The organism is Kribbella sp. NPDC004138 (assembly GCF_053603655.1).
This window is the reverse complement of record NZ_JBSGFZ010000014.1, coordinates 1-56,329: the sequence shown is the minus strand read 5'-3', so window position 1 is coordinate 56,329 and position 56,329 is coordinate 1. Positions and strand designations below refer to the sequence as shown.

General features: G+C 68.7%; 51 protein-coding genes (1 of these 51 cut by a window edge). 19 read left to right on the top strand and 32 right to left on the bottom strand.

Annotated elements, in window-relative coordinates; all coding sequences use genetic code 11:
• The 3 genes from ACWEOO_RS20705 to ACWEOO_RS20695 all read right to left on the bottom strand — a co-directional run.
• Window positions 1–361: the 5' portion of a hypothetical protein gene (locus tag ACWEOO_RS20705; protein WP_452144358.1), read on the bottom strand. Its footprint begins 242 nt before the window's first position; only the first 361 of its 603 coding nucleotides appear in the window; its start codon is at window positions 359–361; its stop codon lies beyond the left edge, outside the window.
• Between the two features lie 130 nt (window positions 362–491).
• Complete coding sequence (locus tag ACWEOO_RS20700; RefSeq protein WP_452144357.1) at window positions 492–1,685, bottom strand: MFS transporter; 1,194 nt, start codon at window positions 1,683–1,685, stop codon at window positions 492–494.
• Window positions 1,682–2,251 carry a helix-turn-helix domain-containing protein gene (locus tag ACWEOO_RS20695; RefSeq protein ID WP_452144356.1) on the bottom strand — a complete coding sequence of 190 codons (570 nt, stop codon included), beginning with the start codon at window positions 2,249–2,251 and terminating at the stop codon, window positions 1,682–1,684. Before ACWEOO_RS20695 ends, ACWEOO_RS20700 begins: the two co-directional genes overlap by 4 nt.
• Window positions 2,252–2,661: 410 nt before the next feature.
• Here ACWEOO_RS20695 and ACWEOO_RS20690 point away from each other — a divergent pair, with 410 nt between their 5' ends.
• Genes ACWEOO_RS20690 through ACWEOO_RS20665 form a run of 6 tightly spaced genes read left to right on the top strand, consistent with a single transcriptional unit; the run spans window position 2,662 to window position 8,149 of the window.
• A complete protein-coding gene (locus ACWEOO_RS20690; protein WP_452144355.1) occupies window positions 2,662–4,350 on the top strand; it encodes a nitrite/sulfite reductase in 1,689 nt (562 codons plus the stop codon).
• Window positions 4,347–4,496 (top strand): hypothetical protein, encoded by a 150-nt coding sequence (locus ACWEOO_RS20685; protein ID WP_355690782.1) that lies wholly within the window; start codon window positions 4,347–4,349, stop codon window positions 4,494–4,496. Before ACWEOO_RS20690 ends, ACWEOO_RS20685 begins: the two co-directional genes overlap by 4 nt.
• Entirely contained in the window at window positions 4,493–5,176 is a 684-nt protein-coding gene (locus ACWEOO_RS20680) for a phosphoadenylyl-sulfate reductase (protein WP_359929162.1), read from the top strand. Before ACWEOO_RS20685 ends, ACWEOO_RS20680 begins: the two co-directional genes overlap by 4 nt.
• Window positions 5,173–6,072, top strand: coding sequence for a sulfate adenylyltransferase subunit CysD (gene cysD, locus ACWEOO_RS20675; RefSeq protein ID WP_452144354.1), 900 nt, complete (start codon window positions 5,173–5,175; stop codon window positions 6,070–6,072). The genes ACWEOO_RS20680 and cysD overlap by 4 nt, the downstream gene beginning before the upstream one ends.
• A complete protein-coding gene (locus ACWEOO_RS20670; RefSeq protein ID WP_452144353.1) occupies window positions 6,072–7,358 on the top strand; it encodes a sulfate adenylyltransferase subunit 1 in 1,287 nt (428 codons plus the stop codon). Before cysD ends, ACWEOO_RS20670 begins: the two co-directional genes overlap by 1 nt.
• Window positions 7,355–8,149, top strand: coding sequence for a sirohydrochlorin chelatase (locus ACWEOO_RS20665; RefSeq protein WP_355690774.1), 795 nt, complete (start codon window positions 7,355–7,357; stop codon window positions 8,147–8,149). The genes ACWEOO_RS20670 and ACWEOO_RS20665 overlap by 4 nt, the downstream gene beginning before the upstream one ends.
• Here the strand turns inward: ACWEOO_RS20665 and solA are convergent.
• Both solA and ACWEOO_RS20655 read right to left on the bottom strand, forming a co-directional pair.
• Window positions 8,146–9,270 (bottom strand): N-methyl-L-tryptophan oxidase, encoded by a 1,125-nt coding sequence (gene solA / locus ACWEOO_RS20660; protein ID WP_452144352.1) that lies wholly within the window; start codon window positions 9,268–9,270, stop codon window positions 8,146–8,148. The two genes, ACWEOO_RS20665 and solA, sit on opposite strands and share 4 nt — an antisense overlap.
• A gap of 43 nt (window positions 9,271–9,313) precedes the next feature.
• Window positions 9,314–10,303 (bottom strand): aldo/keto reductase, encoded by a 990-nt coding sequence (locus ACWEOO_RS20655; RefSeq protein ID WP_452144351.1) that lies wholly within the window; start codon window positions 10,301–10,303, stop codon window positions 9,314–9,316.
• Between the two features lie 123 nt (window positions 10,304–10,426).
• Here ACWEOO_RS20655 and ACWEOO_RS20650 point away from each other — a divergent pair, with 123 nt between their 5' ends.
• Together ACWEOO_RS20650 and ACWEOO_RS20645 are read left to right on the top strand one after the other, a co-directional pair.
• Complete coding sequence (locus tag ACWEOO_RS20650) at window positions 10,427–10,654, top strand: ribbon-helix-helix protein, CopG family (protein WP_359929173.1); 228 nt, start codon at window positions 10,427–10,429, stop codon at window positions 10,652–10,654.
• Complete coding sequence (locus ACWEOO_RS20645; protein ID WP_452144350.1) at window positions 10,654–11,739, top strand: Clp protease N-terminal domain-containing protein; 1,086 nt, start codon at window positions 10,654–10,656, stop codon at window positions 11,737–11,739. The genes ACWEOO_RS20650 and ACWEOO_RS20645 overlap by 1 nt, the downstream gene beginning before the upstream one ends.
• Window positions 11,740–11,758: 19 nt before the next feature.
• Here the strand turns inward: ACWEOO_RS20645 and ACWEOO_RS20640 are convergent, their stop codons facing one another.
• Genes ACWEOO_RS20640 through zapE form a run of 3 tightly spaced genes read right to left on the bottom strand, consistent with a single transcriptional unit; the run spans window position 11,759 to window position 14,124 of the window.
• Window positions 11,759–12,628 carry a polyphosphate kinase 2 family protein gene (locus tag ACWEOO_RS20640; RefSeq protein WP_452144349.1) on the bottom strand — a complete coding sequence of 290 codons (870 nt, stop codon included), beginning with the start codon at window positions 12,626–12,628 and terminating at the stop codon, window positions 11,759–11,761.
• Window positions 12,629–12,642: 14 nt separating this feature from the next.
• Window positions 12,643–13,095, bottom strand: a complete 453-nt coding sequence (locus tag ACWEOO_RS20635; RefSeq protein WP_452144348.1) for a hypothetical protein — start codon at window positions 13,093–13,095, stop codon at window positions 12,643–12,645.
• Window positions 13,096–13,107: 12 nt separating this feature from the next.
• Entirely contained in the window at window positions 13,108–14,124 is a 1,017-nt protein-coding gene (gene zapE / locus ACWEOO_RS20630; protein WP_452144347.1) for a cell division protein ZapE, read from the bottom strand.
• A 75-nt stretch (window positions 14,125–14,199) separates the two neighbouring features.
• On the opposite strand from zapE, the gene ACWEOO_RS20625 reads away from it, so the two are divergent.
• The 3 genes from ACWEOO_RS20625 (at window position 14,200) to ACWEOO_RS20615 (ending at window position 17,629) form a co-directional block, all read left to right on the top strand.
• Window positions 14,200–15,141 (top strand): aldo/keto reductase, encoded by a 942-nt coding sequence (locus ACWEOO_RS20625; protein WP_452144346.1) that lies wholly within the window; start codon window positions 14,200–14,202, stop codon window positions 15,139–15,141.
• Window positions 15,138–16,487: a GH1 family beta-glucosidase gene (locus tag ACWEOO_RS20620; protein WP_452144345.1), complete on the top strand. Its 1,350-nt coding sequence runs from the start codon at window positions 15,138–15,140 to the stop codon at window positions 16,485–16,487. Before ACWEOO_RS20625 ends, ACWEOO_RS20620 begins: the two co-directional genes overlap by 4 nt.
• A gap of 167 nt (window positions 16,488–16,654) precedes the next feature.
• Window positions 16,655–17,629 carry a zinc-binding dehydrogenase gene (locus ACWEOO_RS20615; RefSeq protein ID WP_452144344.1) on the top strand — a complete coding sequence of 325 codons (975 nt, stop codon included), beginning with the start codon at window positions 16,655–16,657 and terminating at the stop codon, window positions 17,627–17,629.
• Between the two features lie 286 nt (window positions 17,630–17,915).
• On the opposite strand, the gene ACWEOO_RS20610 is transcribed toward ACWEOO_RS20615, so the two are convergent.
• The 6 genes from ACWEOO_RS20610 to ACWEOO_RS20585 form a co-directional block, all read right to left on the bottom strand.
• On the bottom strand, window positions 17,916–18,674 hold the full coding sequence (locus ACWEOO_RS20610; RefSeq protein ID WP_452144343.1) for a hypothetical protein: 759 nt from the start codon (window positions 18,672–18,674) through the stop codon (window positions 17,916–17,918).
• Window positions 18,671–27,211, bottom strand: coding sequence for an RHS repeat-associated core domain-containing protein (locus ACWEOO_RS20605; RefSeq protein ID WP_452144342.1), 8,541 nt, complete (start codon window positions 27,209–27,211; stop codon window positions 18,671–18,673). The genes ACWEOO_RS20610 and ACWEOO_RS20605 overlap by 4 nt, the downstream gene beginning before the upstream one ends.
• A 348-nt stretch (window positions 27,212–27,559) precedes the next feature.
• Window positions 27,560–27,895 (bottom strand): YnfA family protein, encoded by a 336-nt coding sequence (locus ACWEOO_RS20600; RefSeq protein WP_452144341.1) that lies wholly within the window; start codon window positions 27,893–27,895, stop codon window positions 27,560–27,562.
• Complete coding sequence (locus tag ACWEOO_RS20595) at window positions 27,892–28,302, bottom strand: MerR family transcriptional regulator (protein WP_452144340.1); 411 nt, start codon at window positions 28,300–28,302, stop codon at window positions 27,892–27,894. The genes ACWEOO_RS20600 and ACWEOO_RS20595 overlap by 4 nt, the downstream gene beginning before the upstream one ends.
• Complete coding sequence (locus tag ACWEOO_RS20590; RefSeq protein ID WP_359929199.1) at window positions 28,299–28,577, bottom strand: hypothetical protein; 279 nt, start codon at window positions 28,575–28,577, stop codon at window positions 28,299–28,301. Before ACWEOO_RS20590 ends, ACWEOO_RS20595 begins: the two co-directional genes overlap by 4 nt.
• Before the next feature lie 38 nt (window positions 28,578–28,615).
• On the bottom strand, window positions 28,616–29,194 hold the full coding sequence (locus ACWEOO_RS20585; RefSeq protein ID WP_452144339.1) for an FHA domain-containing protein: 579 nt from the start codon (window positions 29,192–29,194) through the stop codon (window positions 28,616–28,618).
• A gap of 105 nt (window positions 29,195–29,299) precedes the next feature.
• Here ACWEOO_RS20585 and ACWEOO_RS20580 point away from each other — a divergent pair, with 105 nt between their 5' ends.
• The 3 genes from ACWEOO_RS20580 (at window position 29,300) to ACWEOO_RS20570 (ending at window position 31,718) form a co-directional block, all read left to right on the top strand.
• Window positions 29,300–30,376, top strand: a complete 1,077-nt coding sequence (locus ACWEOO_RS20580) for an ATP-dependent DNA ligase (RefSeq protein WP_359929203.1) — start codon at window positions 29,300–29,302, stop codon at window positions 30,374–30,376.
• Window positions 30,376–31,134 (top strand): polyprenyl diphosphate synthase, encoded by a 759-nt coding sequence (gene uppS / locus ACWEOO_RS20575; RefSeq protein WP_452144338.1) that lies wholly within the window; start codon window positions 30,376–30,378, stop codon window positions 31,132–31,134. The genes ACWEOO_RS20580 and uppS overlap by 1 nt, the downstream gene beginning before the upstream one ends.
• A gap of 65 nt (window positions 31,135–31,199) precedes the next feature.
• On the top strand, window positions 31,200–31,718 hold the full coding sequence (locus ACWEOO_RS20570; protein ID WP_452144337.1) for a hypothetical protein: 519 nt from the start codon (window positions 31,200–31,202) through the stop codon (window positions 31,716–31,718).
• On the opposite strand, the gene ACWEOO_RS20565 is transcribed toward ACWEOO_RS20570, so the two are convergent.
• Together ACWEOO_RS20565 and ACWEOO_RS20560 are read right to left on the bottom strand one after the other, a co-directional pair.
• Window positions 31,690–31,866 carry a hypothetical protein gene (locus ACWEOO_RS20565; protein WP_359929208.1) on the bottom strand — a complete coding sequence of 59 codons (177 nt, stop codon included), beginning with the start codon at window positions 31,864–31,866 and terminating at the stop codon, window positions 31,690–31,692. The genes ACWEOO_RS20570 and ACWEOO_RS20565 overlap by 29 nt on opposite strands.
• Window positions 31,866–33,752 carry an ABC transporter ATP-binding protein gene (locus ACWEOO_RS20560; protein WP_452144336.1) on the bottom strand — a complete coding sequence of 629 codons (1,887 nt, stop codon included), beginning with the start codon at window positions 33,750–33,752 and terminating at the stop codon, window positions 31,866–31,868. Before ACWEOO_RS20560 ends, ACWEOO_RS20565 begins: the two co-directional genes overlap by 1 nt.
• A gap of 130 nt (window positions 33,753–33,882) precedes the next feature.
• Between ACWEOO_RS20560 and ACWEOO_RS20555 the strand changes: the two genes are divergently transcribed.
• Genes ACWEOO_RS20555 through ACWEOO_RS20545 form a run of 3 tightly spaced genes read left to right on the top strand, consistent with a single transcriptional unit; the run spans window position 33,883 to window position 35,092 of the window.
• A complete protein-coding gene (locus tag ACWEOO_RS20555) occupies window positions 33,883–34,323 on the top strand; it encodes an SRPBCC domain-containing protein (RefSeq protein ID WP_452144335.1) in 441 nt (146 codons plus the stop codon).
• Entirely contained in the window at window positions 34,320–34,655 is a 336-nt protein-coding gene (locus ACWEOO_RS20550; RefSeq protein WP_452144334.1) for an ArsR/SmtB family transcription factor, read from the top strand. The genes ACWEOO_RS20555 and ACWEOO_RS20550 overlap by 4 nt, the downstream gene beginning before the upstream one ends.
• Window positions 34,652–35,092: an SRPBCC family protein gene (locus tag ACWEOO_RS20545; protein ID WP_452144333.1), complete on the top strand. Its 441-nt coding sequence runs from the start codon at window positions 34,652–34,654 to the stop codon at window positions 35,090–35,092. Before ACWEOO_RS20550 ends, ACWEOO_RS20545 begins: the two co-directional genes overlap by 4 nt.
• Here the strand turns inward: ACWEOO_RS20545 and ACWEOO_RS20540 are convergent.
• Window positions 35,089–35,853 carry an enoyl-CoA hydratase/isomerase family protein gene (locus ACWEOO_RS20540; RefSeq protein ID WP_452144332.1) on the bottom strand — a complete coding sequence of 255 codons (765 nt, stop codon included), beginning with the start codon at window positions 35,851–35,853 and terminating at the stop codon, window positions 35,089–35,091. The two genes, ACWEOO_RS20545 and ACWEOO_RS20540, sit on opposite strands and share 4 nt — an antisense overlap.
• A 24-nt stretch (window positions 35,854–35,877) precedes the next feature.
• Complete coding sequence (locus tag ACWEOO_RS20535; protein ID WP_359929218.1) at window positions 35,878–37,476, bottom strand: ABC-F family ATP-binding cassette domain-containing protein; 1,599 nt, start codon at window positions 37,474–37,476, stop codon at window positions 35,878–35,880.
• Between the two features lie 95 nt (window positions 37,477–37,571).
• On the opposite strand from ACWEOO_RS20535, the gene ypfJ reads away from it, so the two are divergent.
• The gene (gene ypfJ / locus ACWEOO_RS20530) at window positions 37,572–38,474 is read left to right on the top strand and encodes a KPN_02809 family neutral zinc metallopeptidase (RefSeq protein WP_452144331.1); all 903 of its coding nucleotides are present in this window, start codon (window positions 37,572–37,574) and stop codon (window positions 38,472–38,474) included.
• Between the two features lie 57 nt (window positions 38,475–38,531).
• Here ypfJ and ACWEOO_RS20525 read toward each other — a convergent pair whose 3' ends face one another.
• The 14 genes from ACWEOO_RS20525 to ACWEOO_RS20460 all read right to left on the bottom strand — a co-directional run bounded on the left by ACWEOO_RS20525 (window position 38,532) and on the right by ACWEOO_RS20460 (window position 55,849).
• Window positions 38,532–43,583: a fibronectin type III domain-containing protein gene (locus ACWEOO_RS20525; protein ID WP_452144330.1), complete on the bottom strand. Its 5,052-nt coding sequence runs from the start codon at window positions 43,581–43,583 to the stop codon at window positions 38,532–38,534.
• A 296-nt stretch (window positions 43,584–43,879) separates the two neighbouring features.
• On the bottom strand, window positions 43,880–46,891 hold the full coding sequence (locus ACWEOO_RS20520; RefSeq protein ID WP_452144329.1) for a hypothetical protein: 3,012 nt from the start codon (window positions 46,889–46,891) through the stop codon (window positions 43,880–43,882).
• A gap of 33 nt (window positions 46,892–46,924) precedes the next feature.
• Window positions 46,925–47,875: a hypothetical protein gene (locus ACWEOO_RS20515; protein WP_452144328.1), complete on the bottom strand. Its 951-nt coding sequence runs from the start codon at window positions 47,873–47,875 to the stop codon at window positions 46,925–46,927.
• A 109-nt stretch (window positions 47,876–47,984) separates the two neighbouring features.
• Entirely contained in the window at window positions 47,985–48,623 is a 639-nt protein-coding gene (locus ACWEOO_RS20510; RefSeq protein WP_452144327.1) for a hypothetical protein, read from the bottom strand.
• 19 nt (window positions 48,624–48,642) lie between these two features.
• Window positions 48,643–49,371 (bottom strand): TadE/TadG family type IV pilus assembly protein, encoded by a 729-nt coding sequence (locus ACWEOO_RS20505; protein ID WP_452144326.1) that lies wholly within the window; start codon window positions 49,369–49,371, stop codon window positions 48,643–48,645.
• Complete coding sequence (locus ACWEOO_RS20500) at window positions 49,358–49,804, bottom strand: TadE family protein (RefSeq protein ID WP_359929230.1); 447 nt, start codon at window positions 49,802–49,804, stop codon at window positions 49,358–49,360. Before ACWEOO_RS20500 ends, ACWEOO_RS20505 begins: the two co-directional genes overlap by 14 nt.
• A gap of 8 nt (window positions 49,805–49,812) precedes the next feature.
• Entirely contained in the window at window positions 49,813–50,262 is a 450-nt protein-coding gene (locus ACWEOO_RS20495; RefSeq protein ID WP_452144325.1) for a TadE/TadG family type IV pilus assembly protein, read from the bottom strand.
• 11 nt (window positions 50,263–50,273) lie between these two features.
• Window positions 50,274–50,498, bottom strand: a complete 225-nt coding sequence (locus ACWEOO_RS20490; protein ID WP_359929234.1) for a hypothetical protein — start codon at window positions 50,496–50,498, stop codon at window positions 50,274–50,276.
• Between the two features lie 94 nt (window positions 50,499–50,592).
• Entirely contained in the window at window positions 50,593–51,513 is a 921-nt protein-coding gene (locus tag ACWEOO_RS20485; protein ID WP_359929236.1) for a type II secretion system F family protein, read from the bottom strand.
• Window positions 51,510–52,412 carry a type II secretion system F family protein gene (locus ACWEOO_RS20480; protein WP_452144324.1) on the bottom strand — a complete coding sequence of 301 codons (903 nt, stop codon included), beginning with the start codon at window positions 52,410–52,412 and terminating at the stop codon, window positions 51,510–51,512. Before ACWEOO_RS20480 ends, ACWEOO_RS20485 begins: the two co-directional genes overlap by 4 nt.
• An 84-nt stretch (window positions 52,413–52,496) precedes the next feature.
• Complete coding sequence (locus tag ACWEOO_RS20475; protein WP_452144323.1) at window positions 52,497–53,807, bottom strand: CpaF family protein; 1,311 nt, start codon at window positions 53,805–53,807, stop codon at window positions 52,497–52,499.
• Window positions 53,804–54,604, bottom strand: a complete 801-nt coding sequence (locus tag ACWEOO_RS20470; protein WP_359929241.1) for a hypothetical protein — start codon at window positions 54,602–54,604, stop codon at window positions 53,804–53,806. The genes ACWEOO_RS20475 and ACWEOO_RS20470 overlap by 4 nt, the downstream gene beginning before the upstream one ends.
• Window positions 54,604–55,335: a hypothetical protein gene (locus ACWEOO_RS20465; RefSeq protein WP_452144322.1), complete on the bottom strand. Its 732-nt coding sequence runs from the start codon at window positions 55,333–55,335 to the stop codon at window positions 54,604–54,606. Before ACWEOO_RS20465 ends, ACWEOO_RS20470 begins: the two co-directional genes overlap by 1 nt.
• A gap of 52 nt (window positions 55,336–55,387) precedes the next feature.
• Window positions 55,388–55,849 (bottom strand): hypothetical protein, encoded by a 462-nt coding sequence (locus tag ACWEOO_RS20460; RefSeq protein ID WP_452144321.1) that lies wholly within the window; start codon window positions 55,847–55,849, stop codon window positions 55,388–55,390.
• A gap of 244 nt (window positions 55,850–56,093) precedes the next feature.
• Between ACWEOO_RS20460 and ACWEOO_RS20455 the strand changes: the two genes are divergently transcribed.
• On the top strand, window positions 56,094–56,329 hold a 236-nt coding region (locus ACWEOO_RS20455; protein ID WP_452144320.1), incomplete at its 3' end, for a hypothetical protein.

Below are 56,329 nucleotides of genomic sequence, written 5' to 3'. Positions count from 1 at the left end.
ACTCGGTGCGCCCGACGATCTCCGGACGGCCGGGCTGGTCGATACGCCAGTTCGGGCGCAGCAACGGCCGCGTCGACGGGATGCGGGTGATGGAGCCGAGAGATGAATCGTCGGCACCGCGCACGGTCCAGGAGTCGGGACCCGCCGCTACGGCGACGCACAGCAATTGGGTCAGTTCGGCGTCGAGGTACAGCGAGTGGTCCGGCCCGGCGTACGCGCACGCCGCGAGCACCCGGTCGTGCTTCCCGCCCTGCGGCACCCGAATCGCCTTCGGCCCCCAGCCGATCTTCTTGCGCTTCGGCGTAGCCGGCCGCTCGACCGTACCGACGGTGAATTGGCGGACGCTCTCCCAGCCGGACACCTGCGCGAGTTTACGGCAGCTGCGACGCGAGCGTGCACGCTCGACAGGACGTATCCATCCCGAGCCGGCAGGCGCACGCGGGACGACCCGCGCGGAAGGCAGACATGTCCTGTCGACCCTGCACATGAGTTCAGCGATTGACCCGGGCCGCCGCCCACAGGACCAGGGCCGCGAACAACGATGCGACGAGCACGCAGGCGACGGGAATGCTCGAGAGGCTGATCAAGGCGCCGAAGCCGGTCATCGCGACGGGCATCAGGGCCTCGTCGGACAGGTTCACGATGCTGAAGCTGCGACCGAGGTACGCCGGGGCGACCGACTGCTGGAACGCCGCCGACAACTGCGCCGACGCGATCCCGGCCGTGCAGCCGATCATTGCCATCGCGACGAAGACACCGAGCTTCGGCATCAGCCCGATCATCGCGCATCCGGCCGCCTGGACGACGAGTGCGAGCAGACCGGATCGCGCCAGGTCGGCCGGCTTCCACCGCATCGCCACCAGCGCACCGACCGCGGCGGCGACCCCGGAACACGCCTCGAACCACCCGTACCAGGCCGAGCCCCAGCCCGCGGAGTGCGTGCGTTGCACCAGACCGACGGCGAGGATCGGGCCGACGCACAGATTCAGCCCGGAGAACGCGATCACCAGCGTCCGCGCCCGGAGGTCCCGCTTCAGGTAGCCGAAGCCGTCGCGCAGGTCCGCGCGGATCGACCGCCCCACCGACACCGGCTGCGGGAGCCGGGGCTTCACCAGGAACGCGAGTGCCAGCGCGATCACCACGAACGACGTCGCGTCGGCGATCATCACCGTGATCAGCCCGCCGTGCGCGACCAGCAGGCCGCCGAGCGGAGCGCCCGCGAAGATCGCGAGCCGCTGCGCCAGTTGCGAGCCTGCCGACAGCTTCACCAGGTCCTCCGAGCGGACCATCCGCCGCGGTAGCGTCCCGGAGGCAGGTGTGTAGAGCGCGTCGACGGCGCCGAAGACGACAGCGACCGTCAGCAGCAGCGCCAGGGACAGACCCCAGATCGCCACGGCCGTCGCGGCGAGGGTCAGTACGACGATCCGCGCGAGGTTGGCCAGGATCATCGTCCGGCGGCCGTCGAACCGGTCGGCCAGCGCGCCGCCGTACAGCAGGATGAGCGCCTTCGGCAGGGCGCCGACGCCCATCACCAGTCCGGCGCCTGCCGGGGTCGTGATCTGGGCGGCGCTCCACGCGAGTCCGACGTACCACGCCATGTCCCCGGCCTGCGAGACCGCGGCCGACGCGATCCATCCGTGCACCCGACGGTCTCTCCGGAGCGGCGGGAAGACCTCGGTGGTCACGGGCGGGCAGGGACGGCGTGGGCGAAGAAGAAGACGCGGTGCGCGTCGTCGCCCTCGGCGGGGTTGTCGTGGTACTCCCGGACCAGGTCCTCGACCCGCTCGCTCAGCTCGACGAGCTGGTCGGGCGTCAATGTGAGCCATCTCTCGGTCGCGTACGCCGCCCGCACCCAGGGCTCGCCGAACTCGTGCCGGATGTCGAACCACTGCCGCACCTTGCCGACGTGATGGGCGAGGTTCGCGTCTTCGGCGGTGGCCGCGACGAGCTCGCCGGCCGGGTCCCCGTGCGCGTCGGCGATGGACCACGAGTACTCCGAGGTGTCGCCGAGCTTCCACCAGCGTTCGCGGCGGTTCCGCGCCAGCTCCGGGGCTTCGACGATCACGCCCGCGGACGCGAGAACCTTCAGGTGATGGCTGATGTTGCCGACAAGTTCTCCGGTCGCGGCGGCCAGCGCGGAGGCGGTCGCGGGACCGTCGACGGACAGCAGGTCGAGCAGCCGGCGGCGCAGCGGATGGTGCATGGCGGCGAGCACGGACGGCGTCACGGTCCGGCGGTTGGCGGGTGTCATGACGAGCAGCGTACGTCGCACAAGAACTCTTGCACAAGAATTCTTGCGGACTGTGTTCGGTAGCAGAATCAATCTCCAGCAGACTGGTAGACATAGCCACATCGTGAGATTGGGTCTCACGATGTAGGAATGGGAGTTGATTTGTCAGGCTCTGACGCTGACGCTTGTGGACATGCTCGCTGCCCTCTCCACCCACCTCGTAGGTCGCATTCATGTCGACCTCGGGCGGATGCGCAGCGCCATCTGTTGTCCTTCGATGTTCTGACAGCCACCCTGCCCGGGCCAACGACGGCCCCCTGATCACCCCCGATCACCGCTGGGTGCGCACCGCGCGGAACGCATCGAACCGACGACGCTTCGATCTGCCGCTCGCAGGTGAGCACCTGTCACGAGGACAAGGACACGCCCCGATGACTGCCGGCGTCACCTCTGCTGCCCGGAAACCGGCCCGCCCCCGCAAGGGCAAGGGCGAAGGCCAGTGGGCACTCGGATACCGCGAGCCGCTCAACAAGAACGAAGAGAACAAGAAGAACGACGACGGCCTGAACGTCCGGGCCCGGATCGAGAACGTCTACGCGCACCGCGGTTTCGACTCGATCGACCCCGCCGACCTGCGCGGCCGGTTCCGCTGGTGGGGTCTGTACACGCAGCGCAAGCCCGGGATCGACGGCGGCAAGACCGCGACGCTCGAGCCGGAGGAGCTGGACGACCGCTACTTCATGATGCGGGTCCGGGTCGAGGGCGGCCAGCTCACCGCCGAGCAGCTCCGGGTGATCGCGGAGATCTCCACGACGTACGCGCGCGACACCGCGGACATCACCGACCGGCAGAACATCCAGCTGCACTGGATCGCGATCGAGGACGTGCCGGCGATCTGGCAGCGGCTCGAGGCGGTCGGCCTGTACACGACCGAGGCCTGCGGTGACGTGCCGCGGGTGGTGATCGCCAGTCCGGTGGCGGGGATCGCCGCGGACGAGATCATCGACCCGACGCCGGCCATCGACGAGATCGTCGAGAAGTACATCGGCTCGGACGAGTTCTCCAATCTGCCGCGCAAGTTCAAGACCGCGCTGACCGGGCACCCTTCGCACGACGTCGTGCCGGAGGTGAACGACATCGCGTTCGTCGGTGTGGTGCACCCCGAACACGGCCCGGGCTTCGACCTGTGGGTCGGCGGCGGCCTGTCGACGAATCCGATGCTCGCGCAGCGGCTCGGCACCTGGATCCCGCGCGACGAGGTCGCGCAGGCCTGGTGGGGCGTCACCAGCATCTTCCGCGACTACGGCTACCGCCGGCTGCGCAACCGCGCCCGGCTGAAGTTCCTGCTCGCCGACTGGGGTGTGGACAAGTTCCGCGAGGTGCTCGAGGAGAAGTACCTCAAGCGCAAGCTGATCGACGGCCCGGCGCCCGAGGTGCCGGCCGTCCAGGGCGACCACGTCGGCGTACACAAGCAGAACGACGGCAAGTACTTCGTCGGCGTCGCGCCGGTCGTCGGCCGGGTCTCCGGTACGTCGCTGGCGCAGGTCGCGGACGTCGTCGCGCGGCACGGGTCGAACCGGATCCGGACGACCGCGCAGCAGAAGCTGCTGGTGCTGGACGTGGAGGAGTCGCAGGTCGACTCGCTCGTCGCCGAGCTGGACGCGCTCGGGTACCAGGCGAACCCGTCGGCGTGGCGGCGGAACACGATGGCCTGCACCGGTATCGAGTTCTGCAAGCTGGCGATCGTCGAGACCAAGGCCAAGGCCGCGCAGCTGATCAACGAGCTCGAGGAGCGGATCCCCGAGCTCGACGTACCGATCACGGTGAACGTCAACGGCTGCCCGAACTCCTGCGCCCGGATCCAGGTCGCGGACATCGGCCTGAAGGGCCAGCTGGTCCTCGACGCCGACGGCCACCAGGTGCCCGGCTACCAGGTGCACCTCGGCGGCGGCCTCGGGCTGGACGCCGGGTTCGGCCGCAAGCTCCGCGGCCACAAGGTCACCGCCGACGACCTCACCGACTACGTGGAGCGTGTCACCCAGAACTACCTGAAGGAGCGCAACGAGGGCGAGCGCTTCGCCCAGTGGGTCACCCGAGCGGACGAGGAGGCACTGACATGAGCGAGCGTGCGGCGCCCCTCTACTGCCCGTACTGCGGAGACGAGGACCTCAGGCCCTCCGAGGACGGCCATGGCACGTGGGAGTGCCGGCCGTGTGCACGGGTGTTCCAGCTGAAGATGATCGGGTTGCGGGTGACGGTGGAATGAGTGACTTGAAGACGATCGCCGAGGAGGCGAACGAACGGCTCGCCGATGCGTCGGCGGTCGAGGTGCTCGCGTGGGCACGGGAGACGTTCGGCGACGAGCTCGTCGTCACCGCCTCGATGGCCGACGGTGCGCTCCCGCACCTGGCGGCGCAGGCGGCGCCGGGCGTCGACGTACTGTTCCTGGACACCGGCTACCACTTCGCCGAGACGATCGGGACCCGGGACGCGGTCGCGGCCACGCTGCCGATCCACCTGATCAACGCGACCCCGCGGCAGACGGTCGCGGAGCAGGATGCGGAGTACGGCGAGAAGCTGCACGACCGCGACCCGAACAAGTGCTGCGCGCTGCGCAAGGTCGAGCCGCTGAACCGGTACCTGTCCGGCTACAAGGCCTGGGTCACCGGCATCCGCCGCGAGGAGGCGCCGACGCGGGCCAACACACCGCTCGTCGAGTACGACGAGAAGCGCGACATGGTCAAGCTCAACCCGATCGCGCCGTGGACGCAGGAGGACCTGGACGGCTACATCCAGGACAACGGCGTACTCGTGAACCTGCTGCAGTACGACGGCTACCCGTCGATCGGCTGCGAGCCGTGCACGCAGCGCGTCGCGCCTGGTGAGGACCCGCGCAGCGGCCGCTGGGCGGGCACCGGCAAGGTGGAATGCGGGTTGCACACATGACCACGACCGTGACTGAGTTGGACGCTCTCGAGAGCGAATCGATCTTCGTGTTCCGCGAGGTGGCGGCGGAGTTCGAGCGGCCGGTGATCCTGTTCTCCGGCGGCAAGGACTCGATCGTCATGCTGCACTTGGCGCGGAAGGCGTTCGCGCCGGCCGGCGTGCCGTTCACGTTGCTGCACGTCGACACCGGCCACAACTTCCCCGAGGTGCTGGCCTACCGCGACTCGGTCGTCGAGGAGCTCGGGCTGCGGCTCGAGGTCGCGCAGGTCGAGGACTACATCGCCGACGGCCGGTTGCGGGAGCGTTCCGACGGCACCCGCAACCAGCTGCAGACGATTCCGTTGCTGGACGCCATCAACGCACACCGGTTCGACGCCGTGTTCGGCGGCGGCCGCCGCGACGAGGAGCGGGCCCGGGCGAAGGAGCGGATCTTCAGCCTGCGCGACGAGTTCGGGCAGTGGGACCCGCGCAACCAGCGCCCGGAGCTGTGGTCGCTGTACAACGGCAAACACCGCCCGGGTGAGCACGTGCGGGTGTTCCCGCTGTCGAACTGGACCGAGCTGGACGTGTGGCACTACATCGAGCGTGAGCAGATCCCGCTGCCGAGCATCTACTACGCGCACGAACGGGACGTGTTCGAGCGCGACGGCATGTTGCTTGCCGTCGGCCCCTACTCGCAGCCGCGCGACGGCGAGATCGTCGGCAGCCGCGTGGTCCGGTACCGGACCGTCGGGGACATGTCCTGCACCGGCGCGGTGGCCTCCACCGCGACCAGTGCGGCCGAGGTCGTGATCGAGGTCGCGGCCAGCGAGATCACCGAACGCGGCGCCACCCGCGCCGACGACCGGGCCAGCGAGGCCGCGATGGAAGACCGTAAACGAGAGGGGTACTTCTGATGAGCACCCTGCTGCGGCTCGCGACCGCGGGCTCGGTCGACGACGGGAAGTCGACGCTGGTCGGCCGGCTGCTGCACGACTGCAAGGCGATCCTCGCCGACCAGATCGCGCACGTGCGGACCGTGTCCGAGGCGCGCGGCGGTGACTTCGATTTCGCGCTGCTCACCGACGGCCTGCGGGCCGAGCGGGAGCAGGGCATCACGATCGACGTCGCCTACCGGTACTTCGCCACCGACAAGCGGTCGTTCATCCTGGCCGACTGCCCCGGGCACGTGCAGTACACCCGCAACACCGTGACCGGCGCCTCCACCGCGGACGTCGTCATCATCCTGGTCGACGCCCGGCACGGCGTCCTCGAGCAGACCCGCCGGCACCTCGCCGTCGCCGGCCTGCTCCGGGTCCCGCACGTCGTCCTCGCGGTCAACAAGATCGACCTGGTCGGCTACGACGAGGCCGTGTACACCAAGATCGCCAAGGACGTCGGCGAGGTCGCCGACCAGCTCGGCATCGCCGACCTGCAAGCCATCCCGGTGTCCGCGCTCGTCGGCGACAACGTCGTCGAGCGGTCCGCCGAGACCGCCTGGTACGACGGGCCGACCCTGCTGGAGCTCCTGGAGAACGCGACCGGCCGCACCGACACCTCGACGCAGCCGCTGCGCTTCCCGGTGCAGTACGTGATCCGGCCGCAGACCGACGACGAGTACCGCGACTACCGCGGCTACACCGGCACCGTTGCCTCCGGCACGGTCACGGTCGGCGACCCGGTCATCGTGCTGCCCGCGGGCCGCCGTACGTCGATCGCCGGTATCGACCGCCCGGTCGTCACCGCCACGTCGACCGCGGTGGCCGAGCGGCCGTCCGCGGTCGCCGGCGAGGCGGTCACCGTCCGGCTCGCCGACGACATCGACGTCGCCCGCGGCTCGGTGATCGTCGCGGCCGAGGCCTCCCCCGGCACCCGCCGGGAACTGGCCGCCACCGTCAGCTGGCTGTCCGACCGGCCGCTGACGGTCGGAGCCCGGGTGCTGATCAAGCACACCACGACGACCGCGCAGGCGATCGTCACCAAGATCACCGGGGCGCTGGACCTCGACACGCTCGGCGTCATCGATGCCACCGAGCTGGGCCTCAACGACATCGGCAAGGTGCAGCTCAAGGTCGCCGCACCGCTGGCCGCCGATCCGTACTCCAGCAACGCCATCACCGGATCGTTCCTGCTGATCGACGCCCACGACGGGTGGACGCTCGCAGCCGGCATGATCGACGACGAAGAAGGGGAACTGCTGTGACTGCTCCAGCGCTCGTGATCCTCGCCCACGGCAGCCGCGACCCGCGTTCGGCCGCCACCGTCCACTCGCTCGTCACGTGCCTGCGCGGGATGCGGGACGACCTGCGGATCGAAGCCTCCTTCCTCGACCACTGCCCGCCCACGCCGTACCAGGTGATCGGCAAGCTCGCCGCCGAAGGCGTCGAGGAGGTCGTCGTCCTCCCGCTGCTGCTGTCGTCGGCGTACCACGCCAAGATCGACGTACCGGCCGTCGTCGACGAGGCCCGGACCCGGTTCCCGAACCTGCGGATCATCGCCTCCGACGTGCTCGGGTACGACGACACGCTGCTCGACGTCCTCGACCGCCGGATGCGTGCGGAGCTGAAGGACGGCAGGGTGCGGGAGCTGGACGCGCTGGTGCTGGCCTGCGCCGGTTCCAGCGACTCGCACGCGAACGCCAGCGTGACCCGCCTCGCGCGGCTGTGGGGCCAGCGCCACAAGCTGCCGGTGACCGCCGCGTTCGTCGCCGCCGCATCCCCGTCTCCCGCCGAGGCGGTGCTCCAATGGCGCCTGGAGGGTCGCCGCCACGTGGCGGTCGGCTCGCTGTTCCTCGCGCCCGGGGTGCTCCCGGACCAGGCCGAAACCACCTCACGCCGGGCCGGCGCGGTCGCCGTGTCCGCGCCGCTGGGCGTGAGCGCCGAGGTGGCCCGGCTGGTCCTGCTCCGCTACGGCGTGGCCGGCCTGGACCTGCTCACCCTCGAGCCGGCCCCGCGCCCGGTCATCGCCCGCCCGGAGCTCGTCCGGACCGCCTAGAACCGGTGCGGGTCGACGAAGGAGACGTCAGTGGAGGGCGTCTCCTTCGTCGTGATCTGCGCCAGCAGCTCGCCGAGACCGGCGCAGTGCTTGAAGCCGTGCCCGCTGTCGCCGCCGGCGATCACCACGCGCTCGTCGTACCGCCCGGCCAGGAACTGCCCGTCGGGCGAGTCCGTGACCATGCACGGCATCACCTTCACCGGCTCGGGATCGAGCTCCGGGAAGTGCTGCGCGATCGCGGCGGACAGCTCGGCGATGTCCTTGCGCGGGTGGATGTAGCGGTCGAGCTCGTCGGGGTCGACGTCCCGGTCGCGCTCCGCGCCGTCGAGGCCGACCTTCACGAGGAAGTCCTCGTCGGACCCGTGCCCCCACAGTCCGCGGCCGTCGGCGAACTCCCAGATGAACGACGGGAAGTTCCGCAGCTGGAACGCCTCCGCGGCCGGATCCTTCGGCTGGAACCAGAACAACGGCGTCCGGCGCGGTGACAGCGGCAGCCCCGGGACGAGCTTGCTCAGCCAGGCGCCGGTGCTGACGACGACCTGCTCGGCGGTGATGCTGGTCGTCGGCGTCCGCACCGTCACCCCGTCCGGGCGGACGTCGATCGCCGTCACCATCGTGTGCGGATAGACGGTCGCCCCCAACCGCTGAGCCTCCGCGACGTGTGCTCGTACGGCCGGCTCCGCGTAGCAGATCCCCGCGTCCGGATCCCAGACCGCAACGTCGTCGTCTGCGAGTGCGTACTGCGGGAAGCGCTCGGCCAGCTCGTCGTGCGAGAGGTCCGTCGTCCGCGCGCCCGCGGCCCGCCGGGCACCGGTCACCGGGCGGCTCACCGGACCGCCGACGTTCAGCGAGCCGGTCTGCCGGACGTACGTCTCGCCGGTCCGCTCCCCCAGCTCGGTCCACAACGCCAGCGACGTCCGCGCGATCGCGGTCAGCCCGGGATGCTCCATACACGCCACGCGGAACAGCCGCGTCGTCCCGTGCGACGAGCCGAACGCGTGCCCGATCGCCTGCCGCTCGATCCCGACCACGTCGACCCCGCGCTCCGCCAGCCGCCACAGCGCCGCCGACCCGAACGCCCCCAACCCGACGACCACCACGTCCGCCTGCAGACCCGTCATGCCGTCACCCTATGACCCGGCCGAAGGTCGGACCGGGGAGTTCTCAGAGACCGACCATGGCCATGCCGGCGGGGTTGTAGCGGTCACCTTGGACACCGACGCGGGCGGCCAGGGCATCGAGGTCGGCGATCTCGTCGGCCGACAGCGCGATCGCGGTCGCGCCGGTGTTCTCGTCGACCCGGCTGCGACGACGGGTGCCGGGAATCGGAACGATCCACGGCTGCTGGGCGAGCAGCCAGGCCAGCGCCACCTGCCCCGGCGTACAGCCCTTCGGCTCCGCGAGGGACCGGACGTAGCTCACCAGGGCCTCGTTGACGCTCAGGTTGTCGGCCTCGAACCGCGGCACCCTGGTGCGGATGTCGCCGGCCGTGAACTCGGTCGACGTACCGACCGTGCCGGTCAGGAATCCCTTGCCCAGCGGACTGAACGGCACGAACCCGATGCCGAGCTCGGCACACGTGGGCAGCACCTCCGGCTCGGGGTCCCGGGTCCACAGCGAGTACTCGCTCTGCACGGCCGTGACGGGATGGACGGCGTGGGCCCGGCGGATCGTCGCGGCGCCCGCCTCGGACAGGCCGAAGTGACGCACCTTCCCGGCCCGTACCAGCTCGGCGACCGCCCCGGCGACGTCCTCGATCGGCACCTCGGGATCCACCCGGTGCTGGTAGAAGAGGTCGATGACGTCGATCCCGAGCCGCCGCAGGGACTCGTCCGCGACCCGCCGGATCTGCTCCGGGCGCGAGTTCGTCCCGACCATCTTGCCGTCCTGGATGTCCCACCCGAACTTGGTCGCGATCACCACCTGGTCGCGCAGCGGCGCCAGGGCCTCGCCGACCAGTTCCTCGTTGACGTACGGCCCGTACACCTCGGCGGTGTCGAAGAAGGTGACGCCGGCGTGCTCGACGGCGTACCGGATCACGCCGATCATGTCGTCGCGGTCACCGGGGTTGGGGCCGTAGCTCTGCGACATGCCCATGCAGCCGAGACCGACCGCGGACACCTGCAGACCTTGACCGAGCGTACGCACATGCATGGTGTCTCCTCAGGCCGGGATGCTCTTGGTTTCACCGTAGGAGTGGAGGCCCACCGGCAGGGAGACCCTCTCGGTCCAGGTACTCCCAGTGCCTCTCGGCGATAGCGTGATATCTTGCTAGCTATGGCGAAGGACGCGACCAAGAACATCCTGCTGCGGCTCGACCCGGAGCTCGCCGACCGGCTGCAGACCGTGGCCGCGGTGGAGGGTCGCTCGGTGTCGGACGTGGCGCGCGAGGCGATCGCGGCGCTGGTGGACCAGCGCCGTCAGGACGACCGGTTCAGCGCGCTGCTCGAGGAGAACCTCGTGCGGCACGAGGAGTCGTTACGCCGGCTGCGCGGGGACGACTGATGCGCTACCTCGGGCGGTACGACGTTCTCGCCGTCGCCGCGCGCGTGCTGCGCTGCGCGTCCGACGACGTCGTACGGCGGTCGGACCTCGACGCGATCGACCGGGTGCTGGACGACGTACGGGCGACCGGCGGGCTGGCCGAGGCGGCGGGGGCATTGCTCGCCGGGCTGGTGCGGGCGCGACCGTTCGACGGGGCCAACCGGGTCGTGGCGATGGCAGTCGTGCTGCAGTTCGTGTCGCTGAACCGGGCTGATCTGCAGCTCGAGCCGGTGACCGACGTGGACGAGTTCCTCGACCGCATCGCGGCGGGCAAGGCCGGCAGCGACGAGGCCGCGGCCTTCGTCCGCAGCCGGCTCGAGCATCACCCGGTCACGCCCGAGGACCTGCAGGAGCAGCTGCAGATCGAGTTGCTCGACGGTCTCGGTGACCTGCTACAGGACTGGTGGAGGGGAGATCCGATGTACGAGCAGTTCAGCGAAGCGGCGCGGCACGTGATCGTGCTGGCCCAGGAGGAGGCGCGCAGCCTCGACCATGTGTACGTCGGCACCGAGCATCTGCTGCTCGGGCTGATCACGTCAGGGCAGGGCGTCGCGGCGCGCGTGCTCGCCGACCTGGGGATCACGGCGCCGGCGGTGCGGGACCTGGTCGTGGAGATCATCGGCCGCGGTCGCAGCGGGGCGTCCGCCGGAGCGATCCCGTTCACGCCGCGCGCCAAGAGCACCTTCGAGTTCGCCTGGGGCGAGGCGCGGGCCCGCGGCGCGGAGCAGGTCAGCCCGGAGCACCTGCTGCTCGGCGTCCTCCAGGACGGCGACGGCGTCGGCGGGCAGATCGTCACCAAGCTCGCCGAGAGCACCGACGAGGTCCGCCGCAAGCTCGAGAAGCGGATGAACTGGCGGCAGCGGTCGGAGTCACTCGTCACCGGCATGCTCTCCGAGGACCCCGGCAACACTTGGACGACGTACGGCCGCCGGCATCACCTGCTCGCGGAGCTCAACGCCGTCCTGGACGAGAACGAGCGCCTGCACGAGCAGGTGGCCACGCTCCGCGAGCTGCTCAGGCGCCACCACATCGACCCCGACGGCTGAGCAGCTCACCGACCCGGGCTCAGGTCGCGGCGAGCCGCTTCTTCTCCTTGGCGACGTCGAAGTCGGCCGCCGGCCATTGCGGGTTCAGCTCCGCGAGGGTCTCGAGGAGGATCGTCGTGACGGCCCAGTTGCGGTACCACTTGCGGTCGCTCGGGATGACGTACCAGGGCGCGTCCGCCGTGTTACAGCGCTCGATCGCGGCGTGGTACGCGTCCATGTAGTCAGGCCACAGCTGCCGCTCGTCGACATCGCCGGGGTTGTACTTCCAGTGCTTGGTCGGGTCGTCGAGCCGGGCCTGCAGCCGGACTCGCTGCTCCTCCGGCGAGATGTGCAAGTAGCACTTCACGATCGTCACACCGCTCGCGGTCAGCTCGGCCTCGAAGTCGTTGATCTGGTCGTACCGCCGGGTCCACACGTTCGGCGTGACCAGCTCGCGCACCCGGGCGATCAGCACGTCCTCGTAGTGCGACCGGTCGAAGATCCCGATCATCCCCCGGCCCGGCACCGCCTGCCGGATCCGCCACAGGAACCCGCGGCGCTTCTCGGCCGGCGTCGGCGCCTTGAACGACGTGATCTTCAGGCCCTGCGGGTCCATCAGCCCCGCGCCGTGCCGGATCACCCCGCCCTTGCCGGAGGTGTCCATCCCCTGCAGCACCAGCAGGACGCTCCGCTCACCGCCGGTGCGTCCCTCGGCGAACAGCCGCTCCTGCCAGTCCGAGACCTCGGACCCGAGGTTCTCCAGCGCGAGCTTGCCGTCGTCCTTAGTGCCGCTGAACCCCGGCGTCGCGCGGGTGTCGTAGGTCGTCAGGTCCACCTCGCCGACCGGCACCCGCAGCTGCTCCCGCAGTCCCCCACCGGCCGCCTTCTGGCCCTTCTTCTGCTTCGCCATCTGCTCATCCTGCCTCATCGGTCCTCGATCGCCGCGGTATTGCGGCGGCGCCGCCACAACACCAGTTCGATTACGACGACCGCGATGGCGCTGACCGCGAGCGAGACGAGACTCCACACCATGCCGCCAAGCAGCGAGAGGCAGTCGCCGTCGCCGGTCGGGCAGTCGGTGGCGTCGTAGTACGCCGTACCGGCGCCCAGCGCGACCAGCATCAACGCTGCCGCGCCGCAGATGTACCCGGCCGCGCGGACCATCCACCGGCCGCCGGCCCGGGCGAAGCCACGCGGCTGCGAGCCGGTCGCGTACAACACCAGGGACGCCAGGCCGACCGCGCCGACGAACACGACGAACTCGCCTTCGTCGCGGTTCCAGATGAAGCGGAAGCCGTCGTCCGTCGACGCCCGCCAGACCAGCCAGGCGAAGAAGATCGCAAGTACGACGGCAGCGCCGAGCCGGACTTTCCGCATGTGCTCAGGGAATCATGCCGCGCGGGCCAACGCGATCAACCTCGACAGCGCGCGCAGGTACTTCTTGCGGTAGCCGCCCTTCAGCATCTCGGCCGAGAACAGCTGGTCGAGCGGGACCCCGCCGGCGAGCAGCGGCAGGTTCCGGTCGTACATCCGGTCGGCCAGCACCACGATCCGCAGCGCCACGTTCTCGTCGCTCAGCGGCCGGACGTCGGTGATCGCGACGGTCTCGACGCCGTCCAGCAGGGCGCCGTACTTACTCGGGTGTAGCTCGGCCAGGTGCCGGTGCAGGTCGACGAAGTGGTCGCAGGACGCGTTCGCCCGGAGCGCGGCCTCCTGCTCGACCTTCTCGTCCGGCCACGGGTCCGGCGCCACCGGGAGCCCGCGATGCCGGTAGTCCGGGCCGTCCACCCGCCGTACGTCGAACCGGGCGGCGAGACTCTGGATCTCGCGGAGGAAATCGACCGCTTGGAACCGGCCTTCGCCGAGCTTGTCGGGCAGCGTGTTCGAGGTGGCGGCGAGCTCCACGCCTGCCTCGACCAGTTGACCCAGCAGCCGGGAGATCAGCATCGTGTCGCCGGGATCGTCGAGCTCGAACTCGTCGATGCAGATCAGCCGGTACGACGACAGCACCTCGACCGCGGTGCGCAATCCGAGCGCGCCGACCAGGTTGGTGAGCTCGACGAACGTGCAGTACATCTTCGGGCCGGCCGCCTCGTGCCACAGCGATGCGAGGAGATGAGTCTTGCCGACGCCGAATCCGCCGTCCAGATAGACGCCCGGCTTGCCTGGGGCTGCCGGGGCGGGCCGGAACCGGGACCAGAGGGAACGGGCTGGAGCGGGTCGGGGCGTTGCGAGGTGCGCGGCGCGTTCGGTCAGGACGATCAGCACCTCGGCCTGGGACGGCTCCTCCGGGTCCGGGCGATACGTGCTGAACCTGACGTCCGCGAATCGCGGCGGCGGCACACACTCCGACAACAACCGATCCGAACTCACGACCGGCGTCCGCTCACTCAACCGCACCACCATGCGCCCCACCCTAAGCCAGGCCAAGGACTGGAAAGCCTCGTGTGACCCTGACGCGTTCGCCGTAGGCTCCGGCCCATGACTGACAACTGGCTGCGGCCCCTTGGTTCCACCGGTCTGACCGTCTCGGCCGTCTGTGCGGGCGGCAGCGGCATCGCGGGGATGCCCGCGGTGTTCGGGTACGACGTCACCTCGCAGGAGGCGATCGACCTGGTACTGCGGGTGTTCGACAGCCCGCTCACCTGGATCGATACCTCCAACGGGTACGGCGACGGCGCCAGCGAGACCCGGATCGGCCAGGCGATCCGGGAGTACGGCGGACTGCCGTCCGGCTTTCTCGTCGCGACGAAGGTGGACGCGAAAGATGGCGACTACTCGGGCGCGCGGGTCCGGGCGAGTGTTGCCGAGAGCAAGGAACGGCTGGGTCTGGACGAGCTGCCACTGGTGTACCTGCACGATCCGGAGGCCCATGACTTCGAGTCCATGCGGGATGCCGTCGACACCTTGATGCAACTGCGTGCCGACGGGGAGATCGGGCACGTCGGGCTCGCGGGCGGCGACACCCGGGAGCTGTCCCGCTACCTCGATCTCGGCGGTTTCGAAGTACTGCTCGTGCACAACCGGTGGAGCCTCGTCGACCACTCGGCCGGCAGGATCTTCGAGCGCGCCCGTTCGGAAGGCATCGCGGTGGTGAACGCCGCGATCTACGGCGGCGGGATTCTCGCCAACCCGGCCGGCGCCACCAAGTACGCCTACCGTGAGGCGCCGCCCGCGCTGCTCGAGGCGGTGGCGGAGCTGGACAAGGCGTGCGGCGAGTACGGGATCGACCTCGCGACGGCCGCGCTCCGGCACTCGACGGACGACCCGGGCATCGCCGGCACGGTCGTCGGCATCACCAAGCCGGCCCGCGTCGACGCGCTGCTCGCTGCCCGGGATGTGGACCTGCCCGAGGAGCTGCTTAACCGGTTAGGTAGCCTGCTGCCGAACAAGCAGTACTGGGTGGAGAAGGAGACGACGTGACGAACGGCTTCCCGAGCGGATTCACGTGGGGCGCGGCGACCGCGTCGTACCAGGTCGAGGGCGCGGTCGCCGCGGACGGGCGCGGTCCGAGCATCTGGGACACGTTCGCGCACACGCCCGGCCGGATCGCGGACGGCACCAACGGTGACGTGGCGGACGACCACTACCACCGGTTCGCCGAGGACATCCGGCTGCTGGCGGACCTCGGGCTGAACGCGTACCGCTTCTCGATCGCCTGGCCGCGGATCGTCCCGGACGGATCCGGCTCGGTGAACGCCGCCGGACTGGACTTCTACCGGCGGCTCGCCGAGACGTGTCTCGCGAACGGCGTCACGCCGTACGCGACGCTCTACCACTGGGACCTGCCGCAGCCGCTGGAGGACGCCGGCGGCTGGCTGGTGCGCGACACGGCCGAGCGGTTCCGCGACTACGCCGCCGTCACACATGACGCACTGTCGGACGTGGTCAAGCACTGGATGACGCTGAACGAGCCGTGGTGCTCGGCGTTCCTCGGGTACGGCAACGGCGAGCACGCGCCGGGGCGGACCGAGGGCGCCGGGGTGTTGAAGGCTGTGCATCACTTGTTGCTCGGTCACGGGCTGGCGCTCGACGCGATCCGGTCCGAGGGCGGGACGTACGGGATTGCGTTGAACCCGGCGCCGATCCACGCCGCGACCGACTCCCCTGCTGATCGCGACGCCGCCCGCCGGATCGACGGGCTGCGGAACCGGCTGTTCCTGGAGCCGTTGCTGTCCGGCGCGTACCCGGCCGACGTACTGGAAGACACCGGGACGACCGCGTGGTTCGCTGAGCAGTCCGCCGACCTCTCGGTGATCTCGGCACCGCTCGACTTCATCGGCGTCAACTACTACTGCCCGACCACCGTCGCCGCGCCGGACGGGCCGATCTCGTCGCTGGTCGCATCCACGCAACCCGGCAGCGAGAACGTTGTTGCCGTCGACACCGGTCTCCCGGTCACCCAGATGGGCTGGCCGATCCAGGCGAGCGGGCTGCGCGACATCCTCGTGACGATCAACAAGATGGCCCCGGGCCTGCCGTTGTACGTGACCGAGAACGGGTCGGCGTACCCGGACTTCGTGAACGCCGACGGCGCGGTCGAGGACGACGAGCGCCTCGACTACCTCCAGCAACACGTCGCCGCCTGCCAGAACCTGGTCACCGAAGGCTTCCCGCTCAAGGGCTACTTCGCCTGGTCACTCCTGGACAACTTCGAATGGTCCTGGGGCTACAGCCGCCGCTTCGGCATCGTGTACGTCGACTACGAAACCCAGCAACGCATCGTCAAGAAGAGCGGCCGCTGGCTGGAAAACTTCCTTCGCGACTGACGCGGCCACTCGCGATCCCCGGACCGCCAGCACTCAACAACTCCACGAAACCACGGCGTTTCGCGTCCTGAAGGCCGCTACCGCCCACTTGCTGAGTGCCCCACGTCCGCCCTTCCGCCATGGCGGAGGTTGACCTCAAGCATTATTGAGGTTTTAGCGTGACGGTCATGAAAGCAATCAGACTGCATGAATTCGGTCCGGCGGAGAACCTGGTGTACGAGGAAGTGCCGGATCCCGTTGTGGGCAGCGGCATGGTGCTCGTCGAGGTGGAGGCGGCCGGGGTCCATCTCGTCGACACGATGATCCGCGCCGGCACGAACGACGACAGCCCGATCCCGGTGCCTTCGTTGCCGACCGTACCGGGCCGCGAGGTGGCGGGCCGGGTCAGCGCGGTCGGCCCCGACGTCGACCCGTCGTGGATCGGCAAGCGGGTCGTGGTCCATCTGGGCATGGTGCCGGGCGGGTACGCCGAACGCGCGGTGGCGAAGGTCGAGTCACTGTACGAGCTGGCCGACCACGTCGACGCCGCGCAGGCAGTCGCCGCGATCGGCACCGGCCGGACCACCGCCGGGATCCTGAAGCAGGCGCATCTCACCGCCGACGACGTCGTACTCGTCACCTCCGCGGCGGGCGGAATCGGCAGCTACCTGATCCAATCCGCCCGCAACGCCGGCGCGGTGGCGATCGGCCTGGCCGGCGGCGCGTCGAAGGTGGAAACGGTCCGCTCGCTCGGGGCGCAGTACGCCATCGACTACCGCGACCCGGACTGGGCCACAACACTGAAGTCCGAACTCGGCGACCGCGAGATCACCCTCCTGCTCGACGGCGTCGGCGGCCCCAACGGCCAACAAGCCTTCAACCTCCTCGGCACCGGCGGCCGAGCCCTGATGTTCGGCTGGTCCGGCGGCGGCCCCATCGAGTTCACCCACGAAGACCTGATGACCCGAGGCCTGACCGCCGGCTGGGCAATCGGCGCCAAGCTAACCCGCCAGCTCCGAGCCCTGGAATCCGCAGCCCTCGAAGAAACCACCACCGGCCACTGGAAGGCCCTGACCACAACCTTCCCCCTCTCCGAAGCCGCAGCCGCCCACCACGCTCTAGAAACCCGAGCCACCACCGGCAAGGTCGTGCTCCTCACCTGACAGCGCGGAGCCGTTCAGTCGCCTGTCAGGTTGAGCTCGGTCGATGGTTCGTCGGCGCAGCGTTGTGCCAGTCGTCGGCTGCGGTCAGGAACTTCCGATCCGCAGCCGTCTCGGCTGCCTGCAGTTCTCCGTCGGGCTCCGATGAGCTGCGGCATCTCGGCCGGCGTCAGATCCGGTCGCGGTACGGATCCACCCGCCGCAACATCGGCCAGTACTACGCACGCAGATCCGCGCGAACACCTCGTACGCATCCGGCAGAACCTCCAGCACCTTCAGGTGGGGCCAGTTAGCTCGCGTCCACCGCGAGTGCGTTGCCGAGGGCGGCTGAGGCTGCTGCCAGGGCAACTCGGTCAAAGGTAGGTGGTTTGCCTCCAGCGAAAGGTTCCCAGCCCGGGAAGAAGGTGCCGTCGGCCCAGTTAACGGCCTGGGTTCGGCCGAAAGCAGCGCGGAACTTGTCCTGGACCCGAATTGGAAGGTTGGCCGACAGGAACGGGAGGCTGCCGATTAGAGCGCCGTCGCGGAGAGCGCTGGGAGTCGGGAGGGTCTCCTCGACCGCGATCGCCCCGTACGCCGCCCCGGTACGGCTGGCCAGCTCCCGCAGAACGTCGGTCGCCCGGCCGGCCAGTTTGTACGCCGACCTCCGGTCCTTCGACCTCCACAGCCCCGCGGGTATTCCCAGGGCCCCGGCCGACACCGAGACCGCCACCGGATGCGTCTCCGCCTCCGTCCCGAGCAGATGCTCAACGACCACGGTGCCCAGTCCCCTGCCGCGGTATCCAGCCTTCAGCGAGCGCGCTACCGGGTTCCTTCCATGGACCATCGACTCAAAGTCCGCAGCGCTGAGCTGCACCACCGAGCGGTCCTCCAAGTCTTGCACCATCGCGAACCGCTGCCCCCGTGAAGCAACCTCAACGATGCCTGATGGCAAACACCCGAACTCATCCACAACGTCACATGAACGCCCGAAGGCGACCTCCTCGTTCTCAGCCACCCACACCGCAATCGTCAGATGCGGCGGGTCCGGGTACAGCGCGTCCATGGTCACTTGCCCAATAGTCGCAGCATGGCAGTCAACTGCTTGTTAGTGGGTACGAATGCTGTCACCAGGTCACCGGTCTCCCGGTCGAACTGAGCGACGAACCATTTGCCGTCAATCCGCGCCAAGTGCGCCTGTGTCGCGGTCGACCCGCTCGACCATGAGAAGACCTTCCCGCTCCTCGAGGCTCGGTCGATCAGATCCGCCCATTCGTCCGCCTTCCCAGCTCCAACCGGCCGGCCGAACCATTGGGCCGAGTGGCGCCCGAACGAGTGCTGGAGCCCGCGCGCAGTGATGTTGGGAATGACGCAGGTGTTGTGGACCAGCACCTCGTCGGCACCGACGTGGTACGTGTGGATGCCTTCGACACTCAGGTTGTACGCCGTGGCGCGGTGAGAGGTTTCTGCCTTCAAGCCGCCGATGGTGATGCGATCGCCTTGGGCCGACTGGACTTCGTCCCCGGGATCGAGTTCGGCGGCAGGCTCGAACTGCTGGTCGGTCGCGTTCCAGAACGGATGGTCCTCGGTCGTCCTCACTACCGATTCACCGACCTCGAGATCGACCAGTTCGTCGGGATGCTCGATCAGCGCGACGACCCGATGTGGGCTTTGCTCCCCCGTCTCGGGATCGGTCGCGAGCACCTCCTCTCCGAGCTTGACCTTGGAGATCGGCTTCTTCGTACCGTCTGCCATCAAGACCTGTGTCTCGCCGGCGAAGCTGCATGCGGCGCCGCGAAGCTGGCTCAGCGCCTCTGCTTCCTTGGCGAGCGGCTTCACGGCGCGGAGGCCGACGCTGAGGATCTTTCCGGCGCCGAACATCAGCACGCCCTCGCCACAGCCCTTGGCCAGGCCGCGGAGGTAGTCGCCGGTGGTGTGTTTGCGGCCGAGCAGTACGCCGGCGATCGTGTTCGTCAGCCCGCCGCCGGCGCAGGCTACGACGAACTGTGCGATCTGGCCGCTGGGATCCGTCGCGTCGACCGGATCGCCGCCCACGTAGGAGTAAAGGTTTGGGTCTCCAGCCGCGAAGCCGGCGGGGTCCTCCGAGAGGAAGCGGCCGGTCCCTTGCTCATACCACCTGGCGCGGTTGAACTGCAGCCCCGCGGGAGTTCCCGGTCCCGACTCGCGCCCCGTGTACCGCACCGGGTTCTGGTCACCTGCCAGGCTGGATCGAGCGGCGCCATACGGACTGTACGTGTACTGCGCCGCCAGCGTCGCTGCACCAGGATCCGTCCGACCCAGCACCGAGCCTTGGCGGTCGGTCAACAGCGCCGAGGCTCCACCGAGGCCGTCGAGACCGTCCACGCGAGCCAACGCGGAGTCCGTTCCGAGGCCGGACAGGTACGTCGCGTCGGCAGCGCCTGGTCCGTCCGCGGCTAGCAGGTTGTCGCCGTCGTAGCTGAGATTCCAGGTGTCACCACCGATGGTGGTCCCGATCCGGCGGCCCAAGGCGTCGTAGCGCAACTGCGACGAACCTGCTGCGCCGGCGGTCGTGGTGAGCTCGCCTCGTGCGTTCCAGGTGTAGGTCGAGCTCCCGTCCGAAGTCAGGTTGCCCTCCGGATCGTACGCTCGGGTGACCCCATCCAGAGACGTAAGTCGGTTCGCCGCATCGAACTGCGCATTCGCCACCGGCGCGGGTAGGTCTGTCTGCGCCCAGCTACCACCGGTCCGGTCCAGCCGGCCCGCCGCATCGTAGTGATAGCTGACGTCGCCAACCTGCTCTGCTCCCGAGGTGAAGCTCAGTCGGCTCAAGCCGCTGGCGGCGTCGTAGTCTGCCGTCCGAACGATGCCGCCAGGCAGCGTTTGGGTCTTCAGCCGTCCGACCGAGTCGTATCCGAACGACGCAGCCACTGCGCCGCGTGTGACTCCAGTCAGCCGGTCAGTCTTGTCATATGTGTAGCTCGTGTCCGGGAGGCCGGGCACCTTGAGCGTCTTCAATCGGCCTGCGTCGTCCCACTCCCTCGTGACCGTGCCCTGCGGCGTGGTCTCGGTGGCGACACGGTCTCGACCGTCGTAGGTGTAGACGACCGATCCCGCGCCGGGTGTCGAGTCCGTGACCGATTCCAGCCGGTCGTGATCGTCGTACACCGAGGTGAGCGTCGACTGGTACTGGTACGCCCCCGGAGCCCCTGTCCGCCCGAAGCCGGTGAACATGTGACGCTGCAGATCGTCGTACCGGTATTCCGTGGTGAGGCCACGCCGGTCCGTCGAGGTCTCCGGCCGGCCGAGAGCGGTATAGGTGTACGTGGTCGACTTGCCAATCGGGTCGGTCATCTCCGTCGCTCGGTCCATGACGTCGAAGGTCCAACGCGTGGTGCCACCGCGGGCGTCCTTCAGGGACTCCTGATTGCCGTTCTTGTCATAGGTGTACGTCGTGAGCGCGCCCATCGGATCCTTGGTCGACAGGACCTGGTTGGCGGCGTCGTACTCAATGCTCGAGACACTTCCGTCCGGGCCAACTGTCTCGCGCCTCCGTCCCAGCTCGTCGATCGCGTAGGTCGTCCGGCGGCCGAGGCCGTCTGTAACCGCTGCGGGCGCGTCGTCCTGGTACTCGTACGTCGTCGAACCGGCGCCCTCCGGCGTCTGTTTGACGAGCTGGCCGTCGCTGTTCCATTCGAAGGTGATCTTGCGGCCTTCGGCATCGGTCGTCGTAGCGACGTTGCCCGCGGCATCGAAGGTGAACTGCGTGGTGTTGCCGAGGGCATCGGTGGTGGAGTCCATCGCACCCTCGGGCCCGTTGTAGGTCGCCGTTTCCTGCTCTTGCTCGGTTCCTAGGGAGACTGTGGTCGACGTCGCCTGCTGGTCGGCGTTGTAGGTGCTGACCATTGTCCGGCCATTGGTGTCCGTCGACTTCAGCGGCAGGTGGGTGGACGGGTCGCGCTCGACGGTGTAGCCGCGTTCAACCGCAGTGCCTACGGCGCTCGTGTCCTTGGTGAGGTAGCCGGACGCGTCGTACTCGACCACTCGTATGGCGCCGGCGGGGTCAGTGACGGTTGTCTTGGTGACGCTCTTGCCCGCGCTGTCGAGGGTGTAGTCGAACTTGTAGAGGCTGCCGTCGGCGAGTTTCTGCTGGGTTACGCGGTTGTTGTTGTCGTAGGTGTTGGTCAGGAAGAGCTGGTTCTTCGCGTCGGTGATGGTGGTGAGGCGCTTGGACGTGTCCCAGCCGTACGTCGTGACGCCTCCGTTCACGTCCGTGACGGTCTTCAGCAAGCCGTTGTCATAGGTGTAGGAGACGGTGCGGCCCGCGTTGTCGTGGATGGCGGTGACTTGGCCGGCAGTGTTGTAGTCGTAGGCGAGCCAGTAGCCTTCCGACGACGTGACCGACACGATCGCGCCGATCTGGCTGCCCCACGAGTTCTTGGCGATGCGACGGATCTTGATCGAGTGGCCGAAGCGGTCGCGGATCGACTGCAGCGGGGCGAGGTCGCCGTACACGAGCGTCGTGCCGTCGCGGAGTCGCAGGTCCCAGCCGTTGCCGTTCCAGGCGACTGTGGAACCGGCGAACTGGCCGAAGGTCCCGGTTGCCGCGAAGCGGGCGTCGGACCAGCCATTGCCAGGTGACGTACGAACGTAATGGACCTGGGTGCCGTCGATCAGGTTGAGGTCGAGTTCCTCCCACTGCTTCTTCGAGGTCAGGAACGTGTCGTATGTCCCCATCGTCCCCATGCCGAACGGGCGTGCCCGCCCGTCGCCGGAGTTGTATGCCCGCTGCGCCTCGATCGGGATGAAACCGCCCAGCGACAGATCGGACTGCGTGTACGTGAACCGCCCGGTGCCCAGATCGATCGGGTCGCCGGCCGACCCGAGCGCCTCGACGACGCCCTTGGTCAGCGCCTCCAGCCAGTCCGGGACGTTGATCATCGCGCCGTCGAAGTTCTCGATTCCGGTGTCGTACGACGGCTTCACCTGAGTGCCGTCCGACGTGACGTTGCCGTGGCCGTAGACCTCCCAGCCCTCGGCGTACTTCTCGTGGGTCCAGAAGTTCATTTCCGTGCCGGGCTTCTGGTTCAGGTAGTTCGGGTAGTAGAGCTGGCCCTTGCCGCCGTGGATCTCGCCGCCGGCGGGCTGAATCGTGAAGTAGACCGGCACCTGGACGCCCTTCGGCATCGGGATCGGTGTGCGGTCGACCGGGATCGGCGTGATGCCCACCCGGGTGACAGGTTTGCCGTCCGCGTCGGTGATCCGAACGCCGGCCGGCAGGTGCAGCTCCAAGCCCTTGGCCTTCGGCGTCTTGACTACCACCGGCGCGGTCGTCGGGCTAGCGATCGACACCTCGTTCGCCGTGTCGAGGATGGGTAGGTACGGCTGGTAGAAGAGCTTGTTACGTCCCTTCCGGAGGTTGACCTGAACATCGAAGTATCCGTACTTCGTGGTCCGGGTCGAGGCTGTCCGCCCGTCCATCACGAACAGGTACGAGCCCTGCGGGAGCCCGCTCAGGACGAAGGATCCGTCCGCTTTCGTCTTCACCGAACGGTCGGCGACCCGCACAGTCACGCCCGCAAGCGGCTTGCCGTCGGTGCGCAGGATCTTCCCCGTCAGCAGGGCATCCCGGCGCCGCGGGTAGACGGGCGGCGAGCTGGGCTCTTCCTCCGGCTCCGAGCCGTTGACGGTGTTGCGATGCTCGGGCGCCTCACGTGATGTCGGTACAGCAGCCAGAGTCGTGTTCGCGATCGTTACGGTCGCAGACCCCGCGTCGGCGTACACCGGGTTGACCAGCAGTGTGTATGTTCCGGCAGACGGCAACGTGTACGTCAGGGACCCGCCCGTCGCCAGTAAAGTCGACGTCAGCCGAGTACCGGCAGGGTCCAGCAGCTCGAAGCTACCGCCGACCGACGGATAGTTCTCCGAAGTTACGGTGCCTTTGATCTTCTGGCTCGCGGCTCCGGTGAATGTGATGCGACCGGACTGTCCAGCGGTGGTGGCGACGGTCACCCCGGCGCCACCGACGGTCGCCAGCTTCACCACATCCGCCGCTACGTCGATCAGCCGGAGCGTCGCGCTTGACGTCGCGTTCAGTTGTGGGTCGACCTTGATGCTCCAGGTACCTGCCGTCGCCGAGGTCGTGGTGTCGAAAAGTTGTCCCTGGTTCGACGAATAGCAGTTCTGCGTCGTCTGGCGGGTGCCGTCCGGCTGCAGCAGTTGGAAGCTGACCGCAAACTCCTGGCTCGCGGTCGCCAGCGTGCACCCGATGAAGAACCGCTGGCCGGCGGCGACCGGGAAGGTCACGGTGGCGTTCTGACCAGGCGCGAGCGTCACGGCGGGGTTCGAGCCGAGTGCGGAGCTCACCGTCAAGTCGGCTGGAACCGAGACCACTTGCAGGGTCGGGCCGTAGACCAACGAACCCTCAGGATCGACGACAACTGTCCAAGTCCCCGCAGTCATAGCGCGGGTGTCGAAGAGGATTCCGTTGTCGAAGTCGCCACAGAAGCCGCCTTCGACACGTGCCCCGGACGGGTCCAGAAGGTCGTACGTGACGTCGGTGTCGTGCGCGGGATCATGGACGCAGGTGACCATGACCCGCTGCCCTGCCGCCGCGGTGAATGTCAGTCGCGCCGATTGCCCGGGCACCGTGTTGGCCACCGACTTGGCAGGTCCGTCGACGACGGTTGTGTAGACGGCATCGGCCGGGATCGAGTTGACCTTCACATCGATGGTCCCGGTCTGCGTGCCGCCGGGTTCGAGCAGGAGGATGTACTCACCGGCCTGGGGCAGCGTGTACCGGTCGGCCATGTACTGCAGGAACGTCGGCCACAACAGATCGCGGTACAGGAACGAGCCGTCCGGAGCGCGCACCGACACCGTACCGCTCGTGACGGTGGTCGACGCGAAGTCGATGTGTACGAGTCTGCCCTGCTCACCGGTGAAACTTACAGAGCCGGTTTGACCCGGCTTCGTGATCGTCAGGCGTCCCGCGGCACCATCGATCGTGGTTGTCGCCGTCACCGGTGCCGGCACCGTGGTGACATGCGCCGTGAAGGTCCCCACGTCGAAACGAGCAGGGTCGAAGTCGAGCGTGTACGTCCCGTCCTCGGGCAGCGAGACGGCCGGCAGGTAGTTGACCGACGACGTACCGACGAATTGACCCGACTCCTTGAGCTTCTGGCCGCTCGGGCCCCAGAGCACGGCATTGTCCACGATCAGGGCGGCGCCCGACGCCCCGAGACTGGTGAAGACCAACTGGCCCTTGGTTCCGGTGAAGGTGAAGACCGGATGTGACGCCGGCACCGTGGTGGTGATGCTGCCCACCGCGCCGTCGATGGTGATCGCCTTGGTGACGTCGGCGCTCTCCTGCGCCGTGACGGTGAAGCTGCCGGTGGTCGGGTCGCGCGGATCCAGTTCGAGCAGGTACGTCCCGGTGGCAGCCGTGCGGGGCAGTTCGATGTACTGCGTCCCGCACAACTCCTCCTCCGCGTACACAGCGCTTCGGTCCGGTCCCCAGATGTGCGCCTCGTAGCAGCCGTTGATCGTCTCGTCGACCTTGTAGCCAAATCGCTTGCCCGCCGTGCCGTCGGTGGTGACGAGCGCGATCTGGTTGGACGTCGTCAGGTTGATCGTGTTCGGCGTACCGATCGTCGTGTGTGGTGCTCCTGCGACATCAACGGCGAGAAACGGCGCCGGGACGACGGCCAGATGGCCCGTGGACGACGCCGTCCCGCCCTTCGTACGGACGGAGACCTTGCCTGCGAGCCCGAACGTCGGCGCCTTGACGGTCAGGCTCGTCGGGGTCGCCGTCAGCACCTGGAGCTTCATCGCGTTGACGGTTACCGTGTTGCCGGTCGTGCTCGGTGCGAAGTTGGAGCCGGTGATCGTCACAGTTGCGCCGCGGTCGGCGACAAGTGGACTGAACGTCGACACTTGCGGCGCTACCAGTACGGCGACGTTCCCAGCGCCGATGGTGGCTCCACCGACCGTCACAGTCACACCGCTGCTCGTCGTACCGGCGGGGATCGACACCGTGATGTGGTTACGCCGAAGGGTCTTGATCGGTGCGTTGACCCCGCCCACCGAGACGCTCACCTGTGTCGGGTCCAGACCGAACCCGGTGCCGTACACCTCGTACTCGTCGCCGGGCGTCACCTCAGGGTTCCCGGTCTTGACGATCTTCAGCACGTTGGCCGGCAATCTCGTGGTCGCGGTGATATTGCCGACCGTGTCGTACACGTACTCGACACCCGTGCCGTCAGATATGAAGGCGGCCTTGACGCGGCCGTTCAGGTCGTGGGCGTAGAGCACCTCGCCACCCATCGGCACGATCGCCTTCGACGCCGCCGAGGCCGGTCCGGTCCCGACCGCGTTGATCGCCTGGACGGTGAAGGTGTACGGGACGCCGTTCGTCAGACCGCCGATGGTCGCGCTGTTGGCCAGCCCGACGGTCATCTTGATTGCCCCAGGGTTCGCGGTGACCGTGTACCCGGTGATCGGTGAGCCGCCGTCCTTCGGGGTAGCCCACTGGACATTCGCCGATCCATCGGCGCCGACGGCGGTCACAGAGGTCGGTGCTAGCGGCGCGGTCGCCTTCAGGTAGTACCCGCGTAGCCGCACGTACAACTTGGCCGCGCCGCTCGCGTAGAAGGTCGTCTGTCCCGCCGTCGAGAATCCCAGCGTGTCATGCCCCTGGGTGGTGACCCCACTGGCGTAATAGACCGACGCATCCGAAGGCCGCGTCGTGCCTGCCGGGTAGCCCGTGATCACGCCGCCGGCGGTCGGCGTACTTGCGTCGACGTTCGCTGCGACGGACGACACCGCTGCTGCGGCCGGTACGCCGTTCGCGCCCGCCAGCGCGGCCGTAGTTGTGCCAGCCGTCGCCAGGGCTACCCCGTTGACCGCGGACACCCGCGCGACGGGTATGTACGTAGACCCTGAGGTGGTGGCTGTCGGCACCAGGTAATAGCCGCGCAACCTGACGTAGAGATGCGTCGCTCCGGTTGCTGCGAAGGTGGCCTGTCCTCCGGCCGACAGCTTGACCGTCTCGTAGTTGCCCTGGTTCACGGTCACCGGGTAGTAGACCGAGGCGTCAGCCGGCGCGGTCGTACCGGCCGGATAGGTGCGCAGGAAACCTGCGGCCGTCGATGCGGACGCGACCACGGATACCGCCACGGCCGCCACGTTGGCGGTCGCGGGGATGCCGTTGGCGCCGGCGAAGGTGTGGGTGTACGTGCCGTTGGTGGCCAAAGAAAGGTTGTTGACGACGGTCGTCGGCGGGAGCGGCACGAAGGTCGCACCTGCTGTGGTTGCCGCAGCCGAGGTGTAGTAGCCGCGAAGGCGCACGTACACCGTCGATGCTGCGCTCGAGTAGACGCTGATCTGGCCAGTCGCCGACACCGGCACGACGTCGTACGTCGCCGTGTACCGGCCCGTCACGAAACTGGTCGTGCTGTCTGACGGGCGCGTCGTGCCGGCAGCATAGGTCTGCACCCATCCGGCCGCGGAGACGCCGACCGCACTGATCTGCACGGCAACGGCGCTGACCTGAGCAGCTGCCGGTACGCCGTTCGCACCGGTGACCGTCGCGGTCACCACACCACCGGCGGCCACAGACGCCGCGTTCACGACCGTCGCATTGGGGACCTGCACGAACTGCCCGGCAGCCGGCTGCAGGGCCGGCGTTGCAGTGTCAGCGGTCGCGCTCGTGGGCGGCGGCGCAGCGGCCGCGGGACTCGGTGTCGTTGCGGATGAATCGAGGGCGAGAAGGGTGCCGATCAACGCGAGCAGGACAAGGTGAACGACAGTGCGGAAGCGGCGCACAAGACCCCCAGCTAACCAGTCAACTCCCCCGAGTGGACCCGGTTAGGTCGGCAGAAGCTTAAGCGGATCCGCGCCGAATCGGGCTGGTCTTCAGGCGAATTGCATCTTCCTGCAGAAATCGCGGATTGCGGTTGCCGAGCCGGTAGCTGGCGGTTATGAGTTGCGTGGGGCGTACATGATGACGAGGACGCCCAGGAGGCAGATGGTGGCGCCTAGGAGGTCGTAGCGGTCGGGTTTGAAGTGGTCGACGAGGACGCCCCAGGCGAGGGAGCCGGCGACGAAGATGCCGCCGTAGGCGGCGAGGATTCGGCCGAAGTGGGGGTCGGGCTGGAAGGTGGCGACGAAGCCGTAGGCGCCTAGGGCAACTATTCCGCCGGCGATCCAGAGCAGGCCGCGGTGTTCGCGCCAGCCTTGCCAGATCAGCCAGGCGCCGCCGATCTCGGCGACGGCCGCGAGGACGAAGAGGGCGACGGACTTCAGGACCGTCACGGGGCGATCTCCGGGAACGGGATCGGGCAGTCGGGGTTGCCGGCGCAGGTTTCGAGGTCTTCGCAGCCGGCGGCGACGGCGGCTCGGAGGGTTTCGGCGATCACGGTGAGGTCGGCGAGCTTGGCTTCCACGTCGGACAGTTTCTCGCGGGCACGGGCCTGGAGACCGGCTCCCTCGCCGCGCCGGTGGCGATGGCGGGCGGTGTCGAGCAGGTCGGACACCTCGGCGAGGGTGAATCCGAGACGCTGCGCGGCCTTGATCACGCGCAGGGTGGTGACCGCGTCGTCCGGGTAGATGCGGTGGCCGCCGAGGGTTCGGGACGGCTCGTCGAGCAGGCCGCGGCGTTCGTAGTACCGCAGGGTCTGCAGGTTCACCCCGGCGGCCGCGGCCACCTCGCTCGATCTCATGACAGGAAGCCGTCGAGTACGGCGGTCTGGGTCGGCGGGACCGTGACACGGAGGCGAAGTTCGAGCGTGAAGGTGAAGAACGAGCAGCACTCGGTCTCGCGGGCGGTGAGGTCCTCGACCGTGGCCAGCGACTCCGGATCCAGCGTCAGGTCGAGCGTCTGCGGGTCCACGCGCTCGGCGCGCAGCAGGTGGTCGGCGAACAGCTGGTCGAACTCGGCGACGCGGAACGGCCGCTCCGCGGTGGGCAACGTGCAGAACTGCGAGATCTCGTCCATGGATCGACGGTAAACCCGTACCCAGGTACCGGATGCAACTACTGCAGCCAGGTCAGCGTGAACTGGACCGCGCCGAATGCCACCCGGTCCCCCGGCCGGACCCGCACGGTAGTCGTGATGCGGAGGTCGTTGACGCAGGTCCCGTTCATGGAGCCGAGGTCGCGGAGCATCCAGCCGTCGTCGACGTACCGCAGCTCGGCATGGGCCCGCGAGACCGATTCGTCGGGCAGGCGGAGCGTCGCGCCGGGCCCCCGGCCGATCCGCACGGTCGGTGAGCCGGGCGCGGGCAGGGCAAGAGCGTGCAGAGGAGCGGCATCCGTACGGCGGACCAGGCTGAGACGAGGCAGCGTGCTGGTCGGGATACGGGCGGCTCGTAGGCGCGGGATGCGGGCGCGGAGGTCACGCAACCAGGTGCCAGCGCCCCGGTCGCCGCGTGGGAGGTCGCGGACGGCGTCGGCGAGTTCGCCGCGGCTCTGGGCGCGGAGGACGAAGTTCATCCGGCGGATGAACGTGTCGTGGGACAGGCGGCCGGAGCCGGCGCCGTCGCGGAGGATCGCCAAGGCACGGTCACGGTCGGCGTCCGACGGACGCGTCCACGGCACCCCAACCGAGCTCATGGGCAGATTGTCCGTGGCCACCGGTTCACTGTCCACCACGGCCCATCACAGCACCGTGACAGCCGGTTCCTGGAGACTGTCCGTGCAGTGGGACAGAATGACGGGATGCGACTGCCTGTGATGCCGCCGGTCAAGCCGATGCTCGCCAAGCCGGTGAAGGAGATCCCGCGCGGTGAGATGTCCTACGAGCCGAAGTGGGACGGCTTCCGGTCGATCATCTTTCGCGACGGCGACGAGGTGGAGATCGGCAGCCGGAACGAGAAGCCGATGACGCGCTACTTCCCCGAGCTGGTCGAGGCGGTGAAGGCCAACCTCCCGGAGCGCTGCGCGATCGACGGCGAGATCATCGTGATCGGCGCGTCCGGCGACCGGCTGGACTTCGAGGTGCTGCAGCAGCGCATCCACCCGGCGGCGAGCCGGGTGAACATGCTGTCGGAGAAGACGCCGGCCCGGTTCGTCGCGTTCGACCTGCTCGCGCTCGGCGACGACGACTACACCGAGCGCCCGTTCAGCGAACGCCGCGCGGCGCTGCTGGATGCGCTCGCGACCGTGAAGGAGCCGATCCACGTCACCCCCGCGACGGCCGACCCCGAGACCGCGGCGCAGTGGTTCGAGCAGTTCGAGGGCGCCGGCCTGGACGGGCTGATCGCGAAGCCGCTCGACGGCACATACCAGCCCGACAAGCGGGTGATGTTCAAGGTCAAGCCGGAGCGTACGGCGGACTGCGTCGTCGCCGGCTACCGGCTGCACAAGAGCGGCCCGGACCGGATCGGCTCGCTCCTGCTCGGCCTCTACAACGACGACGGCACGCTGGCGAGCGTCGGTGTGATCGGCGCCTTCCCGCTCGAGCGCCGCAAGGAGCTCTTCCAGGAGATGCAGCCGCTGGTCACCACGTTCGACGACCACCCGTGGGCGTGGGCGAAGCAGGAGGAGGGCGTCCGGACGCCGCGCAACGCCGAGGGCAGCCGATGGCAGGCCGGCAAGGACCTGTCGTTCGTGCCGCTGCGGCCCGAGCTGGTCGTCGAGGTTCGCTACGACCACATGGAAGGCATCCGCTTCCGCCACACCGCACAGTTCGTCCGCTGGCGCCCCGACCGTACGCCGGAGTCCTGCACGTACGAGCAGCTGGAGGAGCCGGTGAAGTTCGACCTGGCCGACGTCCTCTCCAGCGCCCAGCGCTGATGCTCTACGGCCTCTACACGCGCCTCCTCAGGCGCCAGCTCGCCGGTCTGCCGATGCCGGAGCACGTCGCGATCGCGATGGACGGCAACCGGCGCTGGGCGAAGCGGGCCGGCTACGACGACGTACGGATCGGTCATCGGTTCGGCGCCGAGCACCTGGAGCTCTTCCTGCAGTGGTGCGCCGACGCCGGGATCCGGTGCGTCACCGCCTGGGTCGCGTCGCCGAGCAACCTGCGCAAACGCGATGCGGACCAGGTCGGCTACCTGATGGACCTCACCGAAACCGTGCTCGCGGAGCACGTCCGGCGGGACGTCCGCTGGCGGCTGCACGTCGCCGGTCAGCTGGATCTGTTGCCGGATTCAACGGCGCGTGCGCTGAAGGAGGCCGTCGAGGAGACCCGCGACCGCCCGGACTCCGGTGACCTGACCATCGCGATCGCGTACAGCGGGCGGCTCGAGGTGCTGGACGCCGTGCGGTCGGTGCTCGACGAGGCGGCCGCGGACGGGCGGTCGATCGAGGACGTCGCGGACGCGCTGAGCGAGGACGACATCAGCCGGCACCTGTACGTCCCGGGCCTGCCGGACCCCGAGCTGGTGATCCGGACCAGCGGCGAGCTGCGGATGTCGGACTTCCTGCTGTGGCAGGCGACCGGCTCGGAGATCGAGTTCTGCGACCTGTACTGGCCCGCGTTCCGGGAGATCGACCTGCTCCGGGCACTGCGGACGTACGGACGCCGGAGACTGCAACGATCCAGTTGAATACTTTCGGCCCGGACGGGGGCACTATGGAGGTGTACCGACCGGTAAGCAGCGGAGGTGGCACGATGTACGACGTCGTACTGCTCGTCGAACAGGAACTGTCCGAACCTGACGCGAAACGCGTCGTCGAACTCCATCAGGACATGCCCGAGCCGGTCAGGTACCACGTGCTGGTGCCCTGCCACAACGCGGAGGCCGGCGTCGAGGCGTCGATCAGCGCGCTCGGGACCGCGGACCTCTACGGGCCGGGCCTGGCGGGCCAGCGCGAGGACCTCGCCGAGGCGCAGAAGGCGATCGACTCCGAGGCCAAGGGCTGCACCGGGCGCAGTGTGCAGCGGCTCCGCGACCTCGGCCGGAACGCCGAGGGCGGGATCTCGCACGACCGGCCGATCGACGCCCTGGTCGCGACCGTGCAGCACGTCCAGGGCCGCGAGGTGATCATCCTGACCCGCCCACACATCGTGGCGGAGTTCTTCCACCTGGACTGGACCACCTCGGCCCGCCGACACCTCGGTGTCCCCGTGCTCCACCTGCTGGAGCACGATTCCCGGCCGGCTAGTGCGGGAGCAGAGCCGCGTACGTGATGCCGCCGGCCAGGCTGGCGATCAGCAGGGCCAGCGTCGTACGGACCGCACGCTCACCCGTGCGGCCGTAATGACGGCCGTCCTCGGAGTGGTACGCGAGCTTGAACCCGGCGTACCCGGCCGCGAGGACGAGCCCTAACTTGATCATCAGACACCTGCCGCCGCATCCGACTCTCTGAACTGCGTGGAGTACAGATCAGCGTACTCGCCGCCTGCCGCGAGCAGTTGCTCGTGCGTGCCGCGCTCGACGATGTTGCCGTGGTCAACCACCAGGATCTGGTCCGCGTTCCGCACCGTCGACAGCCGGTGCGCGATGACCAGCGACGTACGACCCTCCAGCGCGGTGTCCAGCGCCCGCTGGACGGCGACCTCGGACTCGGAGTCCAGGTGCGCGGTCGCCTCGTCGAGGACGACGATCTTCGGCGCCTTCAGCAACAAGCGGGCGATCGCGAGCCGTTGCCGCTCACCACCGGACAACCGGTGGCCGCGGTCGCCGACGACGGTGTCCAGCCCGTCCGGCAGCGCCGCGACCAGGTCCCAGATCTGCGCGGCCCGCAGCGCGGCGATCATCTCGTCCTCGGTGGCGCCCGGCTTCGCGTAGACCAGGTTGGCGCGGATCGTGTCGTGAAACATGTGCGCGTCCTGCGTGACGTACCCGATGGTGTCGTGCAGGGACTGCAGCGTCACGTCTCGTACGTCGCGGCCGCCGACGCGGACCACTCCCCCGCTCACGTCGTACAGCCGGGCGACCAGGTTCGTGATCGTGGTCTTGCCGGCGCCCGACGGCCCCACGAGGGCGACCATCTGGCCCGGCTGGACCACGAAGCTGACGTCGCCGAGGACCTGCGCGGAGACGCGCTTGTCGAGGACCGCGACGGACTCCAGGCTCGCCAGTGAGACCTGCTCCGCCGTCGGGTACGAGAACGCGACGTGCTCGAACTCGACACTCGCCGCGTCGCCCGGGAGATCCTCGGCGTCCGGCGCGTCCTTGATCATCGGCTCGAGGTCGAGCACCTCGAAGACCCGCTCGAACGACACCAGCGCGGTCATCACGTCGACGCGGACGTTGGAGAGCGCGGTCAGCGGACCGTACAGCCGGCCGAGCAGCGCGACGAGCGCGAGCAGGGTGCCGATCGTCAGCGTCTCGCGGACGGCCAGGTTGCCGCCCACGCCGTACACCAGGGCGGTCGCCAACGCGGCGACCAGGGTCAGCGCGGTGAAGAACACGCGGCCGAGCATCGCGATCCGGATCCCCAGGTCGCGGACCCGGCCGGCTCGCTCGCCGAAGTCGGCGTTCTCGATCGACGGCCGGCCGAACAGCGTGACCAGCAGCGCGCCGCCGACACTGAACCGCTCGGTCATCGCGGTCGACATCTCGGCGTTCAGTTGCATCTGCTCCCGGGTCATCGCGGCGAGCCGCCGGCCCAGCACGCGCGCCGGGATCAGGAAGATCGGCAGCATCAGGATCGCGACGACGGTCAACTGCCAGCTCAGCGCCAGCATCGCGCCGACGACCAGGATCAGGCTGATGACGTTCGAGACGACGCCGGACAGTGTCGAGGTGAAGGCCTGCTGGGCGCCGATCACGTCGTTGTTGAGCCGCGAGACCAGCGCGCCGGTCTGGGTCCGGGTGAAGAACGCGACCGGCATCCGCTGCACGTGCGCGAACACCCTGGTCCGCAGGTCGAAGATCAGCCCTTCACCGATCCGCGCCGAGAACCAGCGCTGCACCAGGCCGAGAACTGCCTCCACGACCGCGAGCAACGCGACGATCAGCGCGAGCGCGGTGACCAGGCCGGCGTTCCCCTTGGAGATCCCGTCGTCGACGATCTTCTTGAACAGCAGCGGCGACGCGATCACCAGGAACGCCGAGACGATCACCAGCAGCAGGAACGCCGTGATGTGCCAGCGGTACGGCTTGGCGAACCGGACGATCCGCCGCAGCGTGCCCTTGGCCAGCTTCTGCTCCAGCACCGACGTGTCCTGGCGCCGCCAGCCCATCGCACCCATTCCGGGGCGCATCATTCCCGACATCCGGCCTCCCTTTCACCTGATCTTCTCAACATCCGGTGCCCGCGCACACTTCCCGCAACTTTTGGTTGCGCATCCCGGCGGCGATGGTCTACAGTCATGAGCAACCAAAGGTTGCGAAAGGATGAGGGGCATGACCAGGAGCATCGAGCGGGAGATCCGGATCGCGGCCGCGCCGGAGGTGGTGTACGAGGTGGTCAGCTCGCCCGAGCACCTGCGCGAGTGGTGGCCGGACGAGGCCGAGCTCGACGCCGTACCGGGCGCGACCGGGACCATCGGTTTCAAGCAGGACGACGGCATGATGACGGTTCCGGTGACGGTGATCGAGGCCGAGCCGCCGCGCCGGTTCACGTTCCGCTGGGACTACGACGGCGAGGTCGCCACTGCGGAGAACTCGGTGCTGGTGACGTTCGACCTCGTCCCGGTCGACGGCGGCACCCTGCTCCGGTTCGCCGAGACCGGGTACGACGAAGCCGCCAAGTCCGACGCGGTGCTCGAGGACCACACCAGCGGCTGGGACTACTTCCTCCCCCGGATCGCGCCGTACGCCGGAAAGCTGGCGCAGCGGTCGTGATCGACGACGAGCTCTGGTCGGCGATCGGCGACCCGACCCGGCGGCGGATGCTCGACCTGCTGCTGGCCGACGGCGGCGGCACGGCGACCAGTCTCAGCGACAAGCTGCCGGTCACCCGGCAGGCGGTCGCGAAACACCTCGGCGTTCTCGACCGGGCCGGACTCGTGCACTCCACGCCGTCCGGGCGCGAACGCCGCTACACCGTGGACGACGAACAGCTCGCCCGCGCGATCAACCAACTCACCGACGTCACCGCGACGTGGGACCGGCGGCTGCAGCGCATCAAGCGCATCGCCGAGTCAATCGAAAGACGAAAAGGGGAACGATCATGAGCGACATCCTGCACAGGGTCGGCGTCATTGCGCCGATGAAGGACGTGCACACGGCTCTCACCACCATCGACGGCTTGGCCGGCTGGTGGACCGAGGACACCAAGGGCGACCCCGACGGCGTCATCGCGTTCCGCTTCGCCAGCGCGGGCGGCGACGGGTTCGACATGAAGATCCTGGAGACCGCGCCGGAACTGGTCCGCTGGGAGGTCGTCGGCGGACCGGAGGAGTGGATCGGCACGCACGTCAGCTTCCGTCTCTCCCAGGCCGACGAGTACGCGATCGTCCTGTTCAAGCACGAGGGTTGGCGGGAGCCGGTCGACTTCATGTACCACTGCAGCACGAAGTGGGCGACGTTCCTGATGAGCCTCAAGCAGTACGTCGAGACCGGCAAGGGCGACCCGGCGCCGAACGACGTACCCGTGAGCAACTGGCACTAGCCGAACGCGGCCAGGAGCTCCTTCAGACGGCGTTCCTGCGCCTCCCGCTCGAACCTGAGCTGGTCGTCGTACGAGCGGTCCGCGGCACCGAGCAGCAGAGCCTTGGTCTCGCGGATCGCTCCCGGCAACGGCCCGAGCAGCGCGTCGGACAGGTCCTTCACCGTCGCCTCCAGCTCGTCCGCTGGTACGACGATGTTCGCGAGGCCGAGCTCCTTCGCCTCCGCGGCCTCGACCCAGCGGCTGGTCGTGCAGATCTCCAGCGCCCGGGAGTAGCCGATCAGCTCGACGAGCGGCTTGGTGCCGCCGAGGTCGGGGACCAGCCCGAGCGACGGCTCGCGCATGCTGAAGCGCGCGTCCGGCGTGACGACCCGGAGGTCGCAGGCCAGCGCGAGCTGGAAGCCGGCCCCGACCGCATGCCCCTGCACCGCGGCGATGCTGACGATCTCGGGGCGCCGCAACCAGGAGAAACCGGACTGGAAGGTCGCGATCAGCTCCAGGACCTCGTCGGTCGGCTTCGCTCCGAGCGTCAGCAGCGGCTCCTGGCCCAGGTCGTTCTCCCCCATGATCAGCCGCCGGTCGAGTCCCGCCGAGAACGACGGCCCCTCCCCCGACACGACGACCACCCGCACCTCGGGCGGCAGCGCCGTACCGAAAGCGGCCAGCGCGCTCCACATCGCCGGCGTCTGCGCGTTCCGCACCTCAGGCCGATCCAGCACCACCCGGGCCACCGGCCCGTCCACCGTCAACCGCAGACCTGTCATGGCGCGGATATTACCCGGAAGTAATCAGGCGAGCGAGATCAGGTCGGCGTACTCGCTCGTCCAGAGGTCCTCGACGCCGTCCGGGAGCAGCACGACACGCTCGGGCTCGAGCGCCTCGACGGCGCCCTCGTCGTGCGTGACCAGCACGATCGCGCCCGTGTACGAGCGGATCGCGTTCAGCACCTCGGCGCGGGAGGCCGGGTCGAGGTTGTTGGTCGGCTCGTCGAGGAGCAGGACGTTCGCCGCGGACACGACCAGCGTGGCGAGGGCGAGGCGGGTCTTCTCGCCGCCGGACAGCACCCTGGCCGGCTTGTCCGCGTCGTCGCCGGTGAACAGGAACGAGCCGAGCACACTGCGCGCCTGGGTCTCGTTCAGGTCCGGGGCGGCGGTCTTCATGTTCTCCAGCACCGTGCGGTTCACGTCCAGGGTCTCGTGCTCCTGGGCGTAATACCCGAGCTTGAGGCCGTGGCCGTCGATCACCTCACCGGTGTCGGCCTTCTCGATCCCGCCGAGGATCCGCAGCAGCGTGGTCTTGCCGGCGCCGTTCAGGCCGAGCACGACCACCCGCGAGCCCTTGTCGATCGCCAGGTCGACGTCGGTGAAGATTTCCAGCGAGCCGTACGACTTCGACAGCTCACGCGCCATCAGCGGCGTCTTGCCGCACGGCGCCGGCGTCGGGAACGCGATCTTCGCGACCCGGTCGGACTGGCGCTCCTCCTCCAGCGACGACATCAGCTGTTCGGCGCGCCGCAGCATCTGCTGCGCGGCGGTCGCCTTGGTCGCCTTGGCGCGCATCTTGTTCGCCTGGTCGACCAGCTGGGACGCCTTCTTCTCCGCGTTCGCCCGCTCGCGCTTGCGGCGGCGCTCGTCGGTCTCGCGCTGGCTCAGGTACGCCTTCCAGCCGACGTTGTAGACGTCGATCTCGGCGCGGTTCGCGTCCAGGTGGAACACCCGGGTGACGGTCTCCTCGAGCAGGTTCACGTCGTGGCTGATCATGATCACGCCACCGGCGTACGACTTCAGGAAGTCGCGCAGCCAGATGATCGAGTCGGCGTCCAGGTGGTTGGTCGGCTCGTCGAGCAGCAGCGTCTCGGCCTGCGCGAACAGGATCCGGGCCAGCTCGACGCGGCGGCGCTGACCACCCGACAGGGTCGACAGCGGCTGGCCGAGCACGCGGTCCGGGAGGCCGAGGTTCGCCGCGATCCGGGCCGCCTCGGACTCGGCCGCGTACCCGCCGGCGGCATGCAGGTCCGCCTCGGCGCGCTCGTACCGCCGCATGCCCTTGGCGCGGGTCTTCTCGTCCGCGCTGGCCATCGACTTCTCGGCCGAGCGCATCCGCCGGACGACCTCGTCCAGGCCGCGGGCGGACAGGATCCGGTCCCGGGCCAGGACGTCGAGGTCGCCGGTACGCGGGTCCTGCGGCAGGTAACCGATCTCGCCCGACGACGTGACGGTGCCGCTGGCCGGCAGGCCCTCACCGGCAAGGATCTTGGTCAGGGTGGTCTTCCCGGCGCCGTTGCGGCCGACCAGACCGACCTTGTCGCCGGGGCCGACCCGGAACGACGCGGGCGCGAGCAGTTGGCGGGCACCGACGCGAACCTCGAGATGGGAGACAGTGATCATCGGGGTTCGGGCGCGTCCTTACACTCGGCAACTGGTCGATACGGCGGTGTCACGGCACGCCGAAATCCCCCGCACTGAGGTCTAGTGTAGGTGGGATGAAATTCAATCCGGACGCGGATCTCGACACCAGCGGCGTCGAGGATACCCGCGGTAGTGGTGGCGGCGGCCGCAGCGGCCTGCCGGGCGGGATGATCCCGGTCGGCGGCGGTATCGGCGGCATCATCCTGCTGGTCGTGATCCTGCTGCTGTCCGGCGGCCTGCCAGGCGGAGGTGGCAGCGACGAACCGGCGGCGCGGAACACGGCCGCGGGCAACCTCGACTCGTGCAAGAAGGGCAGCGACCTGCAGTCGAACTCGGACTGCCGGTTCGTCTTCTACCAGAACTCGATCGAGAGCTTCTGGGCCGCGGAACTCCCGCGCCGCGGCAAGAAGTACACGCGGGCGCCGATGCGGGTCTTCGAGGGCTCGGTGAACACCGGCTGCGGCCCGGCGACCAGCGCGGTCGGCCCGTTCTACTGCCCGCCGGACAAGCGGGTCTACCTGGACATCGGGTTCTTCCAGACGCTGCAGAACGACCTGGGCGCGCGCGGCGGCGAGTTCGCCGAGGCGTACGTCGTGGCGCACGAGTACGGCCACCACATCCAGAACCTGTACGGCATCCTCGACCGGATCAAGTCTCGCAACGGCCCGGCGTCCGACTCGGTCCGCTCCGAACTCCAGGCCGACTGCCTGGCCGGGATCTGGACCAACCACGCGACCACGGTCCCGAACAGCAGCGGCCAGCCGCTGATCACCGAGCTGAGCGAGGACGACATCGCCCGCGGCCTGGACGCCGCCGCCTCGGTCGGCGACGACCGCATCCAGCAGAAGACCCAGGGCCAGGTCACCCCGGAAAGCTTCAGCCACGGCACCGCCGAACAGCGCATGCGCTGGTTCACCAAGGGCATGGACTCCGGCGACATGACCGCCTGCGACACCTGGTCCGCCAACCCGCTGTAACTCCAGTGAACGAAACCGCCCCTGGACTCCGCGGAGTCCAGGGGCGGTTTGCGGTACCTATCCGATCCGTTGCGCCAATGGGTGCGCCGGATCGGGATCGGTGGTGGACGTCCCGGGGAGCCAGGCGACCATGCTCCCGTCCGGCGTCATGGTCATCGACCAGATGGTGAACGGCGGGAACGGCGCCGGATCCTGGACGGACACGCGAGTCCCATCGGCCCGGTCCTGCACCACGAAATGACCCGGCCGAGCTGGAACCACGTCGCTGGCGCCGGGCTCCCACGCCAAGATGTTGGCATCGTTACTGACAGCCAACGGCACACCGGGAATATCCCAGTAGTATCCACCCTGAACAATGTCGGATTCGGTGACCACGCCAGTCCCAAGGCGTTTGACCACGACTGCGGACGAGTCGGGATCGAAGCCCTTCATGAGAAGGGCATTGGAAATGAAGTACCGGCCGTCCCGGCTCAGCTGCATCGGGCCGAACGACAACCCACCCATCTTGTAGTACGGCATACTCACCTGACCGGTCGACGCATTGTAGAACACGTATTCGTTGGCTCCGTTGAAGTAAGGACTCCGATTGTCGTTCACCGTCATCGTATAGACGATGGTATTGCCGTCACCCGGCATCCCGGTCATGTTGGCGGAATCGCAGACCAGACTCGACGTACACATGTCGATCCGCTGGACCGCGCTGCCCTTAACTGCCCGGAATATCTTTCGAACATCACCCTGCGGGAATCCAGGGTCCTCGACCAGAGTATTCAAGGCCAAGATGCTTCCGGAGTCCGACAGCGCGATGCGCTCGACAGGTGCCGAGATTCCCGGGTCGGCAGTCCACACCGCGTGCTCGTCGAAGTCGTAGACCATGACCTTGCGCGCCGGACCGTCCCCATCCACGATGTAGGCGATATAGCGGCCATTCGCAGCGCTCGCGAGCTTCGGCTTCGGACGACCGAAGCCACCGGATAACGGGTCGACCGCCGCTGAGATCATCTGTGGTGAACGGGCGTCCGCCGCACGCGAGGCCAGCTCGACCTCGCCGTTGGCCAGGTCTCTACGGACGAGGTAGAAGTTGCCGTCCCGCGGGATCCCGGGCGGCCCGACCTCGTCCGGGGTCAGGCTCAACGGGAAGAACGCGTAGCGGCCGTCGTCGGAGAGCTCGACGCCGACGGTGCTCGTCTTCCCGTCCATCCCGCGCATCAGATCGTTGGCGCCCGGATTGTCGATCAACGGACTACCGGCGACGACCGGCTGCGACGTACCAGGCCCGCTCTGCCCAGCGGCGGTGACAGCGAAGACGCTGACCGTGTAGCTGACGCCGGCCCGTAGGCCACCGATGACCGTGCTCAGGTTCGAACCGGGGACGGTGTGCGAGCCTGTGTCCGGCTCGGTGGTCAGGACGTAGCGGTCGATGGGGTTGCCACCTGGCTGCGAGGGCTCCCGCCAGGTGACCAGGGCGGCCAGGTTGCCGGGGGTGGCGGTGACGTCTCGGGGTGGGGTCGGGACATGAGGGCCGACATAGATCCCGGCTTCTGCCGTGAGCTCGCCGTGGTCGCCGTTCGGCGGGACCAGGGCCTGAACCTTCACGACGCCATCGGCGACCGCGTCGTAGACTCCGTCCTGGGTGACGGTCCCGGGTCCCTTCACGACGCTCCATGTCGCGGGCTCGTCCGGATAGCCGAAGATGTGGCTGTTGAAGTCGATCGTCTCGCCCACTGCCAACTCCGCGCTCGGCGGATCAATCAGCACGTTGCGGATCGGTCCACCCGAGTCGAAGACCTGCTGCTCCCAGCGGAACCCTTCGAACTGCTGGTGCAGGACGTTCTTCGTGGCCAGATCTGCCGTCAGACCACCAGTGAGTTGGACTCCGAGGAAACCTGCGATGAACGGGTTCTTGTCTGTGTCCGCCTCGGCCCGAGCGTACGGCTTTGCGGTGATGTACGGACCGGCCGTTCCGTAGAACAGCAGCATGATGTCGGGTTCGAGGGCGAGCGTTTCGTCGATGTTGCCGAACGCGTCGAGGTGCGGTTCGGACACCAAGCTCTGGTCGCCGAACGGCTCATCGCTCAGCGTGTTGCCGTTGCGGCGAATGCGATCTCCGAACTGACCGGATGAATGGCCGACGAGTCTGATGCCTGCTCGGCCTTCGACGGTCAGCACCACGTACACGTCGACGCCCGGACACATTTCGACCGGGAGACGGCCGAGGTACACCGCAACGCAGGCGCCCCGCAGGTGCCCAATCGGGATGCGGCGTTCCTTCTCGCCTCTCCAGAACGACTGGTCGACCCTGTACTCGATGTCGGTGTCGGCCTTGATCGTGTACTCGCTCTGGGGCGAGCCGGGTCCGCCGTTGACCTCGAACGACGGATCCAGCGAGCCCGCTATCTCCACGTGCACACCATGGTCGATGTCCGCGGAGAACTCGAAAGTGAACTTTCCGTCGTGCAGCCCGAAGGTCGGCGGGTCGACTGTTGCCGAGGTGCCGGCGCGGGCTCGCGGGGCTCCCTGCCGTAGCGTCTTGCCCTTCACCGTCGGGTGCCGCAGCGTCGCGCCCGGAGTCTCTTGCTGGAACCGCAGGCCGTCGGAGTCCTTGATCTTGATGTCGCGGGACAAGGCGCCATCGGACACGACGTCGGGCAACGACGCGTCTTCGGTTTGGAAGACCAAGACCGTGCCGGTGTCGACCCGTAGGACCTTGCGGAGCAGTCCCTCTGGGGTTACTGGGCTCGAGGTGGCGACGACGATGGCGCCCGCCTGGATGGCGTTGAGCTGTTCGTTCGGATTGGTCACGGAGATGCTCGTGGTGCCAACGTTCGCGATTCGGCTCATCGAGTCAGCGGTCAGGACGATCGGGTCCTGGGCAACGGCGATGGTCGGCTTGATCGGCCTGGAAGCTGCTGTCGGCAGGCCGGCGCCGTGCATGTTCAGCGCCGAGACGACGAAGGTGTACTGCGTCTGCTGATCGAGCCCGTCGACCGCGGCGGACAGCGAGGTCGTGTCGACGACCCGTCCGCCGGGGCTGACCGTCACGCGGTAGCCCGTGATCGGGGCGGAGCCGGTGTCGATCGGCGGTTCCCAGGCCACGGTGATCGTGCCGTTCTCGGTGACTGAAGCTTGCAGATCGGTTGGTGCGTTGGGCGGCCGGGTGGCTGATGGCGTGCCGGTCGCCACGGACCAGTCGCCGGTACCGGTTTTGTTGCGGGCTCGGACCTTGACGGTGTACGTCGTGCCGTTGTCGAGGCCGGTGAAACCGGTCACGGTCGTGCCGGCGGGGATGACGATCCGGTGGTCCCCTGGGTTGGCGGTGACCTCGTAGTCGAGGATGTCGGCGCCGCCGTCGGCCGGTTGGACCCACTGGATGTCCAGGCGGCCGTCGAGCTGGAAGAGTGCGAGGTCCACTGGTTTCAGGGGGACTTCGGCAACCTTCGGGATCACCGGAACTGCCATGGACGCCGTCGAGCCGTTGGCGTTCGTTGCCGTGACCACGACTTTGTAGAGCTGGCCGTTCGTCAGGCTGGGCAGTGTTGCACTGTGCTGGTCACCAGCAACAGTCACTGGCGTCGTGGCCGGGACTGTCGTGACCTTGTAACTGGCCACCTGATCGACCGCGCCCTCTGGTGCGGACCACGTCACCACCGCCTCGCTGTCCCGACCGAGAGTGTTCGTGATGAACGGCGCGCCGGGTGGAGCGGGCGCCGCCGGCTTGATCGCCTGCGACGCCGCGGAGTAGTCCGACGCGCCCGCCGCTGTCTTCGCGCGAACCTGGAACGTGTACGCAGTACCGTTCGTGAGTCCCTGCACGACGACGGAGGTGCCGGTGCTGGTCGACGCAGTCTGACCCCCGGGAGACGTCAGTATGTCGTATCCAGCGATCGGGAGATCCCCCGAGTCGGCCGGCGGATCCCAGCGGACCTCCACGGCCCGGTCGCGGGCGCCTCCGGTGACGTGGAGCGGCGGCTGCGGCTTCGACGGCGCGACGGCGTACGCCTGGATGTCGACGTACAGGCGGACGCCGGCGTTGGTGCCGTTGCCGATGCTGACCGTTCCGGTGGGGCTGACGCGGGCCCACATCAGGTTGTAGGACAGCGTATTGGCTGACGGCGGCGCGACGTCCGTCACTCCGGTCGGCCGGGTTTCGTTCCCCGGATAGGTCACGACCTCACCACTGGTGGTCGAGCCGTAAGCAGTCACTCGGAGCGCAGCGAACGTGACGCCGCTCGCCGGGAGACCGGCTTTGCCGAACAGCTGCAGCGTCTGTACGCCGTTCACAGGCACCAAAGTCGCCGAACCTGTGTCGAGCAGGCGCTGCTGCGCGACGGGGACGGACCGCAAGGAGATCGCTGCGGGATTCGTCGCAGCGGTGAAATAGCCGACGACGTCGACGGTGTAGTGCGTCGTACCCGAAGAGACATTGAAGAGCGTCAGGCTGCCGGTGCTTGAGAGCTGAACGACAGCACTGTTCGTGTACGGCTTCGCGGCGCCGAAGTTGCCGTGATAGGCGCTGGGTCGGGCACCACCACCTGGGTACAACGTCCATCCACCAGCGGCCGTCGGCGACCACGCGGTGACGTTCACGACAGCGGCGGTGATGTTCGCCACTGCCGGCAGACCACCCTTCGTCGCGATGGTGACGGTGATCGCGGAGTTGGCCGGGACCGGCGTGTTGGTCGTGACACCGATCTTGTTCCTGGTGTCGATGACCCGCGCCTGGCGCAACGGGACCAGACGATTGCCCGAGGTCTGCGACGACGCATCGGTGTAGTAGCCCGTCACGTCGGCGAGGATCCGGACCGTGCCGGCGCTGCCGTTCTTGAAGCTGATCGCACCCGCGGAGTTCACCCGAACCGTCGAGGAGGACGAGGTGAATCCGCTGTTCGCGTAGAAATAGAAGCTGGGCGCGCTCGGCACGGCCTCCCCCGTCGGCCAGGCGAACACCGACCCGGTCGCCGTCGGGGAGATCGTGATGATGTTCATCTGGATGGCGCTCACGCCGGTCGCGGGTACGCCGTTGCGGCCGGTGAACTGAACTGTCACTGTCCCCTGGGCGGGGACCGGCGTGGTGGTCGGGACGCCGATATGCGTTCCGGTGTCCAGCATTCGCTGTGGTGGCGACAACGGCAGGTACTGTCCGGGCCCGGCATTGGGCACCGTGGTCGCGGTTGCCGCGGTATTCCAGCTTTGTCCGGCCGATTCCGCTTGAGCGGTTGGCGCAAGAGAATTCGCGACGCCGAGAATTAGGCATAACGACAGAAATATTCGTGCAATTGAATGCACTGAAACCCCCAGCTTGGAGCGGCCCCCGGAGCAGGCACACTCTAGCAACACGCAAGCACGCTCCGCAGTCGGATTGCAGCTTGTTGCAACTGCAATCCGACTGCCGATTCAGCGTCGTGTCAGGCCACTTGGGCGGGGCGGTGGTAGCCCGGGAGGAGTTCGTCGACCAGGGCGTCGGTTTCCGCCTCGGGGCCGCGGGGGCCGCCGTGGCGGGTGAGGGCGGCGTACATCTGGCCGGCCACGTTGGTGACGTCGGCGGTGGTGCCGAAGTGGGCGGCCAGGCGGAGGGTGGCTCGCCACAGTTCCTCCGACGCCGGCGAGAAGCTCAGGCCGGTCTGGAGGGCCGTGCGGGCCATGGTGCCGTCGTTGTGGTTGAGCGACGCCTCGGCGAGCCGCAGTGCGGCGTCGACGACGGCCTCCGCCATCCGGCGCTCGATGCCGGACGCGGCCAGCCACGAGTAGCGTCCGCCGGGCAGGTTCGACCAGGCGGGGCCGTGCACCAGGCTGAGCGCCGTCGACAGCGGGCCGCGTGGGTCGTCGATCATCGACGCCTGCTTCGCGAGCGTGCGGAAGACGTCCCAGTCGACGCGGACCACGCTGCGGTTGAGCATCCAGCGGCCGGACTCGTCGGCGTACATCGCGTCCACACCGACCCAGCGCCGGGTGTGCTCCAGCGCCGCATCGCGCAACTCCTGGCTGATGCCGCGCGGCCAGATCGCCCCGGCGAGCACGTTCGGGTGTACGCCGTAGTCCTGGCTGGCCAGGAACGCGATGATCTCCGTCGACAGCGCGACCCGGCCGTCGTCGATGACCCCGCGGGCGTCCACCTCGACCGGCCCGAGCAGGTCCACCTCGACCGGAGCCGGCCGGCTCAGATCCATGGTGGAGAACTCGTACGCCGGCATGTCCTGCTCCGACCGGCGCTTGTCGCGCGCATCGGCCTCGGCCGCGTCGAACAGCGCGACCAGGTCGGCGAACTGCTCCGGGTTGACGCTGTGCGCGTCCACCTCGAGGCCGAGCAGCCGGCAGACGGCCTGGTTCTTCTCGTCCACGACGAACCGCCACGGCGAGTTCAGTACGTCGCCGACCACGACCGCCGAGATGCTGCGCTTGGTGTCGGCGGCCAGCCGGTTCAGCTGGTCCTGCTCCTCCGGCGACGGCGGCGCGGACAGGAAGATGACCTCCGGTCCCCACAGCGCCGCGTCCGGATGCGTCATCCGGGCCTCGGCGACCGAGCCGGCGTCCCGGCGCTGGCAGGCCTGCACCTGCGCCTCGGTGCGCCGGACGACCTCGCCCATCGCGTCGTCGAGGCGGACCCAGTAGCTGAGCCGCGCCGGCGCCAACGACGACAGGTCGTCGCCGAACCCGACCATGCTGATGTGCGCGCCCTCGGACCACAGGTTCGTCGCGAGCTCGACCGCGAGCGAACCGACCACGTCGCGGGAGGCGTTGTTCACGCCGCCGAACGCGACGATGCCGTTCGCCGTGTCGAGGTCGATCAGCACCGTGGCGCCGTCGGCGTTCTGCCCGACCGTGACCAGCGTCGGGTACGGCGCCGGCGCGTTGACCTCACCGGTCGGGCCGTAGCCGCGGCGCAGCGTCCACCGGGTGCCGTCGGCGATCGCCTGCCACGGGCCGGGGGGCTCGGGCTGCGCGCCGTACGGGTCGAGGACGAGAGTGAGCGCGCGGTCGGTCACCAGCGCGGCGACGACCTTCGGCATCGGCCGCTGCAGCTGGGTCATGTCCGCGCCCAGCTTGCGCAGCGAGTTGTCGACGAACTGGGCGGTCGGCACGTCCGACGCCAGCCGCAGGCCGACCTCGGTCTGCCGGTGACCGGCAGCCTTCGGGCCGGGGCCCTGCGCCCAGCCGCGGCGGCGCTTCAGCGCCAGCGCCAGACCGGCCGCGAGCAGCGTCGCGCCGAACCCGTACATCCCGGCTTCCTGCAGGCTGATGCCGTCGTCGGCCGCGACCGGAGTCGCCTCCGGGACGCGGGTGCCACCGGCGGCCGGTTCGCCGTGCTCGGACTGGCCGGCGCCCGGAGCGTGCGGCTCGACGGTGACACTCGGCTCCCCCGGCTTGACGTTCTTCGCACCTGGGTCGTTCTTCGCGCTGCCGATCCCGATCGACGACGGCTTCTCCATCCCTTGCTCGGAGAAACGTCCCGGGCCGGCCGTCTTCGTCTCGGGCGTCGTCCTCGTCTCGGTCTTGTTCTCGACCGTGACCTTCGGCTTGACCGCAGTCCTGGTCTCGGTGGTCGACTTGGTCGTCTTGGTGCTGACCGTCGACTTGGTGTGGTCGCCGATGCTCACGCGGACCGTGTGCACCCCCGGACCCTTGGCGTCCGCGGGCAGCCGCACCTGCCAGCCCGGCAGGATCAGGTCCGGGTTGGTCAGCCGGCGGCCGTCGGGCTGCAGCTTGTTCTTGTTGAGGTCGTAGATCTCCTTGTACCGACGGCCCTCGCCCAGGTAGCGCTCGGCGATGTCCCACAGGCAGTCGTAGTTGCGTCCCGACGGCGGGCGGACCTCGGTGTACTTGACGACCTGGCCCTTGTGGTCGTTGTTCGTCCGGACGCCGACGCTCGTCTTCGAATGCTGGCTGCTGCCGCTGAGGACCGTGCTCGCCGCCTCGGTCTGCCGGAACTGCGACCCCGAGGACTCATGCTTCACACTCACCGACGTCGGCGCGGCCGGGCCGTTCGTGGTGACCGCGCTCGCGACCGGCAGGCTGACACCCGCACCCGCCGCGATCAGTACGACGGTGCCGATCAGCCGGCGGGCCAGCACCTGCGAGCCGCCGCCGAGCGGAACCCGCGGCGAGAGACCGAGGCCGCGGATCTCCGCGACCGCCTCCGCGACCAGGCAGACCACGAAGTGCAGCCACGCGATCCAGATGAAGAACGCGATGATGCCCAGCACGGTCTCGACGCTCAGCTCGCTGAACAGCATGCTCTTGCTGGGCATCGTGTCCGGCCACGGCGTACCGAAGAAGCGCAGCAGCACGTACGGCACACCGCCGACGATCGCCAGGATCGCGAGCAGCGCGACGAAGCCCTTCAGCCGATCCGCCCCCGGACTCCCCGACCGCCGCTGCGGCAACCGCGCCGCCTGGACAGGCTCGTTCGTCCTAACCATCACGCCTCCACACCCCCACCATCAGCCACCACATCAGCCACCAATTGCCTGAACTTCCTGCACAGGCAGCCGCTGCACAGCAGTCACGTTCGCTTGACCGATCGGATTCCACCCACCGGCGTCCTTACCGACCCAGTACGAGACCTCCCAGGTGATCGTCAGCTTCACCGTGTACATCCCGTCCGGCTGACTCGCACTGGATTTCTTGTAGACGTGCTTACAGGGGTTGACCTGGTCGTTCGGATCCTTCGACTGGTCGTATCCGTCGGGGTCGTCGATCGGCGTCACACCGGCGGCGCACTTGAACGGGCCGGTGCCGTCACCGGGGTCGATCGTCAGCCGCACGACCATGCCCTGCATCGTGAGATTGTGCTTCGGGTCGAAGTACCCGCTGGTCATCTCCTCCGGCGTGTACTTGCCGATGTCGCTCTTGACCGCTATCGAACTTTCCGGGGTCAGGGTGAAGTAGGCGGGAACGTTCACGCGCGGTGTGTAGGTCGGCATGATCTGCAGCGCCGGCGGAGGATAGGTGCTTTTGAAGGGCCACCAGAACTGGTTCATGTAGTCCGGGAACGGGCACTGGGCGCGCTCCTCGGGGCCGACCGCGACGTATGCCCGCTCCAGGTGAGCCTCAGGTCCGCCGTTGTAGCTGTCGAGCGTGTAGTCGGTGATCGTGATCCGCAGCACCCACATCTTGCCTTCCGGCGCCCGCGGCAGCCTGATGCCCTCAGGGATGTCGAAATCACGGCACGGCACGAACGGTCTGCCGCGCAGGCGCTCGCGCCACGTCGGAGGCGGCTGGCCGCCTGTGTAAGCCTTGCCGGAGCTGCAGTACGCACCGAAGCCGACCGAGTTCACGTACATGCTGCAGACCTTGTTCCCGGTCTGGATCGTGTCTGCGGTAGCTGTGGTGGCGGAGACCGCCGTGAGTAGTGCGAGTACAACGCTCAGGACGAGCAGTGTGCGACCTACTCGATTGTGCATCCTCACTCCCCAGACTCGTCTTCCCGCAGGTTATCGTCGACCAGGGGCATCATGCCCGGTGCCCAGTGCCCCGTCACCTCTTCGCAACCTCGAATGCCAGGCTTCCGGACTAGGCCGGATATCGCATTCCGGCGCAGTTGACGCCCTTGCTGGTGGCCACGCGGTACGGCAGCCAGCCCAGCCCGGTCTTGATCATCTCGAAGACCTCCGGCGAACCGTTCGGAGCGACGACCACCCACTTCCGCGCCTTCGGATCCCAGTACTGCGCGGTCTGCGAACGGCACATCTGAACCGCCACGGTGCCGTCCTGTGTGCTGGCCGCGCCGACCACCACCACACTTCCCGGCGGCTTCATCACCCAGCCGTTGCGCTTGGCATCCGCGATCTCCTGCGACACGTCGGCGTAGAAGAAGGACGGGAAGCGCTTCTTCAGGATGGTGTCGTCCTTCGACACCAGGGCCTGGAAGTACAGCGGGTAGCTGGTCACGAGGCCTTGGACGGCGGGGTTGGAGGCGAAGTTCCCCGCCTCCACAATCAGCTGCTTCGGCTGGGCGGTCGGCTTGACGGTCGTGGTGGCGGCCTCCGTCGGGGCGGTGCTGGGCTCCTCGGACGGCGTGCTCGAGGTGGTGGTCGTGCCGGAGTCGCCGCCGACCGGTACGGGACGGCTGCCGTCGGTCGAGTCCTTGCTGCAGGCACCGAGCAGCAGGATCGCCGTCAGAGTGAGGGCTGGGAGGGCAAGCCTACGCACGAACGGAATCCTCCGGGTTCTAGCGCCCGCTCGGCGGCGAGCTTGTGGGGCCTGATGGGCTGTCAGTCGGTGGGGTTCCGGACGGGTCCGGAGTCGGCGTCACGTTCGGGGTGCAGGTGGCCGGGAAGGGGAACGGGGACAGCGTCCAGATCGGCGTCGGTGAACCTACAGTCCAAGTCGGGCACGGCAGGTCGATCGTGGGCGGGCGGGGGTTGCTCGTGGGTGCGCCGGGGCCGTCGGTGGTTGGGTTCACCACGATCGGGGGGATGGTGGGGCTGTCGTCGGCCTTGGTGATGCCTTGTTCGGCGTGGGCCTGGCCGGTGCCGGTGGCTTTGAGGGATTGTTTGCCGACGAGGCCGAGGAACGTTGTCTTGTTGGCGATGTCGACCTGGATGTCGACCTCTTTGTCGGTCAGGGTGGTGGGGCGGCACGCGGTGACCGCGGGGTCGTTGGAGCGGACCTGGCCGCAGAACTCGGTGATCGCGGCGGCTGCCTTGGCGGTGTCGATCTTGGCCTCGGCGACGTTCAGCTGGATGGCGGCGGCGCCGACGCGGGCGGCTTCCTGGGCGTAGCCGATCGCCCGGGAGCGGGCGCCGAGCTGGCGGCCGCCGTCGATGACCAGGCCGGCCAGGGTGAAGATCATCACCGCGAGGATCGCGACCGCGGGGCTCAGCGCACCGCGCGGGATGCGCCGGTGGTTGCGCCGGGCATCGATCCGGAAGAAGTCCACGAGCTTACGAGCCGTCACCGCGCACCCCCCGGTACGGGTCGAGCGAGGACGTGAAGCGCTTGGTGATCTTGGTGTCGCCGCCGAGACCGAGCAGCCCCAGGTCGCGGTAGTTGATCGTGCAGGTGACCTCGACCGACAGCGGCGAACCGGCCGTGAACCCGGTCGTGATCGAACCCGAGGCGGACTGCTTGCAGGACTCCACCGCCTGGCTCATCGCGGCGGTGACGGCCTGGTCGACGCGGCCCTGGCCCTCTTGCAGCGACCGCGCCTGGCTGGCCCCGCGGGCACCGTCCCGGGCGGCGCCCTCCAGCAGCGAGGACGTCTGGAAGTACCGCCCGCAGGCGAGCAAGAACATGAACAGCGCCAGCAGCACGGGCGCCAGGATGACCATCTCCAGCGCCAGCGTGCCGCGCTCACGGCGCCGGGCAAGTAACCGGCGAACCCCCAGCATCCGCATCCTCACTTGTCGGCGTCGAACTGCTCGATCGGGCCGGTGGCGGTCCGGCTCACCTTCAGCGTCAGGCCCGGCACCAGCGAGACGGTGTCGCCGGTGACCGTGAACGAGACCGTGCCTTCCGGGCTGTTGTACGCCGGGAACGGCACGGTGGCATTCCGCAGCGTCGTACCGCCGAGCTGCTGCGCGTACGACTGGATGTCCGCCCGCACCTTCTCCCCCACGGCCGTGGTGTAGACGGGCGGCTGCACCAGCCGCAGCCGGGAGACGCCCTCCTGCGCCGCGTTCAGCGCGACGGACCGCCCGTACAGCCACAGGGCGGTCTGGATGGAGACGAAGATCAGGGTGAGGATCGCCGGCGCGAGGATGGCCAGCTCGAGCGTGCTGACACCTCGCTCCGACCGTCTCCGCCGAACGCCCTTCCGCTCCGGTCGACTCAGCCGCCCCAGCCGCATGGATCTGTCCGTCAGCCCTTGTCGATGTCGGCGGTGTGCTTGTCGATGACCTTCTTCACCACGGCACCGATCGCGAGCGCGGCGACGACCAGGATCCCCGAGATGATCGCCCATTCGAGCGCGGACGCGCCCAGCTCGGTGTGGCCCTGCTTGGCACGGGCCCGCTGGGCCTGCGCCCGGGCAACTGCATAGCCGGCCATCGTGCGCCAGAACATCAACTCCGAGGTCATTCGCATGCCTTCCAGATCGTGAGGCCGAAGCAGGCCTCAGTATGCCGGGTTCGACGGACCATTCCGTCCAACGGATCCCTTGCCGCCCGCATTGTCCGGATCAACTTCCGAGGATCGCCGCGCCGGCCGGGAAGCCCAGGAACAGGAAGAACGCCGCGATCATGACGAGCTGCGCGACCAGCATCGACTGGGAGCGCTCACCCGCCTTGCCTTCCACGTCGGCCAGCTCCTTGCGCCGCAGCGACGCCGCCCGGGCGAGCAGCGACGAGCGGATCTTCGCGCCCTCGTCACCGGCCAGGGCCAGCGCCGAGGCCAGGTCGCGCAGTTCCTCGACGCCGAGGTCCTCGCCCAGCCGGGCCATCGCGTCCCACGGCGTGATGCCGATCAGCCGCGCGTTCGCCAGGGCCTGCCGGATCCGGGCCATCGCCCAGTGCTCGCCGATCGTCGACGCGGTCATCAGCGCCTCGGGCAGACCGCGGCCGCCGGCGAGGTTCATCGCGACCAGGTCCAGGAAGCTGCCGACCACGTGCCGGAAGTCCCGGCGCCGCTTCTCCGCCTCCTGCCGCAGTGCCAGGTCGGGCAGGAAGAACGCCAGCGCCATGAACGCCAGCGTCACGATCGCCGGCGCCGGGCCGGGCGCCGTGATCCCGATCGCGGAGAACAGGAACAGCACGATCGGGATGAAGATCATCGCGCCGAGTGCGAAGAACACCTTGGTGGCGAGCATCGCGGCGAACGGCCGGTTCATCACCGCGAGGTCGCTGCGCAGTCTGCCGAACGCCCAGCCGCGCGCGTTGGCCTCCGCCTCGAGCCGACGGCCGAGGGTCTCCCGCGCGCGGTCCACCCCGCCGAGCCGCCGCTCGCCGGCGGCGCTGGTGGTGGCACCGCTCATGTAGCCACCGCGGCCCGCGTCGATCCGCGCGATCGTGGACAGCACGTTGGCCCGTGGCTTGATGAACATCCGGACCAGCACGTACACACCGAGGCCGGCGATACCGCCGGTGATGAAGGCCCAGGTCATCCGCTCACCGTTTCCATCCGCTCGCTCCCCGGCCGGTTCGACCGGTCGTCGACGACGCCGATCAGGAACCGCTCCGGCACCTCGATCTTCGCCAGCCGCCGCAGCCACAGCAGGCCGAGCGCATAGAGCCCGATCACCACCGTGAGCACGACCTGGCCGATGAAGCTCGTGTACGGCGCCATGTACGCCGAATTGAACAGCACCTGGCTGGCAGCCATCACCAGCGTGATCGCGACCACCACTTGTACGCTGCGCCGGGTGGAACGGCGCTCCGCCGCCACCTTCCGCCGTACGTCGAGCTCCTCGCGGGCCGAGTCCGCCAGCGCGCCGAGCACCTCCCGCAGACCGGGACCGCGCAGCCTGGCGTTCAGCACCAGGGCGGCGACGATCAGGTCGGCGGACGGGTCGTCCAGGTCGTCGGCGAACCGCATCAGGGCCGACGGCAACGGTTCGCGGATCCGCAACCGGTCGACGAGCAGGTTCAGGCTGGGCTTGATCGCGGGCGCCGCGTTCACCGCGGTCGCCGGGATCGCCTGTTCCAGGCCGACCGCGCCGGCGATGGTGTCGCGCAGCGCCTCGGTCCAGCTGGCGAGCGCGTCCAGGCGGTCGATCGCCCGGCGTTCCTCACCGGTGCCGCCGAAGAACCGGTCCGCCATCCCGGCCAGCAGGCCGAGGGCGACCGCGAGCACGAGCCAGCGGGTCACCACCAGCACGAGCAGGCCGACCGCGAGCGCGGCGCCGAGCCGGATCATGTTCTTGCGGTGGTCGGCGCCGCGGTTGCGGAACAGCGACGGGGTCTCGTCCTTCGGCTCGGTGCCGCGGAGCGCGACGATCAGCAGCATCACCGCGCCGCCGACCACCGCGCCGCACAGCAGCGCCCCCAGAGTTCTGTTGCTCATCGGCGTCCTCGCTTCGCTCCGGGCGCCGACGAGGCACGAATCGGACCGTGCTTGATGGTGACCTCGCTCCGCTCGCTCACTGCCTCACGCCCACGTTCCGTGGACGAGCGGCTGGTACCCGAAGTGCTCGAGCTCGTCCATGCAGGCGATCGGCGCGTGCGCCGCGGCGCGGCCGTCCGGTCCCGGGGCGAACACCTCGCCGGACAGCACCCGGCCGTCCCATCCGGTGACCTCCCGGATGCTCTCGACGTACCGGCTGAGGCCGCCGCCGCGCGAGTAGTCGTTGTGCTTGCGGACGAACACGACGAAGTCGAGCGCGCCGGCGATCAGCATCTGGGTGGCGTCCATCGGCAGCCGCTCCATCGCCTGGATCGCGTAGGTGCTGATCCGGTTGAACACCTCCATCGAGCTGTTCGAGTGGATCGTCGACAGCGAGCCGTCGTTGCCCTGGCTCATCGCGTTCAGCATCGTGACGATCTCGTCGCCGAGCACCTCACCGACGATGACGCGGGACGGGTTCATCCGCAGCGACCGGCGGACCAGGTCGGCCATGCTCACCAGGCCGACGCCCTCGGAGTTCGGCAGCCGCTCCTCGAACGCGACCACGTTCGGGTGCAGGTCCTTGAACTCGCCGAGGCCGAGCTCGAGCGAGCGCTCGACGGTGATCAGCCGCTCGTGCGGCTGGATCTCGTTGGCCAGCGCGCGCAGCAGCGTCGTCTTCCCGGAGTTCGTCGCGCCGGCGATCATGATGTTCTTGCGGGCCGCGACCGCCGCGCGCAGAAACGAGCCGACGTCGTCGGTCAGCGTGCCGTTGGCGACCAGGTCCTTCAGGAACACCTTGCCGAGCCGGGCCCGCCGGATCGAGACCGCGGGCCGCGACGTCACGCCCATCACCGCCGACAGGCGGGACCCGTCCGGCAGCCGCAGGTCCAGCTGCGGGTTCGCCGAGTCGAACGGGCGGCTGGTCAGGCCGGCGTGGGCCGCCAGCACCTGGATCAGCTCGACCAGTTCGTCGTCGCTCTCGGCGACCGGCCCCGGGGTCTCCTCGCGGCCGTCGCCGTACTGCACGAAGACCTGGTCGCAGCCGTTGATGTCGATGTTCTCGACCTCGGGGTCGTCGATCAGCGGCTGCAGCCGGCCGACGCCGAACAGCGCCGAGTGGATCGCGCCGGCGATCTGCGCGTCGTCGTCCGGGGTCGGCGGCGTCCGGCCCTCGGCCAGCTCGTACCGCGCGTAGTCCTCGAGCACCTGCACGATCAGCGACCGCGCGTACTCCCGCTCGTCCTCCGCGCTCATCGGAGGTACGCCGTTCACCTGGTCGCGGCGGCGCTGCTCGTTCAGCCGCTCCGCGACCTGGACGCGCAGTTTGCGGACCAGCTCCTGATCAGCGCTCACCGGTAATCACCCGGCGGGAACGCGGCGTTGGCCATGTCGAAGTCCTGCGGCGGCGGCGCGGACACCAGCGACGCCATCTCGGCGGTGATCGCGGTCGCGGACCGGATCAGCTGGGTCTTGTCGAGCCGGCCGTGGCCGCGCCCGTCGAAGAACGCCGCACCGGCCGGGTCGTACGCCAGGTGCCAGCGGTGCCGGACCGGCAGGGACATCGCGTCCAGCACGGACCAGACCTGCTTCACGCCGTCGCGCTGCTTCGGGTCGGCCACGACGACCACGCCGAGCTGTGCGTCGACGTGGTGCACCAGCGTCGACAGCCGCTCCCGCAGGTGCGCCACCGACGAGCCGGTCGCCGTACACACCAGGACGACGAGGCGGGCGGACTGGATGACCGGCAGCTGCGGCGAGGACGCACCGATCCGCCCGCAGTCGGCCAGCACGTCGCCGTGCTGCATCTGGTTGAAGGAGATGCCGAGCGGATGCCAGAGGCCGCCCATGCCACCCACCTGCTCAGGCGAGCGCACGCCGAGCAGTACGTCGAGACCGCCGTCGAGCTGCTGGCTGTGCGCGAGGATGACCTCGTCCCCCAGCCCTTTACGGCTCGCCGCGGCCAGACTGACCAGGCCGCGGTCGGAGTTCAGCGCGGCGCCGGCCGGGCCGGTCATCCGGATCGCCACGTCACTGCCGGCCGGGTCGCACTCGGCCAGCAGCACCTGCCGCGGCCAGAGCGCACCGAAGACCAGACTTGCTGTGGTCACGCCGGGCGAGCCCTTTGCGCTCGCCAGTGCCACCAGTGCCATCAGTTGGCCCCGCTACGTTCGACGTCCGGCGTGGTGCCCGGCGCCAGCTTCACCAGGACCAGGGTCTTGGCAGCTGCCGCGGCCGCGACCGTCGTGATGTCCTCCGCCGGGATCATGATCGTCACGTTGAGCGAGCTGTTCGCGCTCGTCTTGCTGTCGGTGATCGCACCGATAGTCGAGGTCACCTTGGCCGCGCTGACCAGCGGGACCGCGGCGCCCTCCTGGTTGGCCGAAGGCACCCGGATGACCTTGACGACGTCGCCGACGAGGAGTCCGTCCGACGGCGCCCGCCCGGCCTCGAGGGTGACACCGACCAGCGCACCGCCGGCCGGGATCGGCTGCTCACCCTCCTTGGTGAGGCTGTCCGGGGTGACGAACTGGTCCTTGTACAGCCAGGTCTTGGTGTAGCGGCCGAGGTACTTGTTCGCCTCCGACCACGGGATCAGCCCGCCGGTGGCGCCGGCCAGGTCACCGCGGGAGAAGTCCTTGGACTCCAGCTTGTGGCCGGGCGGGAGCGTGTCGGCGACCGCGACGAAGTCGGAGCGATTGCCGCTGTTCAACGCGATCAAGGCGGACCCGGCGGCGCCGAGCAGGATCAGGATCACCGCGAGCGCGGCCAGGGCGGGGCGCCGTTCCCGGCTGCCCGGGAGGCGGGTCGCCGCGCCACCCGCCGATCGGCCCGCTGCGCGGGCGCCTGGGGAAGAGGTACGCGTGGAGGACGAGAGACTCACGCGCCTACCGTAATGGCAGCGAGGTGCCATCCGCGCCAGCCGGTCACTGCCGTTACCGCGCCGCGACCCGCTCCAGCTCGTCGGGCCGGAGCAGCTGGTTGAAGGTGCCCGGCCCGCCGTACAACTGGTCTAGATAGGCGTACATGGCGCGCAGGCACAGCCCGACCTGACGCTCCCAGCCCGGCCGTCCTTCCAGCCACACCACGAGGTCCCGTCCTTCGGCCAGCGTGACGGCCGCGTTCACCGGCTGGACGAGCCGGTCCGTCTCGGGGTCCGGCTCGATCCGCGGTCCGCGGGCCTCCTGGACCGCCGCGGCCAGCGCCGCTTGCTCGGCACCGGTGCGGAAGTAGTCGAACCCATGCTTGCCGTGCAGCAGGTCGAGGTACTCGCAGAGCGCGAGGAACAGCTCGATGCCGTCGTACTCCCGGCCGTCACCGGCGTGGTGCCGCAGCTGCGCGACCGTGCTACGAGCCTGAGGGATGTTCCAATCGGAGTCTCCCAGCTTCTCCCACATGGACTCGATCCTAGGCGGACCCCCGGCGTAAATCGTTAACAGTTCGGGTGGTTCGAGTAGCTGGCGAGTAACCGTTTGTTTGCTAAATTCCGGAACCAGAGGGTCCTGGTGACAACTGGTGAGCACCAGGCCTCTCACGGGAGAGGTGATTCGGCTGACTACACCGACGTTGTCCGCCGCAGATCCGACGACTCGCGCCCGCTGGGCCGTCGGAAACGCGCTCGGGATTCTGCACCCCTCGGCGGTGCCGCTGCGTGACGGGCGGGTCCGGTTGACCGCCCGCGACGATCTGCTGTCATCGCGCGCGATGCGCGCGATCGAGGAACTGCTCGCCCAACGGGCCGCGGACCGGATCAGCGACGATCGCCTGCTGGCGGAAGCCGTCAGCGCGGTCGCCGGCGCGCGCGGGCCGGCTGCACATCCTCGAAGTACAACGGCTGATCCGCTTCATGTCGAAGGTCGTGATCTGCGTCGTCCCGG

What these genes read in the sequence shown, in the direction of transcription:
- ACWEOO_RS20695 (WP_452144356.1), bottom strand. Translation starts at nt 2,251, where the DNA reads ATGACACCCGCCAACCGCCGGACCGTGACGCCGTCCGTGCTCGCCGCC.
- ACWEOO_RS20690 (WP_452144355.1), top strand. Translation starts at nt 2,662, where the DNA reads ATGACTGCCGGCGTCACCTCTGCTGCCCGGAAACCGGCCCGCCCCCGC.
- ACWEOO_RS20685 (WP_355690782.1), top strand. Translation starts at nt 4,347, where the DNA reads ATGAGCGAGCGTGCGGCGCCCCTCTACTGCCCGTACTGCGGAGACGAG.
- ACWEOO_RS20680 (WP_359929162.1), top strand. Translation starts at nt 4,493, where the DNA reads ATGAGTGACTTGAAGACGATCGCCGAGGAGGCGAACGAACGGCTCGCC.
- cysD (WP_452144354.1), top strand. Translation starts at nt 5,173, where the DNA reads ATGACCACGACCGTGACTGAGTTGGACGCTCTCGAGAGCGAATCGATC.
- ACWEOO_RS20670 (WP_452144353.1), top strand. Translation starts at nt 6,072, where the DNA reads ATGAGCACCCTGCTGCGGCTCGCGACCGCGGGCTCGGTCGACGACGGG.
- solA (WP_452144352.1), bottom strand. Translation starts at nt 9,270, where the DNA reads ATGACGGGTCTGCAGGCGGACGTGGTGGTCGTCGGGTTGGGGGCGTTC.
- ACWEOO_RS20655 (WP_452144351.1), bottom strand. Translation starts at nt 10,303, where the DNA reads ATGCATGTGCGTACGCTCGGTCAAGGTCTGCAGGTGTCCGCGGTCGGT.
- ACWEOO_RS20650 (WP_359929173.1), top strand. Translation starts at nt 10,427, where the DNA reads ATGGCGAAGGACGCGACCAAGAACATCCTGCTGCGGCTCGACCCGGAG.
- ACWEOO_RS20645 (WP_452144350.1), top strand. Translation starts at nt 10,654, where the DNA reads ATGCGCTACCTCGGGCGGTACGACGTTCTCGCCGTCGCCGCGCGCGTG.
- ACWEOO_RS20640 (WP_452144349.1), bottom strand. Translation starts at nt 12,628, where the DNA reads ATGGCGAAGCAGAAGAAGGGCCAGAAGGCGGCCGGTGGGGGACTGCGG.
- ACWEOO_RS20635 (WP_452144348.1), bottom strand. Translation starts at nt 13,095, where the DNA reads ATGCGGAAAGTCCGGCTCGGCGCTGCCGTCGTACTTGCGATCTTCTTC.
- zapE (WP_452144347.1), bottom strand. Translation starts at nt 14,124, where the DNA reads ATGGTGGTGCGGTTGAGTGAGCGGACGCCGGTCGTGAGTTCGGATCGG.
- ACWEOO_RS20625 (WP_452144346.1), top strand. Translation starts at nt 14,200, where the DNA reads ATGACTGACAACTGGCTGCGGCCCCTTGGTTCCACCGGTCTGACCGTC.
- ACWEOO_RS20615 (WP_452144344.1), top strand. Translation starts at nt 16,655, where the DNA reads ATGAAAGCAATCAGACTGCATGAATTCGGTCCGGCGGAGAACCTGGTG.
- ACWEOO_RS20595 (WP_452144340.1), bottom strand. Translation starts at nt 28,302, where the DNA reads ATGAGATCGAGCGAGGTGGCCGCGGCCGCCGGGGTGAACCTGCAGACC.
- ACWEOO_RS20590 (WP_359929199.1), bottom strand. Translation starts at nt 28,577, where the DNA reads ATGGACGAGATCTCGCAGTTCTGCACGTTGCCCACCGCGGAGCGGCCG.
- ACWEOO_RS20585 (WP_452144339.1), bottom strand. Translation starts at nt 29,194, where the DNA reads ATGAGCTCGGTTGGGGTGCCGTGGACGCGTCCGTCGGACGCCGACCGT.
- ACWEOO_RS20580 (WP_359929203.1), top strand. Translation starts at nt 29,300, where the DNA reads ATGCGACTGCCTGTGATGCCGCCGGTCAAGCCGATGCTCGCCAAGCCG.
- uppS (WP_452144338.1), top strand. Translation starts at nt 30,376, where the DNA reads ATGCTCTACGGCCTCTACACGCGCCTCCTCAGGCGCCAGCTCGCCGGT.
- ACWEOO_RS20570 (WP_452144337.1), top strand. Translation starts at nt 31,200, where the DNA reads ATGTACGACGTCGTACTGCTCGTCGAACAGGAACTGTCCGAACCTGAC.
- ACWEOO_RS20565 (WP_359929208.1), bottom strand. Translation starts at nt 31,866, where the DNA reads ATGATCAAGTTAGGGCTCGTCCTCGCGGCCGGGTACGCCGGGTTCAAG.
- ACWEOO_RS20560 (WP_452144336.1), bottom strand. Translation starts at nt 33,752, where the DNA reads ATGTCGGGAATGATGCGCCCCGGAATGGGTGCGATGGGCTGGCGGCGC.
- ACWEOO_RS20555 (WP_452144335.1), top strand. Translation starts at nt 33,883, where the DNA reads ATGACCAGGAGCATCGAGCGGGAGATCCGGATCGCGGCCGCGCCGGAG.
- ACWEOO_RS20545 (WP_452144333.1), top strand. Translation starts at nt 34,652, where the DNA reads ATGAGCGACATCCTGCACAGGGTCGGCGTCATTGCGCCGATGAAGGAC.
- ACWEOO_RS20540 (WP_452144332.1), bottom strand. Translation starts at nt 35,853, where the DNA reads ATGACAGGTCTGCGGTTGACGGTGGACGGGCCGGTGGCCCGGGTGGTG.
- ACWEOO_RS20535 (WP_359929218.1), bottom strand. Translation starts at nt 37,476, where the DNA reads ATGATCACTGTCTCCCATCTCGAGGTTCGCGTCGGTGCCCGCCAACTG.
- ypfJ (WP_452144331.1), top strand. Translation starts at nt 37,572, where the DNA reads ATGAAATTCAATCCGGACGCGGATCTCGACACCAGCGGCGTCGAGGAT.
- ACWEOO_RS20525 (WP_452144330.1), bottom strand. Translation starts at nt 43,583, where the DNA reads ATGCTGGACACCGGAACGCATATCGGCGTCCCGACCACCACGCCGGTC.
- ACWEOO_RS20520 (WP_452144329.1), bottom strand. Translation starts at nt 46,891, where the DNA reads ATGGTTAGGACGAACGAGCCTGTCCAGGCGGCGCGGTTGCCGCAGCGG.
- ACWEOO_RS20515 (WP_452144328.1), bottom strand. Translation starts at nt 47,875, where the DNA reads ATGCACAATCGAGTAGGTCGCACACTGCTCGTCCTGAGCGTTGTACTC.
- ACWEOO_RS20500 (WP_359929230.1), bottom strand. Translation starts at nt 49,804, where the DNA reads ATGCTGGGGGTTCGCCGGTTACTTGCCCGGCGCCGTGAGCGCGGCACG.
- ACWEOO_RS20495 (WP_452144325.1), bottom strand. Translation starts at nt 50,262, where the DNA reads ATGCGGCTGGGGCGGCTGAGTCGACCGGAGCGGAAGGGCGTTCGGCGG.
- ACWEOO_RS20490 (WP_359929234.1), bottom strand. Translation starts at nt 50,498, where the DNA reads ATGCGAATGACCTCGGAGTTGATGTTCTGGCGCACGATGGCCGGCTAT.
- ACWEOO_RS20485 (WP_359929236.1), bottom strand. Translation starts at nt 51,513, where the DNA reads ATGACCTGGGCCTTCATCACCGGCGGTATCGCCGGCCTCGGTGTGTAC.
- ACWEOO_RS20480 (WP_452144324.1), bottom strand. Translation starts at nt 52,412, where the DNA reads ATGAGCAACAGAACTCTGGGGGCGCTGCTGTGCGGCGCGGTGGTCGGC.
- ACWEOO_RS20470 (WP_359929241.1), bottom strand. Translation starts at nt 54,604, where the DNA reads ATGGCACTGGTGGCACTGGCGAGCGCAAAGGGCTCGCCCGGCGTGACC.
- ACWEOO_RS20460 (WP_452144321.1), bottom strand. Translation starts at nt 55,849, where the DNA reads ATGTGGGAGAAGCTGGGAGACTCCGATTGGAACATCCCTCAGGCTCGT.